Origin of the sequence: Nonomuraea sp. NPDC050536 (genome assembly GCF_044457685.1) — a bacterium.
Taxonomy (GTDB): Bacteria; Actinomycetota; Actinomycetes; order Streptosporangiales; family Streptosporangiaceae; genus Nonomuraea.
Map to the genome: position 1 here is coordinate 398,341 of NZ_JBITHD010000003.1, position 56,368 is coordinate 454,708.

General features: G+C 70.4%; 54 protein-coding genes and 1 riboswitch (2 of these 55 running past the window's edge). Of the genes, 18 read left to right on the forward strand and 36 right to left on the reverse strand.

The window, feature by feature from the left end:
* Positions 1–100 carry the end of a MarR family winged helix-turn-helix transcriptional regulator gene (locus ACIBHX_RS11855; RefSeq protein WP_397066663.1) on the forward strand. 344 nt of this gene lie to the left of the window's left edge, so 100 of the gene's 444 nt are visible here — the last part of the coding sequence; its start codon lies beyond the left edge, outside the window; the stop codon is at positions 98–100.
* Between the two features lie 52 nt (positions 101–152).
* On the opposite strand, the gene ACIBHX_RS11860 is transcribed toward ACIBHX_RS11855, so the two are convergent.
* The 7 genes from ACIBHX_RS11860 to ACIBHX_RS11890 form a co-directional block, all read right to left on the reverse strand.
* Complete coding sequence (locus ACIBHX_RS11860; protein WP_397066665.1) at positions 153–1,157, reverse strand: epoxide hydrolase family protein; 1,005 nt, start codon at positions 1,155–1,157, stop codon at positions 153–155.
* A 31-nt stretch (positions 1,158–1,188) separates the two neighbouring features.
* The gene (locus ACIBHX_RS11865) at positions 1,189–2,265 is read right to left on the reverse strand and encodes a glycosyltransferase family 4 protein (RefSeq protein WP_397066667.1); all 1,077 of its coding nucleotides are present in this window, start codon (positions 2,263–2,265) and stop codon (positions 1,189–1,191) included.
* Positions 2,262–3,548 (reverse strand): M48 family metallopeptidase, encoded by a 1,287-nt coding sequence (locus ACIBHX_RS11870; protein ID WP_397066669.1) that lies wholly within the window; start codon positions 3,546–3,548, stop codon positions 2,262–2,264. The genes ACIBHX_RS11865 and ACIBHX_RS11870 overlap by 4 nt, the downstream gene beginning before the upstream one ends.
* A 5-nt stretch (positions 3,549–3,553) precedes the next feature.
* Positions 3,554–4,342, reverse strand: a complete 789-nt coding sequence (locus tag ACIBHX_RS11875) for a hypothetical protein (protein WP_397066671.1) — start codon at positions 4,340–4,342, stop codon at positions 3,554–3,556.
* A 60-nt stretch (positions 4,343–4,402) separates the two neighbouring features.
* Entirely contained in the window at positions 4,403–4,912 is a 510-nt protein-coding gene (locus tag ACIBHX_RS11880) for a C40 family peptidase (protein ID WP_397066673.1), read from the reverse strand.
* A 61-nt stretch (positions 4,913–4,973) separates the two neighbouring features.
* Positions 4,974–5,144: riboswitch (cyclic di-AMP (ydaO/yuaA leader) on the reverse strand.
* Between the two features lie 302 nt (positions 5,145–5,446).
* On the reverse strand, positions 5,447–6,421 hold the full coding sequence (locus ACIBHX_RS11885; RefSeq protein ID WP_397066674.1) for an NlpC/P60 family protein: 975 nt from the start codon (positions 6,419–6,421) through the stop codon (positions 5,447–5,449).
* Between the two features lie 97 nt (positions 6,422–6,518).
* Positions 6,519–7,841: an NYN domain-containing protein gene (locus tag ACIBHX_RS11890; RefSeq protein WP_397066676.1), complete on the reverse strand. Its 1,323-nt coding sequence runs from the start codon at positions 7,839–7,841 to the stop codon at positions 6,519–6,521.
* A 131-nt stretch (positions 7,842–7,972) separates the two neighbouring features.
* Here ACIBHX_RS11890 and ACIBHX_RS11895 point away from each other — a divergent pair, with 131 nt between their 5' ends.
* Positions 7,973–9,022 (forward strand): phosphotransferase family protein, encoded by a 1,050-nt coding sequence (locus tag ACIBHX_RS11895; protein ID WP_397066678.1) that lies wholly within the window; start codon positions 7,973–7,975, stop codon positions 9,020–9,022.
* Here the strand turns inward: ACIBHX_RS11895 and ACIBHX_RS11900 are convergent.
* Positions 9,012–9,659 carry a response regulator gene (locus tag ACIBHX_RS11900; RefSeq protein ID WP_397066680.1) on the reverse strand — a complete coding sequence of 216 codons (648 nt, stop codon included), beginning with the start codon at positions 9,657–9,659 and terminating at the stop codon, positions 9,012–9,014. The genes ACIBHX_RS11895 and ACIBHX_RS11900 overlap by 11 nt on opposite strands.
* Positions 9,656–10,828: a sensor histidine kinase gene (locus ACIBHX_RS11905; RefSeq protein WP_397066682.1), complete on the reverse strand. Its 1,173-nt coding sequence runs from the start codon at positions 10,826–10,828 to the stop codon at positions 9,656–9,658. Before ACIBHX_RS11905 ends, ACIBHX_RS11900 begins: the two co-directional genes overlap by 4 nt.
* 111 nt (positions 10,829–10,939) lie before the next feature.
* On the opposite strand from ACIBHX_RS11905, the gene ACIBHX_RS11910 reads away from it, so the two are divergent.
* Genes ACIBHX_RS11910 through ACIBHX_RS11920 form a run of 3 tightly spaced genes read left to right on the forward strand, consistent with a single transcriptional unit; the run spans position 10,940 to position 13,193 of the window.
* The gene (locus ACIBHX_RS11910; RefSeq protein ID WP_397066684.1) at positions 10,940–11,167 is read left to right on the forward strand and encodes a hypothetical protein; all 228 of its coding nucleotides are present in this window, start codon (positions 10,940–10,942) and stop codon (positions 11,165–11,167) included.
* A complete protein-coding gene (locus ACIBHX_RS11915) occupies positions 11,164–11,655 on the forward strand; it encodes a PH domain-containing protein (protein WP_397066686.1) in 492 nt (163 codons plus the stop codon). Before ACIBHX_RS11910 ends, ACIBHX_RS11915 begins: the two co-directional genes overlap by 4 nt.
* Positions 11,652–13,193: a PH domain-containing protein gene (locus ACIBHX_RS11920; protein ID WP_397066688.1), complete on the forward strand. Its 1,542-nt coding sequence runs from the start codon at positions 11,652–11,654 to the stop codon at positions 13,191–13,193. The genes ACIBHX_RS11915 and ACIBHX_RS11920 overlap by 4 nt, the downstream gene beginning before the upstream one ends.
* Before the next feature lie 143 nt (positions 13,194–13,336).
* On the opposite strand, the gene ACIBHX_RS11925 is transcribed toward ACIBHX_RS11920, so the two are convergent.
* From ACIBHX_RS11925 to ACIBHX_RS11935, 3 genes are all read right to left on the reverse strand, one after another.
* A complete protein-coding gene (locus ACIBHX_RS11925) occupies positions 13,337–14,845 on the reverse strand; it encodes a hypothetical protein (RefSeq protein WP_397066689.1) in 1,509 nt (502 codons plus the stop codon).
* Between the two features lie 80 nt (positions 14,846–14,925).
* Positions 14,926–16,365: a serine/threonine-protein kinase gene (locus ACIBHX_RS11930; RefSeq protein WP_397066691.1), complete on the reverse strand. Its 1,440-nt coding sequence runs from the start codon at positions 16,363–16,365 to the stop codon at positions 14,926–14,928.
* Complete coding sequence (locus ACIBHX_RS11935) at positions 16,355–17,845, reverse strand: serine/threonine-protein kinase (RefSeq protein WP_397066693.1); 1,491 nt, start codon at positions 17,843–17,845, stop codon at positions 16,355–16,357. Before ACIBHX_RS11935 ends, ACIBHX_RS11930 begins: the two co-directional genes overlap by 11 nt.
* A gap of 31 nt (positions 17,846–17,876) precedes the next feature.
* Between ACIBHX_RS11935 and ACIBHX_RS11940 the strand changes: the two genes are divergently transcribed.
* Together ACIBHX_RS11940 and ACIBHX_RS11945 are read left to right on the forward strand one after the other, a co-directional pair.
* Positions 17,877–19,580 carry a DEDD exonuclease domain-containing protein gene (locus ACIBHX_RS11940; RefSeq protein WP_397067071.1) on the forward strand — a complete coding sequence of 568 codons (1,704 nt, stop codon included), beginning with the start codon at positions 17,877–17,879 and terminating at the stop codon, positions 19,578–19,580.
* A 10-nt stretch (positions 19,581–19,590) separates the two neighbouring features.
* Positions 19,591–19,878 (forward strand): Lrp/AsnC family transcriptional regulator, encoded by a 288-nt coding sequence (locus ACIBHX_RS11945; protein ID WP_397066695.1) that lies wholly within the window; start codon positions 19,591–19,593, stop codon positions 19,876–19,878.
* A gap of 716 nt (positions 19,879–20,594) precedes the next feature.
* Here the strand turns inward: ACIBHX_RS11945 and ACIBHX_RS11950 are convergent.
* From ACIBHX_RS11950 to ACIBHX_RS11965, 4 genes are read right to left on the reverse strand one after another with little or no spacing between them, the layout of a single operon-like run.
* A complete protein-coding gene (locus ACIBHX_RS11950) occupies positions 20,595–22,232 on the reverse strand; it encodes a cytochrome bc complex cytochrome b subunit (RefSeq protein WP_397066697.1) in 1,638 nt (545 codons plus the stop codon).
* Positions 22,229–23,338 carry a Rieske 2Fe-2S domain-containing protein gene (locus ACIBHX_RS11955; protein ID WP_397066698.1) on the reverse strand — a complete coding sequence of 370 codons (1,110 nt, stop codon included), beginning with the start codon at positions 23,336–23,338 and terminating at the stop codon, positions 22,229–22,231. The genes ACIBHX_RS11950 and ACIBHX_RS11955 overlap by 4 nt, the downstream gene beginning before the upstream one ends.
* Entirely contained in the window at positions 23,335–24,144 is an 810-nt protein-coding gene (locus ACIBHX_RS11960; RefSeq protein WP_397066700.1) for a c-type cytochrome, read from the reverse strand. Before ACIBHX_RS11960 ends, ACIBHX_RS11955 begins: the two co-directional genes overlap by 4 nt.
* 14 nt (positions 24,145–24,158) lie before the next feature.
* Positions 24,159–24,812, reverse strand: coding sequence for a heme-copper oxidase subunit III (locus ACIBHX_RS11965; RefSeq protein ID WP_397067073.1), 654 nt, complete (start codon positions 24,810–24,812; stop codon positions 24,159–24,161).
* Positions 24,813–25,020: 208 nt separating this feature from the next.
* On the opposite strand from ACIBHX_RS11965, the gene ACIBHX_RS11970 reads away from it, so the two are divergent.
* From ACIBHX_RS11970 to ACIBHX_RS11980, 3 genes are all read left to right on the forward strand, one after another.
* Positions 25,021–25,419, forward strand: coding sequence for a hypothetical protein (locus ACIBHX_RS11970; protein WP_397067075.1), 399 nt, complete (start codon positions 25,021–25,023; stop codon positions 25,417–25,419).
* 8 nt (positions 25,420–25,427) lie between these two features.
* Positions 25,428–26,471 carry an anthranilate phosphoribosyltransferase gene (gene trpD / locus ACIBHX_RS11975; protein WP_397066702.1) on the forward strand — a complete coding sequence of 348 codons (1,044 nt, stop codon included), beginning with the start codon at positions 25,428–25,430 and terminating at the stop codon, positions 26,469–26,471.
* Between the two features lie 410 nt (positions 26,472–26,881).
* On the forward strand, positions 26,882–27,526 hold the full coding sequence (locus ACIBHX_RS11980; protein ID WP_397066704.1) for an SRPBCC family protein: 645 nt from the start codon (positions 26,882–26,884) through the stop codon (positions 27,524–27,526).
* A 223-nt stretch (positions 27,527–27,749) separates the two neighbouring features.
* On the opposite strand, the gene ACIBHX_RS11985 is transcribed toward ACIBHX_RS11980, so the two are convergent.
* The 4 genes from ACIBHX_RS11985 to ACIBHX_RS12000 form a co-directional block, all read right to left on the reverse strand.
* Positions 27,750–28,928 (reverse strand): Ig-like domain-containing protein, encoded by a 1,179-nt coding sequence (locus tag ACIBHX_RS11985; RefSeq protein ID WP_397066705.1) that lies wholly within the window; start codon positions 28,926–28,928, stop codon positions 27,750–27,752.
* A 136-nt stretch (positions 28,929–29,064) separates the two neighbouring features.
* Entirely contained in the window at positions 29,065–29,484 is a 420-nt protein-coding gene (locus ACIBHX_RS11990; protein WP_397066707.1) for a cytochrome c oxidase subunit 4, read from the reverse strand.
* On the reverse strand, positions 29,484–31,145 hold the full coding sequence (ctaD, locus tag ACIBHX_RS11995) for a cytochrome c oxidase subunit I (protein ID WP_397066708.1): 1,662 nt from the start codon (positions 31,143–31,145) through the stop codon (positions 29,484–29,486). Before ctaD ends, ACIBHX_RS11990 begins: the two co-directional genes overlap by 1 nt.
* Positions 31,142–31,756, reverse strand: coding sequence for a cytochrome c oxidase subunit II (locus tag ACIBHX_RS12000; protein WP_397066710.1), 615 nt, complete (start codon positions 31,754–31,756; stop codon positions 31,142–31,144). The genes ctaD and ACIBHX_RS12000 overlap by 4 nt, the downstream gene beginning before the upstream one ends.
* A gap of 376 nt (positions 31,757–32,132) precedes the next feature.
* Here ACIBHX_RS12000 and ACIBHX_RS12005 point away from each other — a divergent pair, with 376 nt between their 5' ends.
* The 3 genes from ACIBHX_RS12005 (at position 32,133) to ACIBHX_RS12015 (ending at position 34,062) form a co-directional block, all read left to right on the forward strand.
* Complete coding sequence (locus ACIBHX_RS12005) at positions 32,133–33,266, forward strand: cysteine desulfurase family protein (protein ID WP_397066712.1); 1,134 nt, start codon at positions 32,133–32,135, stop codon at positions 33,264–33,266.
* Positions 33,263–33,508 (forward strand): sulfurtransferase TusA family protein, encoded by a 246-nt coding sequence (locus ACIBHX_RS12010; RefSeq protein ID WP_397066714.1) that lies wholly within the window; start codon positions 33,263–33,265, stop codon positions 33,506–33,508. Before ACIBHX_RS12005 ends, ACIBHX_RS12010 begins: the two co-directional genes overlap by 4 nt.
* 122 nt (positions 33,509–33,630) lie before the next feature.
* Positions 33,631–34,062: a CBS domain-containing protein gene (locus ACIBHX_RS12015; protein WP_397066716.1), complete on the forward strand. Its 432-nt coding sequence runs from the start codon at positions 33,631–33,633 to the stop codon at positions 34,060–34,062.
* A gap of 207 nt (positions 34,063–34,269) precedes the next feature.
* Here the strand turns inward: ACIBHX_RS12015 and ACIBHX_RS12020 are convergent, their stop codons facing one another.
* Complete coding sequence (locus tag ACIBHX_RS12020) at positions 34,270–35,256, reverse strand: carbohydrate kinase family protein (RefSeq protein ID WP_397066717.1); 987 nt, start codon at positions 35,254–35,256, stop codon at positions 34,270–34,272.
* A 102-nt stretch (positions 35,257–35,358) separates the two neighbouring features.
* Positions 35,359–35,712: an iron-sulfur cluster insertion protein ErpA gene (gene erpA / locus ACIBHX_RS12025; RefSeq protein ID WP_397066719.1), complete on the reverse strand. Its 354-nt coding sequence runs from the start codon at positions 35,710–35,712 to the stop codon at positions 35,359–35,361.
* Positions 35,713–35,993: 281 nt separating this feature from the next.
* On the opposite strand from erpA, the gene nadA reads away from it, so the two are divergent.
* Complete coding sequence (gene nadA, locus ACIBHX_RS12030; protein WP_397066721.1) at positions 35,994–37,127, forward strand: quinolinate synthase NadA; 1,134 nt, start codon at positions 35,994–35,996, stop codon at positions 37,125–37,127.
* A 534-nt stretch (positions 37,128–37,661) separates the two neighbouring features.
* Here nadA and ACIBHX_RS12035 read toward each other — a convergent pair.
* From ACIBHX_RS12035 to ACIBHX_RS12090, 12 genes are all read right to left on the reverse strand, one after another.
* Positions 37,662–37,874, reverse strand: coding sequence for a hypothetical protein (locus ACIBHX_RS12035; protein ID WP_397066723.1), 213 nt, complete (start codon positions 37,872–37,874; stop codon positions 37,662–37,664).
* 147 nt (positions 37,875–38,021) lie between these two features.
* Positions 38,022–39,410 carry an aldehyde dehydrogenase family protein gene (locus ACIBHX_RS12040; protein WP_397067077.1) on the reverse strand — a complete coding sequence of 463 codons (1,389 nt, stop codon included), beginning with the start codon at positions 39,408–39,410 and terminating at the stop codon, positions 38,022–38,024.
* A gap of 22 nt (positions 39,411–39,432) precedes the next feature.
* Positions 39,433–40,461 (reverse strand): NAD(P)-dependent alcohol dehydrogenase, encoded by a 1,029-nt coding sequence (locus tag ACIBHX_RS12045; protein ID WP_397066725.1) that lies wholly within the window; start codon positions 40,459–40,461, stop codon positions 39,433–39,435.
* 72 nt (positions 40,462–40,533) lie between these two features.
* Positions 40,534–41,196 (reverse strand): TetR/AcrR family transcriptional regulator, encoded by a 663-nt coding sequence (locus tag ACIBHX_RS12050; protein ID WP_397066727.1) that lies wholly within the window; start codon positions 41,194–41,196, stop codon positions 40,534–40,536.
* Between the two features lie 29 nt (positions 41,197–41,225).
* The gene (locus tag ACIBHX_RS12055; protein WP_397066728.1) at positions 41,226–41,822 is read right to left on the reverse strand and encodes an SIMPL domain-containing protein; all 597 of its coding nucleotides are present in this window, start codon (positions 41,820–41,822) and stop codon (positions 41,226–41,228) included.
* Between the two features lie 26 nt (positions 41,823–41,848).
* On the reverse strand, positions 41,849–44,113 hold the full coding sequence (locus ACIBHX_RS12060) for a protein kinase (RefSeq protein ID WP_397066729.1): 2,265 nt from the start codon (positions 44,111–44,113) through the stop codon (positions 41,849–41,851).
* 58 nt (positions 44,114–44,171) lie between these two features.
* On the reverse strand, positions 44,172–47,354 hold the full coding sequence (gene lysX / locus ACIBHX_RS12065) for a bifunctional lysylphosphatidylglycerol synthetase/lysine--tRNA ligase LysX (protein WP_397066731.1): 3,183 nt from the start codon (positions 47,352–47,354) through the stop codon (positions 44,172–44,174).
* 27 nt (positions 47,355–47,381) lie between these two features.
* Positions 47,382–48,764: an alpha/beta fold hydrolase gene (locus ACIBHX_RS12070; protein WP_397066733.1), complete on the reverse strand. Its 1,383-nt coding sequence runs from the start codon at positions 48,762–48,764 to the stop codon at positions 47,382–47,384.
* A 16-nt stretch (positions 48,765–48,780) separates the two neighbouring features.
* A complete protein-coding gene (locus ACIBHX_RS12075) occupies positions 48,781–49,338 on the reverse strand; it encodes a hypothetical protein (RefSeq protein WP_397066735.1) in 558 nt (185 codons plus the stop codon).
* A 7-nt stretch (positions 49,339–49,345) separates the two neighbouring features.
* Complete coding sequence (gene htpX, locus ACIBHX_RS12080; RefSeq protein ID WP_397066737.1) at positions 49,346–50,242, reverse strand: zinc metalloprotease HtpX; 897 nt, start codon at positions 50,240–50,242, stop codon at positions 49,346–49,348.
* Positions 50,243–50,244: 2 nt separating this feature from the next.
* Complete coding sequence (locus ACIBHX_RS12085; protein WP_397066738.1) at positions 50,245–50,523, reverse strand: hypothetical protein; 279 nt, start codon at positions 50,521–50,523, stop codon at positions 50,245–50,247.
* Positions 50,520–51,326 carry a PspA/IM30 family protein gene (locus tag ACIBHX_RS12090; RefSeq protein ID WP_397066740.1) on the reverse strand — a complete coding sequence of 269 codons (807 nt, stop codon included), beginning with the start codon at positions 51,324–51,326 and terminating at the stop codon, positions 50,520–50,522. The genes ACIBHX_RS12085 and ACIBHX_RS12090 overlap by 4 nt, the downstream gene beginning before the upstream one ends.
* Before the next feature lie 152 nt (positions 51,327–51,478).
* Here ACIBHX_RS12090 and ACIBHX_RS12095 point away from each other — a divergent pair, with 152 nt between their 5' ends.
* Positions 51,479–52,063: a DUF3043 domain-containing protein gene (locus ACIBHX_RS12095; protein ID WP_397066742.1), complete on the forward strand. Its 585-nt coding sequence runs from the start codon at positions 51,479–51,481 to the stop codon at positions 52,061–52,063.
* Between the two features lie 95 nt (positions 52,064–52,158).
* Positions 52,159–54,096 (forward strand): multicopper oxidase family protein, encoded by a 1,938-nt coding sequence (locus tag ACIBHX_RS12100; protein WP_397066744.1) that lies wholly within the window; start codon positions 52,159–52,161, stop codon positions 54,094–54,096.
* 9 nt (positions 54,097–54,105) lie between these two features.
* On the opposite strand, the gene ACIBHX_RS12105 is transcribed toward ACIBHX_RS12100, so the two are convergent.
* A complete protein-coding gene (locus tag ACIBHX_RS12105) occupies positions 54,106–54,816 on the reverse strand; it encodes an SMI1/KNR4 family protein (RefSeq protein ID WP_397066746.1) in 711 nt (236 codons plus the stop codon).
* Between the two features lie 57 nt (positions 54,817–54,873).
* On the opposite strand from ACIBHX_RS12105, the gene ACIBHX_RS12110 reads away from it, so the two are divergent.
* Complete coding sequence (locus tag ACIBHX_RS12110; protein WP_397066748.1) at positions 54,874–55,872, forward strand: aldo/keto reductase family protein; 999 nt, start codon at positions 54,874–54,876, stop codon at positions 55,870–55,872.
* Between the two features lie 65 nt (positions 55,873–55,937).
* Here ACIBHX_RS12110 and ACIBHX_RS12115 read toward each other — a convergent pair whose 3' ends face one another.
* Positions 55,938–56,144, reverse strand: a complete 207-nt coding sequence (locus tag ACIBHX_RS12115) for a hypothetical protein (RefSeq protein WP_397066749.1) — start codon at positions 56,142–56,144, stop codon at positions 55,938–55,940.
* Between the two features lie 95 nt (positions 56,145–56,239).
* Here ACIBHX_RS12115 and ACIBHX_RS12120 point away from each other — a divergent pair, with 95 nt between their 5' ends.
* Positions 56,240–56,368, forward strand: partial view of an SCO2322 family protein gene (locus tag ACIBHX_RS12120; protein ID WP_397066751.1) — the start only. The gene runs 531 nt beyond the window's last position; the window shows 129 of its 660 coding nt (coding positions 1–129); its start codon is at positions 56,240–56,242; its stop codon lies beyond the right edge, outside the window.

The window sequence follows — 56,368 nt, forward strand, 5'->3', positions numbered from 1 at the left end:
CATCTTCCGCGGCATGCCCGCCGAGGACCAGCGCGAGCTGGCCCGCCTGCTGCGTGCCTTCCTCGGCACGACCCATGGTCCAGGATGTCCTCCAGCCTGACCGTGGGCTCGATCGCCCGCCGTCACGGGGCCCGGAACCCGTCCGGGCGGGATCAGCGGAGCCCGTCGAAGAAGGCGTGGATGTCGTCAGCCAGGGTCTGCGGGGCCTGGTGGGCGGCGTAGTGGCCGCCGCCCTCGTGAGTGCGCCAGGAGACGATGTTCGCGTGGTCGCGGCGGGCCAGGGCTTGGATCGAGCGGAAGATGTCGCCCGTGAACTCCGAGACGGCGATCGGGAAAGCGGTGGGCTCGGCAGGATGCGGGGCGCGGGCATCCTCGTGGTAGAAGCGGATGGCCGAGCCGCCGGTGCCGGTCAGCCAATAGAGAGTGACGTTGGTGAGCGCGAAGTCGGCGGAGACCGCCTCGCCGAACAGTTGCCCGTTCCAGGCCAGCAGCCCGGCCGGCGAGTCGTCGAGCGCCGGCGCCACGATCTCCGGCTGCAGGGCGTGCACGCTCAGGTAGGCGCCGCGCCGCGTGATGAACTCCCGGTCGGCGCGCAGCCGTTCGGCGTCCTCGGGAGCCAGCTCCAGCGGCCCGCCGTCGGGCAGCGAGAAGACCTGCGTGACGTGCACCCCCGCCACGTGCCCGGGATCGAGCCGCCCCAGCTCCAGCGAGACGAACGTGCCCAGGTCGTTGCCCACGGCCCCGTAACGGCCGTAGCCCAGCCGCCGCATCAGCTCCGCCCACGCCCCCGCCGTCCGGTGCCGGTCCCACCCGGTGGCGGGCCCGGAGAACCCGAACCCGGGCAGCGCAGGGATCACCAGGTCGTACCCGGCCAGCGGCTCGATCAGGTCCAGGTACTCCACCACCGACCCCGGCCACCCGTGCGTCAGGATCAGCGGGAACGCCCCCGGCGAGGCGGAGCGCACGTGCAGGAAGTGGATCCGCTGCCCGTCGATCTCGGTGGTGAACTGCGGATGCGCGTTGAGCCTGGCCTCCCAGGCCCGCCAGTCGTACCGGTCGCGCCAGTACGCGGCCAGTCCGGGCTCCTCGATCCCCTTCAGCCGCCCGGCCAGGTCGTCGAGCGCGGCCCGCGGAACGTCGATCAAGAACGCTTTCATGACAGCATGCTGTCGTGTCGACAGTATGCTGTCAATCGAGTAGGGCGCGGAACCGGGCGGCGACGAGGTCCCACGCCCACTCCCTGGCAACCCACTGGCGGCCCTCGGCGCCCAGCTTCCTGGCCCGCTCCGGGTCGGTGAGGAGCTCGACCAGGGCGGCCGACACCTCCGCCACGTCGGTCCCGTCGACCACGAGACCCGTCTCGCCGTGCCGTACCGCGTCAGGAGCGCCGCCCGAGTCTCCCGCCACCACCGGCAGCCCGCTGGCCGACGCCTCCAGGAAGACGATTCCCAGCCCCTCCACGTCGATCCCGCGCAGCCGGGTACGGCACGGCATCGCGAACACCGAGGCCGCCGCGTAGTACCCGGGCAGCCGCTCGGCGGGCACGCTCCCGGCGAAGCGGATCGACGGCGCCCCGCCAGCCAGCCGTTCCAGCCGCCTCCTGTCGGGCCCACCGCCCACCAGGACGAGTTCGGCGTCCGGCACGGCGGCCAGGACCCGCGGCCAGGCCCTGATGAGCTGGTCCTGCCCCTTGCGCGGCACCAGCCGCGACACGCACAGCACGGTGGGCCGCCGGCCCTCCCCGGGAGCGGCGGGGTGGAAGAGGTCCACGTCGACGCCCGGGGCCAGCCGTACCAGCTTCTCCTGGGCGATCACGGTGGCCAGCCGGGCACGCGTGTACTCCCCCAGGTACGTCACCACGTCCGCGTGCTCGCCGATCCGCCGCAGCGCCTCGCGGAACAGCGGCGTGGCGGCCCAGGACGCCTCGTGCCCGTGCGTCAGCATGACGATCCGGCGCGCTCCCGCCTCCCGCAGCCGGGGCGCCATGAGCCCGAGCGGCGCCGCCGCGCCGAAGACGACCGTGTCCGCGCCGTGCTCGGCGACCAGCCGAGCCGCCCGCCGCGCCACCGCGGGCGTCGGCAGCATGAGCGAGGTGGGATGGCGCACGATCTCGTACGGCTGCCGCCGGTCGAACTCGGCGCACCCCTGCCACGCGGGTGCGTACACCGCCACACCGGGCGTGCGCAGCGCCAGCCCCTGCACGAACGACTGGATGCCGCCTGGCCGCGGGGGAAAGTCGTTCGTGACGATCACGACGTTCCTCATGGTGGTACTGGAGAGCCGTTCAACAGGGCCCAGGAGCGGGCCATGGCGATGCGCTGAGGCGCCGTCGGATGCGAGGCATAGAGCACATATTCCACAACATTCGGCGTCAAGTCGGAAATGTTGGCTACGGCCAGCCGCTTCTGCATCGACACGAACGTGGCGGGGTCCCTTGTCAGGTCCAGCGCGAAGGCGTCGGCGCTGGCCTCGACGTGGCGGCTGACGAGGTTCTCCCCCGGCCCGGACAGCACGGTCGCCAGGCTCATCAGTCCGATGACCACGCCCACCGCGCGCGGATCGGCGATCGACGCGACGCCGCCGCGCCGTCGTACCAGGGGGAAGACCACGAACAGCAGCCCCGCGCCGAAGGCGGCGGTGAGCGCGCCGACCAGCGTGCCGTAGATGACGTCCTGGTGCTCGGCGTGGCCCAGCTCGTGCGCCACGACCAGCTCGATGTCCTTCTCCGGCGCCTGGAGCAGCGTGTCGTAGACGACGATGCGCCGCGTGGCGCCGAACCCCGAGACGTAGGCGTTGAGCGCCCTGGTCCGCTTGGAGGCGTCGGCCACGAGCACGTCCTCCACGGGCACGTCCGCCCGGGTGGCCATGCCGAGCAGCTTGGTGCGCAGCGGCCCGGAGGGCAGCGGGCGGAAGTCGTTGAAGAGCGGCTCGACCACGACGGGGTAGACGAACGAGGCCACCACGGTGAACAGCGCGGCGCCGATGGCGGCGGGGATCCACCAGCGTCTGAGCCTGCGCGCCAGCGCCATCAGCACGATCAGCATGACCGACAGGATCACCACGCTGATCGCGATGCCCTTGAGCCGGTCGCCGGTCCAGCTCGCCCAGTTCTGCGTGGACAGGCCGTACTGGCGGAGGATCGTCTCGAACCACATGCCCAGCGGCCAGCGCAGCAGCTCGACGATCGCGGTCAGCACCAGCACGCCCAGCACGATCCGCACCCATCGCGGCCCCCGCAGCCGGGCCAGCAGCCGCGCGCCGAAGGGCGTGGCGACCAGGACGCCGGCGAAGACGATCGTCAGCGCGAGCGAGAGGTTGCCGGGGACGCTGGTGGCGGCGTCGAAGGCGTCGGCGCGGGCGATCTGCGCCGCGGTGAAGTCGCGCGCCGGGTCGGGCGGGACGTAGGGAGCCTCGGGCGGCAGCGCCCGCCACGGCGTGGTGAGGATCACGACGGCCATGATCAGCGCCCCCAGGACCACCATGGCGATACCGGTCCCCCGCGACGGCCGCGCGTCCTCGGTGAGGTCGTCAGGCGCCGTGTCGATCATCGATGTCACCCCAGTCGCTCGCGCACGTAGTCGCGCCACATCCCGGTCAGCCGCGCGACGTCAAGTCCTACCGTCGCGCGCAGCGCCCGGTCCACACCACGGGCCCGCGCGTCGCGGTAGAGCGCCACCAGCCTCTCCTCACCGAAGCGCTCCGCCAGGAACCGACACGCCAGCCACGCCTCCTGATAGCTCTGCGGCAGCCGTACGGCGCCCGGCGCGAACCCGCCGGGACCCGGCAGCGCGCGCGGCACCCGGCCGGCCCTGACCTCGGCCCTGAGCTCCGCCGCGGCCACGGGCAGGCTCAGGCCGGAGTCCTTGTAGGCCACGTAGTCGGCGAAGCCCTCGTAGAGCCACGCGGGCAGTCCCTTCGTCCCCGCGGCGACGTGGGTGAGCTCGTGGGTGAGGACCACGTCGCGGCCGGTCGGGGTGAGCCGGGCGAAGCCGTCTGGCACCACGATCACCCGGTCCCCGTCGGCCAGCGCGGCCAGCCCCGCCACGGAACCCACTCCGGCCATCCGGGCCGCCTCGGCAGCGGAGGCGGGGACCACGACCTTCGCCGTCACCCGCCCGCCCAGGACGCGCGCGACCCGCCGCGCCGCGGTGTCGGCCCGGCCGGCGAGGTCGCGGAGAAGCTTCGGGTCCGCGCCGGGACCGGCGACGACGGACACCTCGCCCCGGACCGCCTGGGCGCTCGCGGCGGGCGGGGTTCGCGGGATTTGGGGCGCGCCGGCGGCGACGAGCCCGAGCAGCAGCAGGCCCGCGATCACCATTTTGCGGCTCACCTGCGCGGACACGATGCTCGATGGTAAGCACGAAGGCCCCGCCCCACAAATGGGGCGGGGCCTTCGTGACGGTCAGAGCCCGGGTCGGACCGCTCCGGCGAACGTCGACTTCCGCCATCCGCTGAGCTTGTCGATCCGGACCCTCTCACCGGTCTTCGGCGAGTGGATCATCTTGCCGTTTCCGACATACATGCCCACGTGGCCAAGCCCGTGGAAGAACATCAGGTCACCCGGCTGGAGATGCTTCCAGGAGACCTTCTTCCTGATGCGGGCGAACTGGCTTGCCGCCACGCGGGGGAGCTTGACCCCGGCCTTGCGCCAGGCGTACTGGACAAGACCGGAGCAGTCGAACGAGCCGGGCCCGGTGGCCCCGTACCGGTACGGGTCACCGATCTGGGCCTTGGCCACGGTTACCGCCTTCCGGGCCCTCGACTGCTGCCGAGCGAATGTGGCCGCCCTCGCCGACTTGGCGGTGGTCGCCGCCTTGACGGTGAAGCTGACGGCCGTCTCTGTCGTCGCCGCCTGAGCCGCTGGGGCATGGAGGACCAGACCTCCGGCCGTCACGGTCATCGTGAGTGCCACCCCACTCAGGGCAAGGCGAGACAGACGGGGGTTATGCAGGGGAGTAGACAGGATTTCTCCTTGGGTCTTCCACGAACGCCTACCGGGTTAGCTGACGGATTCGGGCCTGGAAGACTCGCCCTACGGCACGCCATGCGCGCCGATTCACCCCTTGATCCCTGGGGGACGATCAGGGATCTGTGGTTCCCCGGCTCCGTGCCTCCTGACTGCACGGACTCGGCCAATGGATCTTTATGCGTCCACATCGACCACGGTGCCGGGGTTCGATGTCGGTTGGCGGCGACCTGGCTGGAGCACCGCGACGCCAGAAGCTACGCCGAAAGGTCACGATCCGGCAAAGTGACAGCAAAGTTGTCAAGATCGAATAAGCGGCTTGTAAAGCCTCCAACCCCTGCTGGAACGAGGGGCGCCGTTACCGAAAAGTGACCCTTCTCACATTTGGAGCCCCACCTGCGAGTCAGGTCCCATCTGTCACACAAGTCACACGAATAACAGCAGGCCGCGGCCTGCCGTACGGGTAAGGGGGCTCGAAAGCTAGGGCCGGATCGCGCCGGCGAAGCCGCTGCCGTAGCTGGACAGCTTGACCACCTTGACCACGTCGCCCGTCTGGGGCGCGTGGACGATCTCGCCGTTGCCGGCGTACATGACGACATGGCCGAGGCCGGAGTTGAAGATCAGGTCGCCCGGCTCGAGCGCGTCCATGGAGACCTTGCGGCTCGAGCCCCAGGCCCACTGCTCCCACGTCGTGCGCGGGAGAGACACGCCCGCGGCCCGCCAGGCCGCCTGCATGAGCCCCGAGCAGTCCCAGCCGCCCGGCCCGGTGCCGCCGAAGACGTAGGGCTTGCCGATCTGGGCGTAGGCGAACTTCAGCGCGGCCGCGGCGCTGCCGGAGGCGGGCCCGGTGTACACCTGGCCGTGGCTGTTGGGGTCGCCCGCCTGGTAGGCCCCCAGACGCTTCAGCAGCTTCTTCTGCTGGGCGATGAGCTTGAGGATCTCGCCGCGTTCCTTCTCGACCGCGTCGCGCTGCTGTGTGGCCTGCTGGTAGGCCTGCTGGGCGCCGTCGCGCTCGGTCTTGAGTCCGCGGTTCTGCTCGTCGAAGGCGGCCAGGGTCTCGCCCCGCTCGGCATTCAGCCGGTCGGCCAGCGCGAGCCCGTTGAGCATGCCCGCCGGGTCGCTCTGCTGGACGATGGCGGGCAGCGAGGCCGGATCCATGCCGGAGGTGTAGGCGTTGACGGCGATGGCCACGACCTGATCGCGCAGGCCCGCCACGGTGGCGAGCCTGCTCTTGTAGCGGTCGTTCAGCTTGCCGTAGGCCTGCTTGGCCTTCTTGTACTTCTCGTTGGCGGTGTTGTAGCGGTCGACGACCTTGTCCGCCTGGTCGTTGAGCTTGGCGAGCTTGGCCTTGGCCTGCTTGAGCGTGGGTTTCGGCGCGGCCAGCGCACCTCCGTTCGGCGAGAGCAGCAGCCCGATCGCGAGACCAGCGGCCAGCGGCACCCGAACGAACTTCACAGCAACGCCTCCCAGCGGATCACATCTGGGGCGAAATAGTACAGATGTGGCGGCTGAGCTCGTTAGATATTCCGCCGATTTGTCATCTGGAGGAAATCTAGGCGCGACCGAGCCTGCGCAGCAGCACTCCAGAAGGAACGGGTCTGGCACCCATCCGCCGCACGGATTCGGCGACCTCGCGGTCGGACGACACCACCGCGATGGCCCTGCCTGGCGGCTCCGCCCGCACCAGCTGGCGGATGAGGTCGTCGGCTATCTCCCCCGGCGCGCTGAACAGCACGCGGACCCCGCGCGGCGCCACGACCTGCACGGGGGCGTTGAGCTCCGCGCCGTCGAAGACCACGGTCACCTCGACCCTGGTCTGCGCCACGAGCCCGCCGAGCCCGGTCATCAGCCGGTTGCGCTGGTCGGCCAGCGTGAGCGTGCCGTAGCCGGTCTTGGTCACGTTGTAGCCGTCGATGATCAGGTGCACCTGCGGCAGCGCCAGCAGCTGGTCGAGCAGCTGCGGGTCGTCGTCGGCCAGGGCCCGCGCGGGCACCCCGCGCACCCCCGGCGCTCCCGGGCTGATCGCGGCGACGGAGTCCGCCGGCTTGCTGATCGTGGTCGGCAGCGCCAGCTCCCTGCGCAGCCCCGCGGAGGCGTCCTGCAGCGCGTCCAGCAGGACGCGGATGCGCGCGTCCTCGATGCTGCGGCCCTCGCGGGCGGCCCGGCGGGAGGCCTCCAGCTGCTTCTCCACATCGGCCAGGCGCTCGCGCAGCCGCCGCAGCTCCTGCTCCCCCGCGCTGCCCGCGGCGGTGGCCGCCGACCTGGCCTCCCCGGCCACGTGCTCCATCTCCTCGGCCCGCCGTACCGCGGACTTCGCGCGCTCGCGCGCTTCGTGCAGCTTGCGGCGCAGGTCGGAGTTCTCCGTGCGGGCCAGCTTGAGCTGCTCGCGCAGGCGGTCGGACTCCTCCTTGGCGGCGCTCTTCTGTACGGCGAGCTGCTCGCGCAGCTTGGCGACCGCCTCCTCCTGCGCCGAGCCCTCGGCCGCCACGGCCGACTGCTCCAGGTCGGCCCGCGCGGCCTCGACCATCTCCGCCCAGCCGGGCGGGCGGGTGAGGTAGGCGGCGGCGGCCACGAGCACCGGATCGGCCGCGGGCGGCACGTTGCCCTCGACCAGCGAGGCCACCAGCTCGGGCCAGCCGGCGGTCACCGACTCCGCGATGACCTCGCGGAACTCCTTGTCGTTCTCCAGCTGGGCGGCGATCGGGGCGCTGCCCAGCTTGGCGCGCTTACGCGGGTCGAACTTGGCGATGCCGCGCAGCGGCGGCGGGATGGTGGCAGCGGGCATCGAGCCGAGGACCTGAGCGGCCAGGTCGACGACGTTGAGCCGCACCTGCTCGGGAAGCGGGCGAGACAGGCCTTCACCCGCTGAGCTCATCCCACTGTCCCTTCGTGACGTGCCCTTTCAGACAAGGGTACGGCTGCCGCGTACCTGACCGTAACCGGTCATCCTGTATGGACAAGCGCTTGGTAGGGGTGTACGACTGTCCGGAGACCCGGAGGCGGACCATGACCGACGAGATGCGCACCTCCACACGCGACCTGGGGGAACTACAGGATCGCGTGCGCGCGTGGCTGACGGGCAGGATCGCCGGACCCGTCACCGTTTCGGAACTGTCGCGGCCGTCGGGAAACGGCATGTCGAGCGAGACGCTGTTCTTCACAGCCAACTCTCAGCGTTGCGTGGCCAGGATGGCCCCCGCGGCCGAGGCGGTGCCGGTCTTCCCCGCCTACGACCTGCGGGCCCAGTTCGAGATCATGCGCCTGGCCAGGGATCGGGCGGGCATCCCCGCGCCCAGGGCGCTGTGGTTCGAGCCCGATCCCGGGCCGCTCGGCACGCCGTTCTTCGTGATGGAGCGCGAGGACGGCGAGGTCCCGCCGGACGTCATGCCCTACACGATGGGCGGCTGGCTGGCCGAGGCCGCGCCCGGCGACCGGCGGCGCCTGCAGGAGGCGACCGTGGCGATCGTGGCCGCGCTGCACGACGCGCCTTTCGCCGAGTCCGAACTGGCCGTGCTGGGCGTGCGCGGGCTGCGCGCGCACGTGGACGAGCAGCGCGCCTACTACGCCTGGGCGCACGCGGAGCGGCCGATCCCGCTGCTGGAGCGGGCCTTCGACTGGCTGGAGGCGCACTGGCCGGCAGATCCGGGGCCCGACGTGCTCAGCTGGGGCGACGCCCGGATCGGCAACGTCATGTACCGGGACTTCACGCCGGTGGCGGTGCTCGACTGGGAGATGGCCGCGGCCGGGCCCAGGGAGCTCGACCTGGGCTGGATGATCTTCCTGCACCGGTTCTTCCAGGACATCGCGGTGGTGTTCGAGCTGCCCGGGCTGCCCGACTTCATGCGCCGCGAGGACGTCTGCCGCACCTACCGGGAACTGACCGGCCACGAGCCGCGCGACATGGACTTCTACGAGACCTACGCGGCGCTACGGCACGGGATCATCATGGCCAGGGTATGGCAGCGCCGTATCCACTTCGGCGAGCAGCCCCGGCCGGACGACCCCGACGACCTGGTCATGCACCGCGCCGCCCTGGAGGAGCTGATCACGGGATAGCGTCGTAGACCAGCAACGCGACCTGGACCCGGTTGTTCAACCCGAGCTTGGTCAGCACCCGCGAGACGTGCGCCTTGACCGTGGCCACGCTCATGTACAGCTCCTTGGCGATCTCGGCGTTGGACTTGCCCTGCCCGACGGCCAGCGCCACCTCCCGCTCGCGCTCACTGAGCCGGTCGAGCTGGGCCCGCGCGCCGTCGCGCCGCCCGCCGTTGCCGCCCTCCGACACGTGCGAGATGAGCTGCCTGGTCACCACGGGCGACAGGATCGGCTCGCCCGCGGCCACCTTCCTGATCGACTCCACCAGGTCGCGCGGCGGGATGTCCTTGAGCAGGAACCCGGCCGCTCCGGCGCGCAGCGCCCGCAGCACCTGGGCGTCGGCGTGGAAGGTCGTCAGCACGACCACCTCGGGCGGTGCGGAGGTGGCGCGCAGCCGCTCGGTGGCGGTGAGCCCGTCGACCTCGGGCATCCGGATGTCCATCAGCACCACGTCGGGCTTGTGCTCGGCGACCATCGGCGGCACCTGGGCCCCGTCGCCGGCCTCCCCCACGAGCTCGATGTCGCCCGCGCCGGACAGGATCATCGAGAGCCCGGCGCGCACCAGCGCGTCGTCGTCCACGATCAGCACCCGGATCACGCGACCTCCTTGGCCCGCCACGGCAGCCAGGCACGCACCACGAAGTCGCCACCCGGCGTCGGCCCGTGCTCGAGCCGTCCGCCTGCCAGCTCCGCCCGCTCGGTCAGGCCGATGAGCCCGGCCCCGGCTCCCGGGATGCGATGCCGTACGCCCACAGGATTGCGCACCTCCACGATCAACCTCTCCCCCTGTTTCCCCGACACGGTCACCGTCACCGGCGCGCCTCCCGCGTGCTTGCGGGCGTTGGTGAGCGCCTCCTGCACGATGCGGTAGGCGTTGCGCCCGAGCCCATCGGGGACCGCCGCGGGCAGCTGCGACAGCGTCACCGTCATGCCCGCTCCCCTGCACTCCTCGACCAGCGCGGACACGCCGGCCAGCGTGGGCTGCGGCCGGTCGGGCACCTGCTCGTCGGGCGCGTGGCGCAGCACCCCGATGACCTCGCGCAGGTCCTGCAGCGCCTGGTGCGCGCTCCCCCTGATCGCGCCCGCCGCCCTGGCGATCTCCGCCGCCGGCGCGTCCGGCCTGAACTCCAGCGCGCCTGCGTGCAGGCTCAGCATCGAGATCCGGTGGGCCAGCACGTCGTGCATCTCCCTGGCGATCCGCTCCCGCTCCAGCCGCTTGGCCTCTTCGGCCGCGAGATCCGCCCGCTGGCGCAGCGACCACACCAGCTGCCGCCTGGCCCGCACCACGACTCCCCAGGCGAAGATGGTCAGCACCAGCGCCGCGCTGATCGCGAGCTGGGCCATGGGCGGCAGCGATTCGTCCCGCCCGAGCATGATGTAGGGCACCAGGGTGAGCAGGCTGAGCGCGGCGATCGGCCCGGAGATCTTGAACGGCCGGTGCACCGCCACGGTGAACAGCCCGACCGCGGCCGCGCCGCCCACCAGCGTGAGGACGCTCGACAGCGTGGTCGCCACCAGTGCCAGCATGACCGGCCAGCGGCGCCGCAGCCACACGGCCGCGCACGACAGGGCCCCGATGACCTGCTCGGTCACCACCAGCGGCTGGGGATCCTTGCTGAGCTCGGGAGCCGAGATGTAGGCCACCGCGCAGGCCAGCAGGAACATGACGGTGTCGACGATCCAGTCGCGGGTCGACCGCTTGACCGGCCGCCCCTCGCTGCCGTCGCCCAGCATGACCGAGGGCAGCAACCATCGATACTCCGTCACGTTCTCCGAGGTTAGGGCCTGCGCGGGAGTCGCCGACAGCGACCAAAGTAGATGTCGCGCGCTACCTGTGGCCGAAGCGGGCGCGGGAGGCCCGTCGGCAGGCTGGGGTCCATGAAGGTGATACTCCAGGTCCTCGGCTGGTTGCTCGTGCTTCAGGGCATCGGCGGGGTGATCAACACCCTGTTCGGGTGGTGGCGCTGGTCCCACGAGTTCCTGCTGGTCAACCTGCTGCCGTTCCTGCGCGGCTACGAGGTGTTCGCCGCGATCGTGATCGGGGTGCTCGGCCTGGTGCTGCTGTCGGCCGCCGAGTCGCTGACCAGGAAGGGAAGCCGAGGGTGAGCACGACCACACTGCGCCCGCCGCGCAACCAGGCCGACCCGCGGGCCGTCGCGTGGTGGACCGTCCAGGCGCTGATCCTGGCCGTTCCTGCGGCGGTCGCCGCCGTGGCCTGCTACTGGCTGTTCACCGACCACCGGCTCTGGCTGGGCGTGGCCACGGTCGCCTTCGCCGTCCTGTGCCTGGCGCTGGCGCTGGCGGTGCCGCGCGCCTACTACCGGGTGGAACGCTGGGAGGTGACCGCCGAGGCCGTCTACACGCGCAAGGGCTGGCTCACCCACACCTGGCGCATCGCGCCGATGTCGCGCATCCAGACGGTCGACACCGCGCGGGGGCCGGTGCAGCGGCTGTTCGGGCTGGCCGACGTCACGGTCACCACCGCCTCGGCGGCCGGGGCCATCAAGATCGAGGCGCTCGACCACGAGCAGGCCGCCGAGCTGGCCGAGCGGCTGACCGCGATCACCCAGGCCACCCCCGGAGACGCGACATGACCTGGCGCAAGCTGCCCACCAGGAGCCTGGCCGCCTCGGCGGTGACGTCGCTCGGCCTGGCCGTGCCCGGCGTGACGGTCCTGGTCCGGGTGCTCTACGGGATGGACTGGCGGCTCGGCGCCATGGTCGCGGCGAGCGCCGGGCTCGTGCTGCTGATCGCGGCGGGCGCGCTGGCCTACGACCTGGCCCGGCTGCGCACCACCTCGTGGCGGCTGACCGACGACCGGCTCGAGCTGCGCTCGGGCATCGCCGTCCGCCAGCACCGCTCGATCCCGCTCGACCGCGTGCGCAGCGTCGACGTCAAGGCCGATCCGGTACGGCGGGCCTTCGGCCTGACCGTGGTCAAGGTGGGCACCGGGGAGCACACCGGCGAGCGTACAGAGCTGACCCTGGACCCGCTGACGCGCCAGGAGGCCGAGACGCTGCGCCGTACGCTGTTGCACACGGATGAGGCCGAGCACGAGGACGGGCCGCTGGCCGAGCTGCGCTGGTCGTGGATCAGGTACGCGCCGCTGAGCGTGTGGTCCTTCCTGGGCGGCGCGCTGGTGCTCGGAGCGCTGGCCAAGGTGCTGGACTGGGTCGGGGTCGACCTGTACACCACCGACACGGCCAAGGCCGCCTGGCAGTGGCTCATCGCCCGCCCGTGGGTGACGGTGCCGCTGGTGGTGGCGGCCAACGCGGTGATCGGGACCGTGGGCGCGCTGCTGCTGTACGCCGAGACGTGGGGACGCTACCGGCTGGAACGCGAGCCGGGACGGCTGCGGCTGCGCCGCGGGCTGCTGACCAGCCGGTCGCTGACGCTGGAGGAGCGGCGGCTGCGCGGGGTGGAGCTGTCCGAGCCGCTGCTGCTGCGCCTGGGCGGCGGTGCCAGGGTCAAGGCGGTGGCGACCGGCCTGGCCAAGAAGGAGGAGCACGAGCACGAGGACCTGGCCGCGCTGACCCCGCCCATGCCCAGGGACCTCGCCGAACGCATCGCCACCCGCGTCGCCCGCCTCGCCCCCGAACCCGTCGCTGCCATCGCAGGCGTCTCGACGAGCGGTCCTGGGCGCTCTGGGGCGCATGCCGCGCCAGTGGCGGATCCGGGGTGGATCGGGCGGTTGCCCGGGCATCCGGGGGCCGCGTTGCGGCGCCGGATCGTGCGGGCGCTGGCGGCGGTGGTGCTGCTCGCGGCGGCGGCCGCCGCGGCGCGCGGCTGGGTGGGCGCGTGGGTGTGGGCGGTGCCCGTGGCGGCGCTGCCGGCGCTGCTGTGGGTGGCCTTCGATGCCTACCGGGGACTCGGCCACGCGCTGGGCGACCGGCACCTGGTGATGCGCGCGGGGTCGGCCGGGCGGAGCACGGTGGCGCTCGACCGTGGCGGCATCGTGGGATGGACGATCAAGCAGTCGTTCTTCCAGCGTCGCGCGAACCTGGTGACCGTCTCGGCCACGACGGCGGCAGGCAAGGGTCACTACGACGTGCTGGACGTGGGCCGGGGCGACGGTCTCGACCTGGCGGCGGCAGCCGTACCCGGTCTGCTCGAGGACTTCCTGCGGCGCTGAACGAAAAGAGCCGCGAGATCTGGTGGACTTGCCCAGGCCCCTGTACTGGGCAAGTTCGATCACGCGGCTCAAGGTCTTGTAGAAATCAGCTTATTTACGCCACTTGCAGAGCAGTTGCAGGCTCTTTAACCGTTGAAGCCGGGCTAGCTGCCGACGGGCTTCTTGAGGAGGGCGTCGAGCATGGCCTTGGTCATCGCGAGCGCGCCCGCGTCGGCGTCCTTCTGCGACAGGAGCTGTATCTTGGCCGAGTTCGCCGGCTGGTCCTTGGGTCCTTCCGCGCCCGCGAAGTCCACCTGGATCACGATGGCCGCCTTGCGTACGGTCACCGAGGTGGCCCCGTTGAAGACGTCGCCCTTCCTGTAGGCGATGTACTGCGAGAACGCCTGGTCGCCCAAGTCCTTCAGCGCCACGGTCCTGCCCCAGGTGACCCCGCCGATGGACGAGCCCGCCATGTTGCCCGCGCCGCCCAGCTTCTCGGTGTAGAAGCCCTTGGCCGCGCCCTCGTCGGCGTCGCCCGCCCGGTTGGCGAACTGGTGCACGGTCACCAGCACGCTGCGGATCCGCTTGCGGTCGCCGGAGGAGATGTTCGGGTTGAGCCAGCGGCACTCGATCTGGGTGTCCGCGCCCTCCTCCAGGCCCCGGACGCGGGTCGTCGCGCCCGGCACCAGCCCGTCAACGGTCGAGGCGACCGCCTGGCAGGCGGGCGGGAAGGCGGACAGCGTGGTCGGCGTGGCCTCGGGCGTCGCGGTCGGCGTGCTGGTGCCGGCCTTCTCCGGCTGGGCCAGCGCGTCCGGGTGCGCGGCCTGCCACGCGGCCGCGCCCTTGGCGAAGTAGCCGGCCAGGCCTGTCACCTCGCGGATGGCGTTGGCCTCGCTGATCGACTGGGTGCTCTGGTTGGACAGCAACTGGGCGTCCTTGCGCTGCTGCCCTGCCTGGAACTTGACCTCGATCGTGATGTCGCCCACGCGGGCCTGGGCGGTGCCGAAGGAGTACCACAGCAGCTTGCCTGAGCGCCGCCAGGTGTACTGGGCGAAGGCGCTGTCACCGACGCCGGCGACGTCCTTGACGGGCGAGACGTACTCCCGCTCGCCCTTCTCCGGCTTGGGCTTGGCCGTCTCGACGTACTTGCCCTGGGTGTAGTCGACCTCGTAGGAGTTCTGGGCCATGGCCCGGCCGGTCTTGGCGCCGTCGCCCTTGTGCTGCGCGATCGTGACGTCGATCTCGCGGCTGCGCCAGAACTCGCCGAAGGAGATCCGCTGGTTCTGCCAGTTGCAGTGGAAGTCGATCGTGTACTCGGAGTCGCGCGAGTCCTTGGCCACGGCCGCGCGCGGGACCAGCCGGTCGGCCTCGGCCTGCGGCAGCATCGCGCACACGTCGGGCCCGGGGGCCGACTGCTGGCCTGCCGCCTGCGCGGTGGGCCTGCTCTGGGCCGGCTGCGCCTGCTTGCGGAAGGCGGCCTTGCCGTACAACAGGAAGGCGCCCGCTCCCCCGGCGAGCAGCACCACGACCACGACGGCCACCAGGGGCAGGACCCAGGGGCGGCGCCGCTTCTGCGACCCGGGAGGCGTCGGTGGCATGGTCGGTTGCTCGAACTGCCTGCCAGGCACCCGGTAGGGGTTGGTCGGCGGCTCGATGTCGCTGCCGGGGTTCACTCAGTGACTCCTGGGGGTTTGCCATGACTTGCGGTGAATCATGGTAGTCACGTCACTTGCATAACGCTTACACCCATGCGTCACTTCAGCGCGGCGAACACCAGCCGGGCGGCCCGCACGCTGGTGTCGCGGGAGGCGGCAGCCGCGGGGGGCACGCGCTCGCGGTGGTAGACCACCTCGCCTATCAGGTTGCTCGCGCGCAGCAGCACGATGCTGTCGGAGTCGCCGCTTGAGGTGGAGTCGACGTACAGCTCGTAGGAGTCCTGGACGAACGCCGCGTCCCCGAGGCCGGGCACGTCGATCACCTTGCCGGTGGTCTTGCGGAACGTGGTGCCCTCGCCGGCCGCCCGCGTGTCGCGCTCGCTGGCGAAGCGGACCTGGGCCGCGCCAGGTCCGTCGTGCCCGCCGCTCGGCGGCTCGGTCCTGGTCCTGACCGTCAGCACGCGCGCCACCTCGCTGCCCGCGCGTACCTGCCAGAGGCACTCGCCCTCCCTGGTGGCCGTGCGCTGCGCCTGGCCGCCCAGCAGCCCGGCGGCGTCGGCGTCCGTGAGCAGCGTGCACGGGTCCGGCGCCGCCGCGAACCTGCCGGTCTCCGGCTCGGTCAGTACGGCCACGCCGTACCACCCGCCCGCGCCGAGCAGGACGACCGCGGCCAGCACGAGCGCCACCAGCCGGCCGCGGCGGGGGCGCCGGGCAGGGACGGTGCCGGTGTCGGTCACGTTCATCAGCCGCTCCCGGACCTGCGGCGCCGACGGACGCGCTGCCGGGTCCTTGGCCAGCATGGCCATCAGCAGCCCGCCCAGCTCACGCCCTGCCAGGCGCGGGAACGGCGGATCGTGCAGCAGTACGGCTGCCGCCACGGCGGCGGGCATCGCCCGCTCGAACGGCGGCCGCCCCTCCACGGCGGTGTACAGGCTGGCCGCCAGCGACCACAGGTCCGAGGAAGGGCCGGAGCCGTGCTGGTTGAGCCGTTCGGGCGCCATGTACCCGGGCGAGCCCGCGCTGCCGTACAGCTCGCCCTGGCCGCCCATCGGGGTGGCGATGCCGAAGTCGGCGAGCACGGCCGAGCCGTCCGGCTCGATGAGGATGTTGGCCGGCTTGACGTCCTGGTGCAGGATGCGATGGGCGTGCGCGACCTCCAGCGCCGACAGCACGCGCAGCCCGATGCGGGCCACCTGGCCGGGCGGCAGCGGCCCGTACTCCTTGATCACCTGGTCGAGGGAGCGGCCCGCGGACAGATCCATGATGATCCACGGCTGGTCGCCCTCCAGGACGACGTCGTGGATGAGCACGATGGCCGGGTCGCGCAACCTGCCGGCGGCCCTGGCCTCGTGGATGGCCCGCTCGGCGAACTGGGCGCGCTCGCGCGGGTCGAGGTCGCGCGGCACGCGCACCTGCTTGACCGCCACGTCGCGGTGCAGGGTCTCGTCGACCGCCCGCCACACCGTGCCGGCGCCGCCCTCGCCGAGCCGCTCCATCAGTCGGTAGCGGCCTGCCAGGAGGTACTGCTCAGCCCGCACGGCGAAGGGCCTGCTCGGTCTGCTTGGCGGCCTGGAGCGCCGCCTGGCGCACCTGGTCGTCGGTGGGGCTGGTGGCCAGCGTCGTGTAGTCCACGCTCACCACCAGGTTGGTCAGCCGGTAGAAGACGTAGGCGGTGTGCACCTTGCCCGTCCTGCCGGTGAGCTCGAAGGCGAAGGCCTGCTCGCCCACGCCGCCGATGGTCCTGACCGGGGTGCGCCTGGCCAGCTGCGAGCCCTTGACGCCGATCTCCGGCCAGGTCCAGTCGACCTGGTCGTACTTGGTCCAGTAGCGCTGCTGGTTGGCGAAGAGCGTCTGCGCCGAGCGGGGCGTCATCGACCACGGGTCGGGGGTGTCGGAGTCCTTCTGGATCTGGATGCCGACTCCGGTGCCCGGCAGCTCCCAGCCGCACCTGGGGCCCAGGTCGTCGGAGCCCGGCTTGGGCTTGGGCGGCTGCCCGGTGCGCAGCAGGCCGCCGACGTCCTGGGCGGACAGGAGCGTGCAGACGTTCATCGGCTGGGTGAAGGCCTCGGGGAGGGCGTGCTCGCCGGGCTTCAGCAGGAAGAACGCCGCCGCGGCCGCTGCCAGCACGATCGCCGCGGCGGCCGCGATCCAGATCACCGCCTTGCCCCGACCTTTTCGTGCCGACATTTCCCGATTTATCGGGATAAAGGGGGACTGACCCGTCGCGACCTGGCGAAGAGCGTGGATGGTGGCAGCGGCGCTGGGCCTGGCGGCGGGGACCCGCGCCATCATCGCCTCGAGCACCGGCCCGAGCGGCTCGGGAGCCCGCGGCACCGGCTGGGTGAGGGTGGCCGTGATGCGCTCGGCCGGCGAGCCGTCGAAGGGCGGGTATCCCTGCACGGCCGTGAACAGCGTCGCGCCGAGCGACCACACGTCGCCGGCCGGGCCTCCTGGCTCGCCCTCCAGCCGTTCCGGGGCGATGAACCCGGGCGAGCCGATCATCAGGCCCTGCTCGGTGATCGTGGCCATGCCCTCGTGCCGGGCGATGCCGAAGTCGGTGAGCACGACCCGCCCGGTCTCGGTGAGGTAGACGTTGCCCGGCTTGACGTCGCGGTGCTGCAGGCCGTGCGCGTGCGCGGCCTGCAGCGCCTCCATGACGTCGGCGCCGATCCGGGCGACCTGCTGGGCCGGCATCGGCCCGTACGCCCGCACGGCGTCGGCCAGCGTCTGCCCGCGCAGCAGCTCCATCACCAGCCACGGGCGCTCGTGCTCGACGATGACGTCGTGCAGGGCGACGACGCCCGGGTGGCGCAGCATGGCGGTGGCCCGCGCCTCGCGCACCGCCCGTGTCACCAGGTCGGCGCGCTCCTTGGCCGGGAGGTTTTCCTGCAGGGTCAGCTCCTTGACCGCCACCTCGCGGTCAAGCATCTCGTCCCTGGCCAGCCACACCCTTCCCATGCCGCCGCTGCCCAGCGGCCGCACCAGGGAGTAGCGGTCGGCAAGTCGTCCCCCGGGCATACAGGGAAGGATACTGTCGGTGCCTGCTTCTATGGTCTTGGTCGTGGATGCGGTACAAGGCACTCTCGACGAGCTCGGCACTCCGCTGAGCGAGGTCACCTTCGTCGTCTTCGACCTGGAGACTACCGGTGGCTCCCCGGCCGAAGACTCCATCACCGAGATCGGCGCGGTGAAGGTGCGGGCGGGCGAGATGCTCGGCGAGTTCTCCACGCTGGTGGATCCAGGAGGGCCGATCCCGCCGTTCATCTCCGTGCTGACCGGCATCACCGACGCCATGGTGGTGGCCGCGCCGCGCATCGAGGCGGTGCTGCCCAGCTTTCTTGAGTTCATCACCGGCTCGGTCCTGGTCGCCCACAACGCCGGCTTCGACACCCGGTTCGTCAAGGCCGCCTGCGCCGCCAACGGCTATCCCCCGCCCGCCAACCCGGTCGTCGACACCGTCGATCTGGCCCGCAGGGTGCTGACCCGCGACGAGACGCCCAACCACAAGCTGGCCACGCTCGCCCGCTTCTTCCGCTCCCCCACCGAGCCCTGCCACCGCGCTCTGCAGGACGCCAGGGCCACCGTCGATGTGCTGCACGGGCTGATCGAGCGGGCCGGCTCCTTCCAGGTGCACACGCTGGAGGAGCTCAAGTCGTTCGTCCGCGCGCCCACGCCCGAGCAGCAGCGCAAGCGGCACCTGGCCGACCAGGTGCCGCACGCGCCCGGCGTCTACCTGTTCGAGGACGAGCGCGGCGAGATCCTCTACATCGGCAAGTCCACCAACCTGCGCAACCGCGTCCGCTCCTACTTCACCGCCTCCGAGACCAGGCCGCGCATCCGCGAGATGATCGGCATCGCCGACCACGTCCGCCACATCGTGTGCGCCACGACGTTGGAGGCGGAGGTGCGGGAGCTGCGCCTGATCGGCGGCGCCAAGCCGCGCTACAACCGGCGCTCCCGCTTTCCCGAGAAGATGGTGTGGCTCAAGCTGACCGTCGAGCCGTTCCCGCGCCTGTCGATCGTGCGCGAGGTCAAGGACGACGACGCCGCCTACCTCGGGCCGTTCACCAGCAACCGCTCGGCCGACGATGCCCGCATCGCGCTGCACGAGGCGGTGCCGCTGCGGCAGTGCACCCAGCCGATCACGCCGCGGTCCCGCCGTTCGGCCTGCGTGCTGCACGAGATGGGGCGCTGCGGCGCGCCCTGCGAGGGGCGCGAGAGCATGACCGACTACTCCCTCCACGTCGACAACGCGCGCAAGGCCATGACGCTCGACGCCTCCATGGTCTTCACCGCGGTCCAGGCGCGCATGGAGCGGCTGTCGGTGGAGCAGCGCTACGAGGAGGCCTCGGTCGACCGCGACCGGCTGGCCGCCTTCGTCCGCGCGGCCGCCCGCATGCAGCGCCTTTCTGCCATCACCCGCATCCCGCAACTGGTCGCCGCCGCGCCCGCCTTCGACGGCCGCTGGGAGATCCACGTCGTCCGCTACGGCCGTCTGGCCGCCGCCGGCGTGATGCCGCGCGGAGCCCACCCGGTCCCTTTCGTCGAATCCCTGGTCGCCACGGCCGAGACCGTCATCCCGGGCCCCGGCCCCGTTCACGCGGCCAGTGCCGAGGAGACCGAGTGCATCCTGCGCTGGCTGGAGTCGCCGGGGGTGCGCCTGGTCGAGGTCGACGGCGAGTGGGCGCTGCCCGCCCGGGGCGCCGCCCGCCACAAGGCCCGCATCGACCTGGCCTACAAGCCTCTCCGCTAGAGTTGGGCGCATGGTCACGGCAATCGTTCACATCAACGCCGAGGTGGACCGGATTCCGGAGGTCGCCCAGACGATCGCCGAGATCGACGGGGTCGGCGAGGTCTACTCGATCACGGGCGCATACGACCTGCTGGCGATGGTCCGCGTCGCGGCCTACGAGCAGATCGCCGAGATCGTCCCCGGGCGCATCAACAAGGTCGCCGGGGTCCTGCACACGGAGACCCACATCGCCTTCCGCGCCTACTCCAAGCACGACCTCGACGCCGCCTTCTCCATCGGCCTCAACGAGGCCGACTGACTCTCGGCTTCTGGCGGCCACTTCTCTTCTTGCGGCGGTCCTTCCTGTACGGCATGCCGCCACCACCCGCACTTCGGTCGCCGACCCCCATATTGGGCAGGTCTCCCGCACGGTGGCTTCTCTCGCGCGGCAGCTTCTCTCGTACGGCGGCTTCTCTCGCGCTGCGGCTTCTCTTGTACGGCATGCCGCCGCCACCGGCCGCCCACCGCACTTCGGTTGCCGATCTCAGCCCGGCGCTTCCGGCGAGTCGATGACACTCACCCACCGCCACGGCGCTTCGTAACCCAGGCACCCCGGCCCCACTCCCCCGCCGCCCAAGGCGCCGACCACCACCGCACCCCCTCCCGCCAACCCGGCGCCTAGAAGCACGCCCGTAGCGCCCCCGCGTTCCACACCACCTCGCCGTGCATCCTCTCGCTGGCCCGGCGCCTGGGAGGGCTTGTAGTGGCCCGACGACCTCGTTGGCTTCGCGCTGCGACGTACTTGGGTGGTGGGGGGTGTGGCTTTGTGTGCGGGTTCTGGGGGCGTGGCGGCGGGGAAGGGGCGCCGACTCGCCAGAAGCGCCGGGCACGGGCCCTCAGCCGGAGTGCGGTGGGCGGCCGGTGGGGCGGCTTGCCGTACGAGAGCTTTCGGACGTTGCCGTACGAGAGCAAGGCATGCCGGAAGAAAGCGAAAGGCCCGGACGCACGCGGCGTCCGGGCCTTTCGTGTCAGCGACTAGTGGTGCTCGTCGCCGCCGGTGAGGGCGGGGTGCTCCTCCTCGTGAGGGTGACCCTCGTCGATCGGGATCTTCTCGCCGCCGTAGGCCTTGGACATGCGGCCGCGCAGCTTGCCGAGCGGTCCGCGCATGCCCTTGGGCGGGATGCCCGCGGAGTCCTCGTCCACGGCGATGGCCGGCACCGGCGCCTTGCTCCGCAGCACCGCCTCGCTGTTGTCGTCCGCCGGCGTGTGGATCTCGATGTACTCGCCGTGCGGCAGGCGCTTGATGACACCCGACTCCACGCCGTGCCCGACGACCGCCGCGTCGGAACGCTGCAGGCCGAGGCAGATGCGGTAGGTGACGATGTACGCCAGCGCCGGCACCACGAAGATCGCCACGCGGCCTATGTAGGTGGTCGCGTTCAGGCTGATGTGGAAGTTCGCCGAGAACTCGTCGTTGGCGCCCATGATCCACAGCACGCCGTAGAACGCGCTCACGGAGACGCCGATCGAGGTGCGGTGCGGGTTGTTGCGCGGGCGGTCCACGATGTGGTGCTCGCCCTTGTCACCCGTGACCCAGCGTTCCAGGAACGGATAGAGCGCCAAGCCCGTCATGACGATGCCCATCGGTACCAGCGCTGGGATGATCACGTTCAGCGGCAGCGTGCCCGCATGGGCCGTGCCGAAGAGGTTGATCTCCCACGACGGCATGATGCGCAGCGCGCCCTCGAGGAAGCCCATGTAGAAGTCGGGCTGCGAACCCGCCGAGACGTCCGCCGGGGTGTAGGGACCGAACAGCCAGATCGGGTTGATCTGGGTGAAGGTCGCCAGGCCCGCGATCACCGCGAACGTGAACAGCGTGAGCGCTCCGGCCTTGGCCATGAAGGCCGGGTAGAACGGCGCGCCGACCACGTTGTGGTTGTTGGCGTCCTTGCCGGGCATCTGCGTGTGCTTCTGCACCCAGGTGAGGGTCACGTGGGCGCCGATAAGCGCCAGCAGGATGCCGGGGATGAGCAGGATGTGCAGCGAATAGAACCGGGCGATGACATCCTCACCCGGATACTCGCCGCCGAACAGGAAGAACGTGATGTACGTGCCGACCAGCGGCAGCGAGATCGCGACGCCCTCGGTGATGCGCAGACCGGCGCCGGACAGCAGGTCGTCGGGCAGCGAGTATCCCGTCAGACCCTCGGCAAGCGCCAGCGTCAGCAGGATGACGCCGATGAGCCAGGTGATCTCGCGGGGCTTGCGGTAAGCGCCCATGAAGAACACCCGGAGCATGTGGATCATCATGCTGGCCGTGAACATCAGGGCCGCCCAGTGGTGCATCTGCCGCACGAGCAGACCACCCCGGACCTCGAAGCTGATATCCAGCGACGAGGCGTAGGCCTCCGACATCGCCACGCCCTTGAGCGGGGCGTACACGCCGTTGTAGACGACCTCGTTCATGCTGGGCTTGAACCAGAACGTCAGGAACGTACCGGTCAGCAGCAGCAGGATGAACGAGTACAGCGCGATCTCGCCCAGCAGGAACGTCCAGTGGTCGGGGAAGACCTTGCGCAGGTTGCGCTTGAGGAAGTTACCCGCGCCGAGCCGGTCGTCGAGGAACGTCGACGGGCCTGTGATCGCCTTGGGGACCGATGTCATCTCGCTCATGCCTTGCCTCCCTCACGGGCCGCGGCCTCGGCGTCGCCGCGCTCCCAGTAACTGGGACCGACGGGGACGGCGAAGTCGCCCTTGGCCACCAGGAAGCCCTCACTGTCGGCGGTGATCGGCAGCTGCGGCAGCGGCCTGGCGGCCGGGCCGAAGATGACCTTGGCGCCGTCAGCGGCGTCGAACGTCGACTGGTGGCAGGGGCACAGGATGTGGTGGGTGGTCTGCTCGTACAGGGCCGCGGGGCAGCCCACGTGCGTGCAGATCTTGGAGTAGGCCACGATGCCGTCGTGGATCCAGTTCTGGTTCACGCCGGACTTGATCTCCTCCGGGCGGAACTTGATCAGGATGAGCGTGGCCTTGGCGAGGGCGTTCATGTCGGTCTCGAAGCCCTCGGGGATCACCGACAGGATGCCGCCCGGCGAGTTGAAGTCCGCCGCGCGGATCGGCTGGCCGGTGCCCTCGACGACGAGCCTGCGGGGCTTGCCGTCCTTGGTCGGCAGCCCCCAGACGGTGTGACGCAGCATCTTGTTGAAGTCCGCCGCCGGCATCTTGCTGTTGTCCAGGTCGCGCAGCAACACCAGCGGGATGAGGCCGAGCGGGGCCGCGGCCAGCAGCAGGGTACGGCGCAGCATCTTGCGCTTGACGAAGCCGCTCTCGTTGGCGCCCTGCAGGAACGTCTCGGCGACGACTTCCTTGGTGGCGTCGTCGGAGCCCATCGCGTGACGTTCCTGGATGAGCTTGTACTTCGGCATGATCTGGCGGACCCAGATCACCACGCCGACGGCCAGCCCCATCAGGGCCAGCGTCAGCGTGCCGCCGAGCGCCAGCGTGGAAAGTTGGGTCGCCTCGGGCGAGCCCACCTGGAGCTGGACGTACAGGATGATGAAGGCGATACCCGCGAGGAAGGTGATCGTGAAGCAGAGCGCCGCGATCCTCTCTGCCTTGCGGACCTTCTTCTCATCCTGGATGAGGACCCCGGGCACGTTCGGGTCCGCTTCCACCGGCTTGGACGTGCCGAGCATCGAGGTGCCCGGCGCGGGGGTGCCGATCACGCGCTTGGGCACGCGCTCGTCCGGCTGCTCGATCTCGTGCTCGTTGTCAGTCATGACTTCTGTCGCTTCTTCGCGGTGATCCAGATAGTGGCGAGGACAAGGGCGCTGAGGCCTACCACCCACGCTACGAGACCTTCGGTCACAGGGCCAATCCGGCCGAGCCCGAAGCCTCCCGGGTCCTTCTGCTCACGGACCTGCGTGATGTAGGCGATCATGCTGCGCTTCTCTTCCGGCGTGATCGTCGTGTCGTTGAAGACCGGCATCGCCTGTGGGCCGGTGATCATCGCCTCGTAGATCTGCTGGGGAGAGGCCTCGTTGAGATTGGGCGCGTACTTGCCCTTGGTCAGCGCTCCGCCCGCACCGACCCAGTTGTGGCACTGGATGCAGTTGGCGCGGAACAGCTCGCCGCCCTTGCCCGCGTCGCCGAGCGCCGGGTCGACCTGTTCCTTGCCCGGCACCTGAGGACCGCCGCCCAGCGACTGCACGTAGGCGCCCAGCTGGCGGATGGCCTCGGGGGTCGCCCAGTGGGCGACGGGCTTGCGCGGTGCCTGGGAGCCGGGGTCGGCGGCCGGCATGCGCCCGGTGCTCACCTGGAAGTCGACGGCCGCGGCGCCCACGCCGACGAGCGTCGGACCATTGACGGTGCCCTCCGCGTTCAGCCCGTGGCAGCTGGAGCAGTGTGCCTGGAACAGGCTCTTGCCCTCTGCGACGTCGTCCAGCTTGCCGGCCGCGAGTGCCGCGTCCGCGGGCCTGCTCGCCTGCCCGAAGGCGGTGTAGGCCAGGCCGGCCAGCGCCAACGCGAAGAGCAGGACGGCGTATCTCGCGAGGGGATGCCGCCGCCAAGCGGTGATCCTAATCACAGAGATCCCGTTCCTTAACGAATGATGTAGATGGTCGCGAATAGGCCGATCCAGACCACGTCCACGAAGTGCCAGTAGTAGGACACGACGATCGCGCTGGTGGCCTGCTCATGCGTGAAGCGCTTCGCGGCGTACGTGCGTCCCAGCATGAACAGGAACGCGATCAGGCCACCGGTCACGTGCAGGCCGTGGAAGCCCGTCGTGAGATAGAACACCGAGGTGTAGGCGTTCGCGGAAAGGTTCGCGCCTTCCTTGGCGAGCTCGCCGTACTCGTACAGCTGGCCGGACACGAAGATCGCGCCCATGATGAAGCTGACGAGGTACCAGAAGCGGAGCTTGCCGACCTGCCCCTTTTCCGCCGCCCACACGCCCATCTGGCACGTCACACTCGACAGCACCAGGATGATCGTGTTGGCCGTCGCGAACGGGATGTTCAGGTGAGCGCCCTCCTCGGCGTGCGCGCCGAGGGGAAGCAGGGCCGGACCCCACTCGAGGCCCTTCCCTTCGCTCACTGACCGGATGGTGAAGTACATCGCGAACAGCGCCGCGAAGAACATGAGCTCGGAGGACAGCCACACGATCGTGCCAACGCTGACCAGGTTGGGTCTGCGGGACGATGGTGGTGTCGTCGTCGAAGTTATTGCGGATGCTGTCGCCACGGCCCACATTATTGCGGCTCCCGTGGTCGGTCCGGCGCACGACCCCCCGTTAGCAGGAAGAAACACCCAACCAACCTGGGATAATTGGCGTAAAACACCCACCAGGGACGGCGGCCTGGGATTGCGCGCCGGGGCACCGGTACGATCCAGGGTGACCATACCGCTACGACCGATAGTGAGTGCGACCGTGAGCACGACTGGCAGCTCCGAGAACACGATGAAGGTGCTCGTCTACAGCGACGACGCCGCCACCCGCGACAAGGTCAGGCAGGCGCTGGGCCGCAGGCCGGCCGCGGACGTCCCGTTCGTGGAGATCGTCGAGTGCGCCACCGAGCCCAAGGTCCACCAGTGGCTCGGCTCCGGCGACATCGACGTGGCGGTGCTCGACGGCGAGACCCAGCCCGCGGGCGGTATGGGCGTGTGCCGCCAGGCCAAGGACGAGGTCTACAACTGCCCGCCCGTCGCCCTGATCATCGCCAGGCGCGACGACCGGTGGCTGGCCGACTGGTCCAGGGCCGACGCCGTGATCCCGCAGCCGCTCGAGCCGATGACGGTCGCCGACACGGTCGCCGAGCTGATGCGCCGCCGTTCTTCGACCCGCCTCAACGCGAAGTAGGTACCGCGATGGACTCCCGGACGACCTGGCCTGCCCTGTTGTCGGCGCTCCTCGCGGGCGAGCATCTGACCGCCGACGAGACGGCCTGGGCGATGCGGGAGATCATGTCGGGGTCGGCGACCCCTGCCCAGATCGCGGGCTTCGCGATCGCGCTGCGCGCCAAGGGTGAGACCGTGGCCGAGGTCGTCGGCCTGGCCCGCACGATGCTCGAACTGGCCACCCCGCTCACGGTCGAGGGCCCCGTGGTCGACATCGTGGGCACCGGTGGCGACCGCGCCCACACCGTGAACGTCTCGACCATGGCCGCCATCGTGGCCGCGGGCGCGGGCGCACGCGTGGTCAAGCACGGCAACAGGGCCGCTTCGTCCTCCTGCGGCGCCGCCGACGTGCTCGAACACCTGGGGATCCTGCTCGACCTGACGCCCGAGCAGACGGCCCAGGTGGCGCGCGAGGCGGGCATCGCCTTCTGCTTCGCGCCCGTCTACCACCCGGCGCTGCGCTTCGCCGGCCCGCCCCGCAAGGAGCTGGGCGTGCCGACGGTCTTCAACTTCCTCGGCCCGCTCACCAACCCGGCCCGCCCCGCGGCCCAGGCCATCGGCGTCTTCGACGCCACCATGCTGCCGGTGCTGGCGGGCGTGTTCGCCGAGCGCGGCGTCTCGGCGCTGGTCTTCCGCGGCGACGACGGGCTCGACGAGCTCACCATCGCCACCACCTCGACCGTGTGGGTGGTCAAGGACGGCCAGGCCACCCGGACCGTCTTCGACCCGGCCGTGCTCGGCATCCCGCGCGCCGACGCGGGCGCGCTGCGCGGCGGTGACGTCGAGTTCAACGCCCAGGCGGTGCACGACCTGCTCCGCGGCAAGATGGGGCCGGTCCGCGACGCCGTACTGCTCAACGCGGCGGCCGCGCTGGTCGCCCTCGACGGGCCCGGCGACGACCTCGACTCCGCCATGATCGACGGCTACGCGCGAGCGGTCCAGGCGGTCGACTCCGGCCGCGCGGCCGCAACCCTCGACCGCTGGATCGAGATCAGCCGATCCCTCCGCCGATAGTTATCTGACTGTTGTACGGCGGGCCGCCGAATCCGGCCGCCCGCCGCTCTCCGGCTGAGGACCCGCGACCGGCGCTGCCGGCGAGTCGGGGACTCTTGCTCGCCGCCACGACGCTTCGACAGGCGGGCACCGCGGCCTCTCCTGGCCCGCCGTACAGGGCGCCGAATTCCGCCGTCCACCTTCTCGCCGCCCCGCCGCCCCGCCGCCCCGCCGCCCCGAGGCCCCGAGGCCCCGAGGCCACCCTTACCCGCCGTCCTGCTGCCGCGTTCCCTCGTGGCTCGCCGTACAGGGCGTTGGCTTTCGCCGTCTATTTTCTCGTCGCCCCCGAGGACACCCATCCTCGCTGGCTCGTTGGCGCGTTCTTATATAGGCGTGGACTTAAATAAGGCTTGGGTGATACGTTGAGGCGCATGTTCGACATGCTTCAGCAGCTCAATGCTGTGCGCCGGGCGGTCGGTGCGAAAACCGTCGAAGCCGGCGAGGTCAGGACCGTCACCGTCAGCCAGACCTACAACGCGGAGGTGGAGGAGGTCTGGGATGCCTGCACGAACGTGGATCGCATACCCAGATGGTTCCTGCCCATCAAGGGCGAGCTGCGCCTCGGTGGGCACTACCAGCTCGAGGGCAACGCCGGCGGCACCATCGAGCAGTGCGACCCGCCCAGGACCTTCTCCGCCACCTGGGAGTTCGCCGGGGGCATCAGCTGGATCGAGGTACGCCTGACGCCCGAGGGCGACGGCAGGACCCGGTTCGAGCTTGAGCACCTGGCTCCGAAGATGGAGGACGCCCGGTGGCTGGAGTACGGGCCGGGGGCCGTGGGCATCGGGTGGGACATGGCGATCATGGGGCTGGCCATCCACCTATCCGGGGCGGCGCCGCTCGATCCGCAGGAGGCCATGGCCATGATGATGTCCGAGGAGGGCAGGCAGTTCACGGTCCGGAGCAGCGAGCTGTGGGCCGAGGCGAACATCGCCTTCGGAACCCCCGAGGCGGACGCCCGCGCCGCCGCTGAGCGCTGTGTGGCCTTCTACACGGCCCCTCCAGCGCAGCCGTAGTCCCCGGGGTGCGGCGCTCCTCCGGGGGCGCCGTGTCCGCTCTTGTTCAGAAGGGCGATCCAGCGGGTGTGCCCGCGACTTCGGTTACCGTGCGCCGTTGCGGCGGGTGACGGTCACCGACTCGCCGGGAGCGCCGGTCGCGGGCCCTCAGCCGAAGTGCGGCGGGCGGCCGGTGGGGCGGCTCGCCGTACCAAAAGACTCAGAAGCGCGCCGCACCGGAGGCTCAGAAAGTCATGGTGGGGCCGTCCTTGAGGGAGCTCCACTTGAGCCAGTCCTTCCAGCTCTCCTGCCAGTGACCCCAGCCGTTGGTCGGCTCGAGCGGGCGCGGGGTGCCGGTGATGATGATCGGGTCGCCGATCAGCGTGTTGTGGATGAACCAGAGGGCGTTCTCCGGGCTGATGTTGACGCAGCCGTGGCTGACGTTCGAGTTGCCCTGGGAGCCGACCGACCACGGGGCGCTGTGGACGTACTCGCCGGAGTTGGAGATGCGGACCGTGTTGTAGACGGTCTTCTCGTAGTAGCCGGCCTGGCCGGGGCCGATGCCGGGCGAGGTCATGACCGTGACCGGCTCGCGCGACATCGCCAGGTGGATGCCGGAGGTCGTGTAGTACTTCCAGTCGCCGCCCTGGCCGGCGCTCATCGGGATCACGCGGATCCTCTTCCCGTCGCGCCTGACGGTCAGGTAGTGCGTGTTCGTGCTGCCCTTGGTGATCTGCTCGCGGCCGATGCGGAAGTCGAGCACGTGGTCGCGCTTGCCGTACACGCCCTCTCCCCCGCGCACGCCCGCCAGGCGCGCCTGCATGCGGACCTTGGTGTGGGCGGGCCAGTACTTCTCCGGGCGGAAGTCGACGTGCCGGTCGTCGAACCAGTGCCAGGCGCCCTCGACCGGCTTTGAGCTGGTCACCGACAGGTTCCGCTCGATCGAGACGCGGTCGGTCACCGGCTTGTCGAACGTGATCATGATGGGCATGCCGACGCCGACGGTCAGGCCGGTGTCGACCTTGTTCGGGGTGATCGCCTCGATGTCGAACGTGCTGGTGGCGCGGACCGTGGAGAAGGTGGTGGTCGTCTCCTTCTGCTTGCCCTGGGCGTTGGCGGCCACGGCCGTGACGGAGTAGCTGGTGCTGGGGCGGGCGTTCTGGGTGCTGCGCCAGCGCGTGCCGTCGGCGCTGAGCTTGCCGGGCAGCTCGCCGGTCTTGCTGCGCACGTGTACGTCCTTCAGCGTGCCCACGTCGGCGGCGACCACCACCGCCTCGTCAGTCGGAACGTTGCCCGCCTTGTCGGCCGGCACCACGGTGACCGTGGCCTCTCCCCCGGGTGCGTCGGCCGCACTGCTCGCCGAGCACGCCGTCAGCAGTGCCAGGGCAAGCAGGCCGGCCGAACCAAACGCTACGCGCTCCACGAGTACTCCCCCGCCCGAGATAGATCCGTTCACGTCCGTTTATTACCCTGCGTGATTGAATCGCCACATCCGGTTGGTGGTAAAGAACACCAAAAAGCGGGTGTCCCATCGCAGGACACCCGCTTTGCGGATTGGCTCAGTGAGAGAAGTTGCCCCGGTAGTACTGGAACACGAACCCGATCATGCCCATGATCACCATGAACACCCCGAGCAGGAACATCCAGAACCCGATGGCGAACCCGGCGAAGGCGAAGGCCGCCGCCAGGCACAGGAACAGCGGCCACCAGCTGCTCGGGCTGAAGAAGCCGATCTCCCCCGCGCCCTCGGAGATCTCGCCCTGCTTGTTGTCCTCCGGCTGGTCGCCGATCCGGCGAGCCGTGAACATCAGGTAGTAGCCGATCATGAACGCGAAGCCGACCGAGATGGCCATGGCCGTGGTGCCGACCGGCTCACCCTGCCCTGTGGGGCTCTCGGCCTTGGTCCAGAACCAGTAGGCGACGTCGACCCCGGCGAAGAACAGGCCGCACAGCAGGAACAGCCAACCCTGAACCTTCATCAGGCCTCAACCTCCTGCGGGGACTTGGCGGACACGTGCGGGTAGTGCAGGTCGAAGGCCGGGCGCTCGGACCGGATCCGCGGCAGCGAGGTGAAGTTGTGCCGCGGCGGCGGGCAGGAGGTCGCCCATTCCAGCGAACCGCCATAGCCCCAGGGGTCGTCGACCGTGACCTTCGGCGCGCTGCGTGCCGTCTTCCAGACGTTGTAGAAGAACGGCAGCACCGACAGGCCGAGCACGAAGGCGCCGACCGACGAGATCAGGTTCAGGTCGGTGAAGCCGTCGGCCGGGCTGTAGTCGGCGTAGCGGCGCGGGAAGCCGAGCACGCCGAGCCAGTGCTGGACCAGGAACGTGGTGTGGAAGCCGATGAACAGCAGCCAGAACTGCAGCTTGCCGAGCTTGTCGTCGAGCATCTTGCCGGTGAACTTGGGCCACCAGAAGTAGAAGCCCGCGAACATGGCGAACACGACGGTGCCGAACACCACGTAGTGGAAGTGCGCCACCACGAAGTAGCTGTCACTGATCTGGAAGTCCAGCGGCGGCGAGGCCAGGATGACGCCGGTCAGGCCACCGAGCAGGAAGGTGATCAGGAAGCCGATCGAGAACAGCATCGGCGACTCGAAGCTGAGGTGGCCGCGCCACATCGTGCCGACCCAGTTGAAGAACTTCACGCCCGTCGGAACCGCGATGAGGAACGTCATGAACGAGAAGAACGGCAACAGCACCTGGCCGGTGGCGAACATGTGGTGCGCCCACACCGTGATCGACAGACCCGCGATCGAGATCGTCGCGGCCACCAGGCTGATGTAACCGAAGATCGGCTTGCGGCTGAAGACCGGCAGGACCTCGGTCACGATGCCGAAGAACGGCAGCGCGATGATGTAGACCTCGGGATGGCCGAAGAACCAGAACAGGTGCTGCCAGAGCAACGCACCGCCGTTGGCCGGGTCGAAGATGTGGGTGCCGAGCTTGCGGTCGGCCTCCAGGGCCAGCAGCGCGGCGGCCAGCACCGGGAAGGCCATCAGCACGAGCATGCTGGTCAGCAGGACGTTCCAGGTGAAGATCGGCATCCGGAACATCGTCATGCCGGGCGCGCGCATCGTGATGATCGTGGTGATGAAGTTCACCGAGCCGAGGATCGTGCCCAGACCCGACAGGGCCAGACCCATGATCCACAGGTCACCGCCGAGCCCCGGCGAGCTGATCGCGCTCGACAGCGGCGTGTAGGCGAACCAGCCGAACGCGGCCGCGCCGTTCGGGGTGAAGAAGCCCGAGACGGCGATGATGCTGCCGAACAGGTAGAGCCAGTAGCTGACCATGTTCAGGCGGGGGAAGGCCACGTCGGGCGCGCCGATCTGCAGCGGCATCAGCTCGTTGGCGAAGCCGGCGAACAGCGGCGTCGCGAACATCAGCAGCATGATCGTGCCGTGCATCGTGAACAGCTGGTTGAACTGCTCGTTCGTGGTGAACTGCAGCCCCGGCTGGGCGAGCTCGGCACGCATGATCAGCGCCATCACGCCGCCGATCAGGAAGAACGCGAACGACGTGATCAGATAGAGGTGCCCGATGATCTTGTGATCGGTGGAGGACAGCCACTTGGCGATCACCTGGCCCTTGGTGTGGGGCCTGGTCGTCGTCGCGAGTGGTTCTTGGATCGCTGTCACTGGGCACTCCCGGACTGAGATGCGACGTACTGGTCATACTCAGCCTGCGGAACGAGCTTCACGGAGAAGAGCATGCGGCTGTGGTCGACGCCGCAGAGCTCGGCGCAGCGACCGGCGTAGACGCCCGGCTTGTTCAACGTGGTGATCTCGAAGAAGCGACCCTTGTTGTCAGGGGCGAGGCCGGGGATCACGTCCCGCTTGAACAGGAACGCCGGGACCCAGAACGAGTGGATGACGTCCGGCGACTCCAGCTCGAACTGCACTCTCTTGCCCACGGGCAGGACGAGCTGCGGGCCGAGCTTGTAGTCGCTGACCGGCTGGCCGACGACCTGCGGCAGGGTCTTGCCGCTCACCGTGGAGGTGAAGCGCCAGCTCCACTGGAACGCCTCGACCTTGACCTTCACGTCCGGGTTCGGCGAGAGCTTCTGCAGGTAGTTGCCGTCACGCGCGGTGAAGAAGAAGAACACCGACACCATGACCAGCGGGACCACGGTGTAGAAGATCTCGATCGGCAGGTTGTAGCGCACCTGCGGCGGCAGCTCGGCCTTCGCCCTGCGCTTCCTGTGGAAGATCACGGCCCAGATGATCAGGACGATGACGACGGCGCCCATGGCCAGCGCGGCGATCCAGGCACCGTTCCACAGGTTGACAATCCTGTCACCCTGTTCGGTGACGTGATCAGGAAGAAGGCCGCTGGACCAGTTGGCCCTCGGAACGTCGCTAGCACACGCCGTTGCGGAGGCCAGCAGCAACGCCAAAACGGCGGCGCGTGGCACTCTGCGCCGGGCCAACGAACGCCGCGTCGAACGGCGAGTCGGACTCACGGATCGCCTACCCCACAGATGAAGCCCAGGTGTCTCTCCTGGGCGCTCGTATTGCTGTTCTGAATCATGCACAGACTGACAAGCAGACACATTAGCGTGAAGGGGGCCCGCCCTAGTTCCCGCCCCCCAACGATGGCGTGCCACAAGTGGGACGATAGGAGCCGTGGCGTACTTCGACGCGGCCTCCAGCGAGCCGCTCCATCCGCAGGCCCGTGAGGCGTTCCTGGCGGCTCTCGACGTGGGCTGGGCCGATCCTGGCAGGCTGTACGGCCAGGCCAGACGGGCCCATCTGCTCCTGGAGCAGGCCAGGACCGAGGTGGCGGAGGCACTCGGGGCCCGGCCGGACGAGGTGTCGTTCACGGCTTCGGGGACGCAGGCCGTACATCTGGGCGTTCTGGGGACGCTGCACGGGCGGCGCAGGGTCGGGCGGCACCTGGTGACCAGCGCGGTCGAACACTCGAGCGTGCTGCACGCGGCCGGGGTGCACGAGCGCGACGGCGGCACGGTCGAGACGGTCGGTGTCGACCTGTCCGGCCGCGTCGACCTGCCGGCCTTCACCGAGGCCGTGGCCAAGGAGGGCACGGCGCTGGCCTGCCTGCAGACGGCCAACCACGAGGTCGGCACGCTGCAGCCGGTTGCCGAGGCGGCCGAGGCCTGCCGGGAGCACGGCGTCCCACTGCTGGTCGACGCCGCGCAGACGGCCGGGCGGCTGCCGGTTCCGGCCGGCTGGTCGGTGCTGACGGCCAGCGCGCACAAGTGGGGCGGGCCCGCCGGGGTGGGCGTGCTGGTGGTGCGCAAGGGGACACGGTTCCGGTCGTTCCTGCCCGAGGACGAACGGGAACGGCGGCGGGTGCCCGGGTTCGAGAACGTGCCCGCGATCGTGGCCGCGGCCGCGGCGCTGCGCGCGATGACGGCCGACGCGGCGCGCGAAAGGTCCCGCCTGTCCGCTCTCGTCGACAGGATCCGGGAGCAGGTGCCGAAGATCGTCCCCGACGTCGAGGTGATCGGGGATCCGGTATCACGAGCGCCCCATATCGTGACTTTTTCGTGTCTTTACGTCGATGGTGAGGCATTGCTCACTGAGCTCGACAAAGCGGGATTCGCCGTCTCGTCCGGGAGTTCCTGCACGGCTAGTACGCTTCGTCCATCGCATGTTCTCGAGGCGATGGGTGTGCTGACACACGGCAACGTCCGGGTGTCGCTGCCCAGAGGCGCCTCCGCGGCCGACGTCGACCGCTTCCTCGCCGTCCTCCCCGAGCTCGTGCACCGGATCCGCCAGGACGCAGGAGTTTCATGACCGAGCTGACACAGCCGGCACTGACGATCGACGCGCTCGGCAAGAAGTGCCCGATCCCCATCATCATGCTCGCGGAGCAGATCAACTTCGTGCCGCTCAACGCCGTGGTCGCCGTCCTGGCGGACGACCCCGCGGCCTACAACGACGTCCCCGCCTGGTGCCGCCTCAAGTCCCACAAACACGTCGGCACCTTCGAACTCCCAGACGGCGGCTGGTCCATCCACGTCCGCCGCGCCTACTAACCCGCCCCCTACGAACTGGCCGAAGGCGAAGAGGCGTGCTGCGCCCCTGTGCGGTGGCGTTGCCGAAGGGGTGAAGTGGGTACAAAACCCCACGAACGTCATCCGAATTCGGGGGGAATGAGATGACTGAAGGACATCCGCATGAAAGGGCCCGCGACCTGATGAGCGCGGGCGCGGAGTGCATCGCGGCCCATGAGACACTCGACCGCGCCGCCCAGATGATGCGTGACCTGGCCGTGGGCGCCCTGCCGATCTGCGGACCTGACGATCGCCTGACCGGCATCATCACCGACCGCGACATCGTCATCAAGTGCGTCGCCGCCGGCCACGACCCGTCGCGCATCACCGCGGCCGAACTGGCGACCGGCCTGGTCTGGATCCCGGCGGACGCCACGGTGGAGGAGGCGCTCGCCCGCATGGTGGAACACCAGATCCGCCGCCTGCCCGTGATCGACAATCACCGCATCATCGGCATGATCAGCGAGGCGGACCTGGCCAAGCATCTTCCGGACGCCCAGCTCGCCGACTTCTGCCACCGCATCTACGCGACCTGACGGCTCCACACGACCTGACTACACGCGGGTCCTCACGCATCCCGATGCGCGAGGACCCGCACTTTTCCGCCTGTACGGTCCCCACGAAACAGCCCCTCCGGGCGGTCGACAGCGTACGAAGCGGCAACCCCGGTCACACGGAGAGCCGGGTGCCGGGGTTGCCGTTATGGGGACGACGGAGCACGTGGCTGCTCGCCGTACCGGAGACTAGGGGTGGTGGCAGTGCACGAGGGGAGCGATCTCCGTGGCGGCCTCGGAGCCGTAGGCGGCGGAGAAGCGATCCACGAAGGCCTGCTGCCCGAGCTCGTACTCCTGCCCGCCGACCCGCTCCAGCACGTGGGTGGCCGTGAGGTTGCCCAGCTGCCCGCAGCGCTCGAGCGGCAGCCCCCAGGCGAGCCCGGCCAGGAACCCGGCGCGGAAGGCGTCACCGACGCCAGTGGGGTCGGCCTTGCCCAGCTCGGGCGAGGGCGCGACGTGGATGGACGGCTCGCCCTTGCGGTCGATGACGGCGCCCTTGGGCCCGAGCGTGGTGACGCGGACGCCGACCCGGTCGAGGACCTCCTCGTTGGACCAGCCGGTCTTCTGCTCGATGAGCCCCTTCTCGTAGTCGTTGGAGAACAGGTAGGCGGCGCCGTCGACGAGCTGGCGGATCTGCTCGTCGGCCATCCTGGCCAGCTGCTGCGAGGGGTCGGCGGCGAACGGGATGCCCCGCTGGCGGCACTCGTCGGTGTGGCGCAGCATCGCGTCGGGGTCGTTCGGGCTGACGAGGACCAGGTCGAGGCCGCCGATGCGGTCGGCGATGGGCTGCAGCTCGATCATGCGGGCATCGGCCATCGCCCCGGTGTAGAAGGAGGCGATCTGGTTGTGGTGCTCGTCCGTGGTGCACAGGAAGCGGGCGGTGTGGTGGTTCTCCGAGATGTGCACCGAGGCGCAGTCGACGCCGTGGCGCTCCAGCCAGGAGCGGTAGTCGGCGAAGTCGGTGCCGACGGCGCCGACGAGGATCGGGGTGAGACCGAGGCACCCCATGCCGAAGGCGATGTTCGCCGCACACCCCCCACGACGGATCTGCAGGTCGTCGACCAGGAACGAGAGTGACACCCGATCCAGCTGCTCGGCGATGAGCTGGTCGCCGAAGCTGCCGGGGAACGTCATCAGATGGTCGGTCGCGATTGAGCCGGTGACGGCAATGCGCACGGGATTCTTCTTCCTCGTTGTCAGCAAGCCAAATGAGCCCATCGAGAATACGCGACAGGGCGCCGTCCGGCGAAGCCGCCGCACGACGCCCAGTGGATGATGCTAGTTGAACGAGTCGCCGCAGGCGCAGGAGCCGGTGGCGTTGGGGTTGTCGATCGTGAAGCCCTGCTTCTCGATGGTGTCGACGAAGTCGATGGTGGCGCCCATCAGATAGGGAGCGCTCATCCGGTCGGTGACGACACCGACGCCATCGAAGTCGGTAACCACGTCGCCGTCCATCGAACGGTCGTCGAAGAAGAGCTGGTAGCGCAGGCCCGAACAGCCGCCGGGCTGCACGGCCACGCGCAGCTGCAGGCCTTCCTCGCCCTGCTGCTCGAGCAGGCTCTTGACCTTGGCGGCGGCCGCGTCGGTCAGGATCAGGCCCTGCGTCGTGGTCTCGCTGCTCTCAACCGTCATGTGCTGACTCCCGCGTGTGGCAGTAAATGAAGTCCTACTTAGACGCTACCAACACTCTCTGACTACTACACATTCCCCCACTGAAAAGATCTTGAACCTTCGACTGTACGGCAAGCCGCCCCTCCGGCCGCCCACCGCACCTCGGCTGAGGGCCCCAGCCCGGCGCTGACGGCGAGTCGGTGACGCTCGCCCGCCGTCACGGCGCCCGGGATCCCCCTGGGTGGTTTCCGGGCGGCATGTGACATCATGGGTATCGTCACTTCGACGATAAGGGGTGTGACATGACTGCTTTGCCGCTCTACGTGCTCGGCCAGGACGCCGATCCGCACAGCGAGAAGGGGGTCGACTGCCCGGGCGAGCTGCCCTCCGCTTCGGACCCCGCGTTGGTGGAGCGGGCCCGGGCGGCCAAGGCGGCGCTGGGTGACCGGCTCTTCGTGCTCGGCCACCACTACCAGCGCGATGAGGTGATCCAGTTCGCCGACGTCACCGGCGACTCCTTCAAGCTGGCCCAGCAGGCGGCGGCCAGGCCGGAGGCGGAGTACATCGTCTTCTGCGGCGTGCATTTCATGGCGGAGTCGGCCGACATCCTCACCACCGATGCCCAGAAGGTGATCCTTCCCGACCTGGCGGCGGGGTGTTCGATGGCCGACATGGCCACCTTCGACCAGGTCGAGGAGGCGTGGGAGGCGCTGGAGGACGCCGGGATCGCCGACGACGTGATTCCCATCACGTACATGAACTCCAGCGCGGACATCAAGGCGTTCTGCGGCAGGCACGGCGGCGCGGTGTGCACCTCCTCCAACGCCAGGCGGGCGCTCGAGTGGGCCTTCGCGCAGGGCTCCAAGGTGCTGTTCCTGCCCGACCAGCACCTGGGCCGCAACACGGCGGTGCTGGAGATGGGCATGTCGCTGGAGGACTGCGTGCTCTACAGCCCGCACCGGCCGCCCAGGCCCGAGGCGCTGCGGGACGCCAAAATGATCCTCTGGCAGGGCCACTGCTCGGTGCACGGCCGTTTCACCGCCGACTCGGTCGACGACGTACGGCGGCGCATCCCCGGCGTGAACGTCCTGGTGCATCCGGAGTGCCGGCACGAGGTGGTGCTCAAGGCGGACTACGTGGGCTCGACGGAGTACATCATCAGGAAGCTCGCCGAGGCGCCCGCGGGCAGCAGCTGGGCGGTCGGGACCGAGCTCAACCTGGTCAAGCGCCTGGGCCAGATGTTCCCCGACAAGCAGGTCTCGTTCCTGGACAAGACCGTCTGCTACTGCTCGACGATGAACCGCATCGACCTGCCCCACCTGGTGTGGTCCCTGGAATCCCTCGCCCTCGGGGAGGTCGTCAACCAGATCGCGGTCGACGAGGACACGACCCACTGGGCCAAGGTCGCCCTGGACCGCATGCTCGCCCTCCCATAAAGGCATGGTCCTTGCTTTTGGCGGCGCTTCGCGCTTATCAGCTGTGGGCTGTTCTTTGTGGGGGGCCGAGCCCCCCACAAACCCAGGCAGGGGCGCGCCCCTGCCACCCCACACGCGCCTCCGCCGCGAATCCCCGCCCGAAGCCCACCTATGCGGGCGGCCATCCGACCCCCACCCCGAGGCAGGCGCGCCCTCCAGCGAGGTGAACGAGGGCCTTCAGAGGGCGGGCGTCGAGGAGATACCACTCCGGGAAGAGGCCCCCGAGGGGAACATCCTTCGGGAGTGCCGCGGGTGAGGCGCCCCTGGCGAACGAGGGACCGAGGCGAGACCCGCGCACGAAACCCCACCTCGGCGGGCGGCCCCGAGCCGGAACGCAGGAATGGCGTGATCCGCCCTCACGAGAATCGGAAAAGCTCACTTTCGGCGTGGCATCGCTGTACCCGCGAAGAGCCGTCGCCGAGCTGACGGAGTCGCGGATGGTCCCGTCAGGCGTAGGCCCCGCAAGGACGGGCTCGAAGTCCCTGGCGTAACGGCCTACAAGTGCGGCTGTCCGTACTCGCGAAGATCGCACTCGCCGCCGTACTCGAGCAGCCGGTCGGCGTAGCGCCTGGCCAGCTCGTCGATGCGGGCCTGCATCCGCCGCATCGCGGCGGGCTTGAACCAGTCGGCCCCGATGGCGCGGAACACCTTGTGGTCGGGGTCGTCGATGTGCACCAGCGTGCGCAGCGCCATCCCTGAGGCGGCCATCTGCGCCTCGGTCGCCGCCGGCGTCAGCAGCGGTAGCCGGGCCCGTCCACCCAGTGCACCGGCGAGGTGGCGCGCAGCCGCGTGAAGGCCTGGTGTAACCGGTCCTAGTCCGCGTACGCCGTGGCATCGATCAGCGTGAGCCCCGGATCATCGAGCACGGTGGACCACCTGGATCTCGGTGAAGCCGAGCAGCCCCCAGGTGCCGTTCTCGACGCCGACACCGCTCCACTTGAAGCCGCCGAACGGCTGGGCGGGCGAGAGCGCCAGATGCGTGTTGACCCAGGCGGTGCCGCATTCGAGCCGCCCCGCCACCTCGGCGGCCCGGTCGGCGTCGGTGCCCCAGACCGAGCCCGACAGCCCGAAGTGGGTGCCGTTGGCCCGCTCGAGCGCGTCGTCCAGGTCCCGGTAGGACACCACGGGCAGGGCGGGGCCGAACTGCTCCTCGTCCACGATCCGCGCGCCGTCCGACAGTCCGGCCAGGATGGTGGGCTCGAAGAAGTAGCCGGGCCCGTCCATCGGCTTGCCGCCCGCGGCCGCCCGCGCGCCGCCGGCCAGCGCGTCGGCGACCAGCTCGCTGACGCGCTCGAACTGCGGCTTGTTGTTGATCGGCCCGTACTGCACGCCCTCGGTCATCCCGTCGCCGACCTTGGCCGCGCGAGCCTGTACGGCGAGCGCCTCGACGACGTCGTCGTACAGCCGCTCGGGCACGTAGACGCGTTTGATGGCCGAGCAGACCTGGCCGTTGTTCTGGAAGGCGCCGGCGAACAGCTTGGCCGCGACCGCCTCGGGGTCCACGTCATCGAGCAGGATGGCCGGGTCGTTGCCGCCGAGCTCCAGCGTGAGCCGCTTCAGGTCGGGCGCCGCAGCGGCGGCGACCTTCTTGCCCGTCGCGACCGAGCCGGTGAAGCTGATCTTGCGGGGCACCGGGTGCGCGGTCATCCAGCCACCCAGGGCGTCGCCGCCGCTGACCACGTTGAGCACGCCGGGCGGCAGCACCTCGTTCAGCACCCCGCCCATCGCCAGCGTCGACAGCGGCGTGAACGGCGACGGCTTGAGCACCATGGTGTTGCCCGCGAGCAGGGCCGGCGCGATCTTCCAGCTGGCCAGGATGAGCGGGTAGTTCCACGGGGTGATCGCCGCGACCACGCCCATGGGCCGCCGCACGACCTCGACCAGCGCGCTGGCGTCGTCCTGGATGACCTCCCTGGGCATCTCCAGGTCGGCGAAGTGCTTGAGCCAGATGGCCGCCCCGATCACCTCGAACGTGGCGTCCTGCAGGGGTTTGCCCTGTTCGGCAGTGAGGATCGGAGCCAGCTCGGCCGATCTGGCCATGAGCAGGTCGCCGGCGGCGTGCAGCGCCTTGCGCCGGGCGGCCTCGTCCGCCTTCCAGGTCCGGTAGGCCTCGGCGGCGGCGGACATGGCCTGGTCGAGCTGGTCACGGGTGCACTCTGGCGCCTGGGCGTGGACCTCGCCGGTCGCGGGATTGACCACGCCGAAGGTGTCCTGGGTCGCGACGCGAGCGCCGCCGATCGTCATGGACTGCACGATGGGCTCCTGTTCATGGCAGCAGGACGGGCTTGACGACCTCGCCGCTCAGCGACGCGGCCTCGGCCCGGTTGATCTCGGCGAGGGGGAAGGTCGTGACGAGCCTGTCGAAGGGGAACCGGTCCTGCTTCCACAGCTCGATCATGCGCGGGATGAACGTCTGGGGTACGGCGCCGCCCTCCAGGATCCCCATGACCGTCTTGCCGCTGGACAGCGCGTTGCCGTTCAGCACGAGGTCGCCCTGGCCGATGCCGACCAGGCCGCATATCCCGGTGGGGCGCAGCGCGTCGACGGCGGCGGCGATGACGGCGGGCACTCCGGTGGTGTCGAAGGCGTACTGCACGCCGGACACCTCGGCGGCGTCGGTACAGGTGTGGGTGGCGCCGAGCTCTCTGGCCAGCTCGAGCCGGCTTTCGTGCAGGTCGACCGCGATGATCGTGGTCGCGCCCGCGACCCTGGCCGCCATGACGGCCGCCAGCCCGACGGCTCCCGCGCCGAAGACGGCGATGCTCGACCCGGCGGCCACCTTGAGCGCCAGCAGCACCGAGGCCGCCCCGGTCTGGATGCCGCAACCCAGCGGCCCCATCAGCTCCAGCGGCACGTCCTGGTCGATCGGCACCACGTTGCGCACGCCGGCGATGGCGTGCGAGGCGAAGGAGGACTGCCCGAACCAGCCGCTGAGCACGCCGCCGACCGGTCCCTCCGCGGCCGACAGGTTGCGCGGGAAGAACGTGTCGCAGTAGGCGGGGTTCGCCTCACGGCAGTTGGCGCAGCCGCCGCAGGAGTCGAAGGAGAGCACCACGTGCTGCCCCTGCTCGATCCCGGTGACGCCGGGCCCGACCGCCTCGACGACCCCGGATCCCTCGTGACCGAGGATCACCGGCGTCGGCACCAGCCCCGCCCGGCCCAGCAGGTCGGTGTGGCAGAAGCCGACGCCGGCGATCCGGACCAGCACCTGGCCGGGACCGGGCCCCGCCAGCTCCAGCTTCTCGATCGCGTACGGCTCCGCGGCCGAGCGCAGGACGGCGGCCTCGATCTGCATCGGCGACTCCTGGGGGCAGGTCCCGAAATAGAATGGGATTCTGGTCAACTATGAAACCGACCGCGCGTACAGTCAAGCCGCCACGGCGCGCAGGCACTCCCAGACGACGGGCACCAGGCTCGCACCCGGATCGGCCCACTGACTGAGGCCCAGCCGGTCGAGCAGCAGGCCGCCCAGGAAGACGTCCACGAAGGCGGCGCCCACCTCCTCTGGGGTCCTGGGTCCCGCGGCGTCGTACCAGACCCACATCCACTGCAGCGAGCCGAACAACTGCAGCGTGGCCAGCTCGGCGTCGACGGGGCGGAAGACGCCCAGCTCGATCCCGCGGCGTACCTCGCTCGCGACCAGGTCCCTGACCTGGCGGCGCAGCCTGCCCGCCGCGCCCAGCTCGGGCTCGACCGCGAGCAGGCCGACCTCGCGCTGCGAGGCCACGGCCGCGTGACCGGCCAGCGTGTGCACGATCACGAAGGCGTGGATCACGGCGGCCAGGCGCTCGTGCGGCGCGGGCAGCCGCTCCCACATCAGCGCGATGGCCTCCAGCTGATGGCGGGCGAAGCCCTCCTCCAACTCGCGCAGCATCCCCGCCTTGGTGCCGAAGTGGTGCACGATCGTGCCCTTGGACAGGCCGAGCTCGTCGGCGATGTCGCCGAAGTTGGTCCGCTCGTAGCCGCGCTCGGCGACATGGCGGATGAACGCCTCGAGAATCTCGCCGCGTCGACCAGGACTTCTGGACATAACGCGATTTAACCGTACGTACGGTCAAGTCAGAAGGCATAGACGACGCGGACGGCGACCGAGAGGGTCGTGCGGCCGGGGCTGACGGAGTCCTTGGCCTCGGCGGCGGCCAGCATGAGCGGCTGCGGGCCCGAGCGGACCTCCTCCGTGACCGACACCACCTGCCCGAGTGTCCGCCCGGCGAGCTCGGCGTACTGCTCCGCCCTGGCCGTGGCGTCGGAGAAGGCGCGGGCGCGCGCCTGCGCGAGCGACTGCCCGGGGTCGGAGACCTCGAACGTCACGCCGTTGAGCCGGGCCTCCTCGCCCACCCCGGCGACCGTGTCGATCACCCGGTCGGCCGCGGACAGGTCGCGGACGACCGCCTCGACGCCCTGCGCGGCCCGGTATCCGGCGATCTTCGGGTAGGCCTCGTACTCGGGGCCCAGCGACAGCTCGGTGGTCCGCACGTCCCCCGCCTCGATCCCGGCGGCGCGCAGCGCCTCGGCCAGCCTGGCGGCGGCCTGCCGTACGGCGGCGAAGGCCTCGCCCGCGGCGGCCCTGCGCACCTCGACCCCGGCGTTGAGGCGCATGACGTCGGGCGCGGCGGAGACCGCGCCCTCGCCCACGACGGTTATCTGCTGTTCCACGTACACCCCCTGATGATCATAGGTTCCTACGGCGTGCCTCTGCTGTAGCGGAAGCCCATCTTGTCGAACTCGGCCTTGGACTGCGCCGTCGCCAGTTCCCTGACGACCTGCCCCTTCAGATCGATGACAACCGCCTCGTACCCGGCGCCCTTGGCCCGCCAGGCGGCCAGATGGTCGTCGTCCCACCAGCCGATCAGCCGCTCGCTCTTGAACGGCACGACGACCGGCGCGGCGTCGCCCGAGGTCGCGCGGACGCAGATCGACTCGCCGGTGGCGGTGCAGTGGGACAGGAAGCGCGACCCGGTGGGCGAGATGTCGTCGCCCTCCACCCAGACCGGGGAGCCGGTGCCGGCCAGGGAGCGGACCGGGTTGCCCTTGAGGTCGTAGAACTTCATCTTTCCCGACACCCAGGTGCCCACCGACTGCCCGTCGGCGTCCCAGAAGAAGCGCCACTCCCCGGCGCCCTTGTCCTTGACCTCGTAGGTCTGGGCGGTGCCCGCGTCGACGTCGATGATGCCGTAGCCGTACTCGACGCTGGAGCTGGTGGTGGCCTTGTAGAGGGTGACCAGGCCCAGCTTGCCGTCAGGCGACCAGCGCGGGGTGGTCGGGAAGATCGGGGCGGCGCTGAGCTTGATGGACTTCCTCTCGCCCGAGCGGTGGTCGATCACCGACACCTGCGCGTAGTGGTCGCTGGTGTAGTCGACGTCGGTGCCGAGCGCCTTGGTGCCGTCGGCGTTCAGCGCGTACTCGAAGTAGCGGGTGTTGAGCTGGAAGTCACCGCCGTGGCGCACGTAGACGCGCTTGCCGCTGTCGACGCTGTAGGAGGCCAGCTTGAGCGGGTCGGCGTCGCTCTCCTGGATCCGCACCGAACTGCCGGGCAGCGCGATCGTCCGGCTCGCCGTCGAAGGCGTGGTCGGGGTCGGGGTGGGCGTAGGCGTAGGCGTCGGCTCGGTCGACGTGGGGGCGGTCGGGGTGGGGGTGGGGGTGGGCAGGGCGGCCAGCCGTACCGCTAACAGCGTGCCTGCGGCGCCCAGGACCAGCGCGCCCGCGATCGCGCCCGCCACGATCCACCCGGTCGCGCGCTTGCGCGTCGGCTGGGTGCGCATCGGCGGTGGCAGCTGGTACGGCAGGCCGCCCGGACGCCCCTGCGGCGGGAGCGGCCCTGACACGTGCTGCCCCACGGGACCCGACGCCTGGTGCCCCACCGGCCCTGAGACCATCGGCCCCTGCGCCATCCGCGTCCCATGCGGCCCCACCCCAGGCCCCTGCACCCCAGAACCAGGCCCCTGCGGCCCGGAAGGACCGTGTGGCCCGGAAGCGGGACCGTGGGGGCCGGAAACTGGCCCGTGGGGGCTAGAAGCAGGCCCGTGCGGGCCAGAAGGACCGTGGGGGCCGGAGGGGTGGCCGGGGGCGGAGGCTATGGCGGTGCCCTGGGCGAGTAGGCCGGGGGCCGCGGCCGGGGGCGCGCCGGGGGTTCCGGGAGCGTGGCCGAGCAGGCGCATCAGGGCCTGGCCCGCGCTCGGCCGCCGCCCGGGATCCTTGGCCAGGCAGTCCGTCACGAGCCCGCGCAGCGCAGGATCGGCGATGACGCTCACGTCGGCGTCGGCGTTCATGATGCGGTTGACCACCGCGGGCAGGCTGTCGTGCCCGAACGGCGGCTGCCCGGAGGCGGCGTACAGCAGCGTGCACGCCCAGGCGAACATGTCCGCGGGCGGCCCGGGGCTGGCCTCGCTGAGCTGCTCGGGCGCCATGAACGAGGGCGTGCCGATGGCGGTGGCCGTCAGCGTCGAGGTCAGGTCGAGGGCCCGCGCGATGCCGAAGTCGATCACGCGCGGCCCGTCGGAGGCCAGCACCACGTTCGACGGCTTGAAGTCGCGGTGCACGATGCCCGCCTGGTGGATGGCGACCAGCGCGGTGACCGTCCCGATGGCCAGCCGGTGCAGCGACGCCCCCGACCGCGGCCCCTGGACGCGGACCACCTCGGCCAGCGTCGGCCCGTCGATGTACTCGCTGACGATGTACGGCCGGCCGGCCACCAGCCCGGTCTCCACGACCTGCGCGGTGCAGAAGGGCGCCACCCGCCGGGCCAGCGCCACCTCGCGCACGAACCGCTCCGATGCCTCGCGGTCCCCCGCCAGGTCCGCGCGCAACAGCTTGACCGCGACCTTGGCGCCGTCCGGAGCCGTGGCGAGGTAGACGGTCCCCTGCCCGCCCTCGCCCAGCCGCCCGGTCAGGGCGTACTCCCCCACGGTCTCGGGATCCCCTGGCCGCAGGGCCGAGAGGTCCGACATCGCAACCCCCACGTATGGCGTCTTTTCCCGCCATTCTGCTGGGTCGCCGCGCTCCGCGTCACCTCTTCAGCGGACGCACCAGCGGAAACGTGACCGTCTGCCGGATGGACGCCCCGGTCAGCAGCATGACGAGCCGGTCCACGCCCAGGCCGAGCCCGCCTGTCGGCGGCATCGCGTACTCCAGCGCCCCCAGGAAGTCCTCGTCCACCTCCATCGCCTCCGGGTCGCCGCCCGCCGCGCGCAGCGACTGCTCCATCAGCCGCCGCCGCTGCTCGACCGGGTCGACCAGCTCGGAGTAGGCGGTGCCGATCTCCGCGCCGAAGGCCACCAGGTCCCACCGCTCGGCCAGCCGCGGATCGTCGCGGTGCGGCCTGGTAAGCGGCGAGACGTCGGCCGGGAAGTCCAGGTAGAAGGCCGGCGCCACGGTGGTCTCCTCCACCAGCCGCTCGTACAGCTCCAGCACCAGCTGGCCGCGCCCCCACTTCGGGCTGTACGGCACGGCGAGCCGGTCGCACAGCTTGCGCAGCTCCTTCGCGGAGGTGTCGGGGGTGACCTCCTCGCCCGCGGCGCGCGAGATGGCCTCGTTGACCGGGATCACCGGCCACTGGCCGGAGATGTCCACCCCCTGCACGACCTGCCCGCCCAGCGCCCGGCAGGTCGCCTCCTGGATGAGCTCCCTGGCCAGGTCGAGCATGACCCGGTAGTCGGCGTAGGCCTGGTAGGCCTCCAGCATCGTGAACTCGGGGTTGTGCTTGTAGGACACGCCCTCGTTGCGGAAGGTCCTGCCGAGCTCGAAGACCCGCTCGACGCCGCCCACGCACAGCCGCTTGAGGTAGAGCTCGGGCGCGATGCGCAGGTAGAGGTCCAGGTCGTAGACGTTGATGTGGGTGTGGAAGGGCCGGGCGTTGGCGCCGCCGTGCACCGGCTGCAGGATCGGGGTCTCCACCTCGAGGAAGCCCCGCCGTACCAGGCCGTCGCGCAGCGCCTGAACGGCGGCCGCGCGCAGGCGCAGCACCTCGCGCGCCCGCGGGTCGGTGATCAGGTCCAGGTGCCGCTGCCTGACCCTGGCCTCGGGGTCGGACAGCCCCCGGTGCTTGTCGGGCAGCGGGTGCAGGCACTTGGCGGTCAGCGTCCACTCCTCGACCAGCACCGACACCTCGCCCTTGGCGGAGGTGGTCACCCTGCCGCGGCAGCCGACGTGGTCGCCGAGGTCCACGACCTCCCGCCACGATCGCATCGTGCCGGAATCGGTGAGCATGAGCTGGCGCTCGCCCGCCCAGTCACGCAGCGTGGCGAAGATTACGCCGCCGTGGTCGCGGATCAGCATCACCCGCCCCGCCACGGCCACCGACTCGCCGATGGTGACGGCCTCCGCCGTCGTGTGCGTGCGCGGGAAGTCGACCGGGTACGGCTCGGCCACCAGGTCGAGCTTGGCGGTGCGCACCCCGACCTGCTGCTTGACCGGGGCGCTCGGCGGTTCGGCGGCCGGTTCCGGCAGCAGGGCGACGGCCTGGGCCGGGATGTGCTGCTCGGCCCCGCGCCGCAGCAGCGTCGGCAGGCTCGGCCCCGACAGGAAGCCCTCGGCGATGGCCGAGGCGATGCCCACCTTGGGCAGGTCACGCGTGTCGGCGTAGGCCAGGAAGCGCGGCACCCACTCGGGGCGGTACTTGACGTTGGAGCGGTAGAGCGACTCCAGCTGCCACCAGCGGGAGAAGAACAGCAGCAGGCTCCGCCAGGCGCGCAGCACCGGGCCCGCGCCGATGCGGGCGCCCTGCTCGAAGGCGGCGCGGAAGACCGCGAAGTTGAGCGAGATGCGGTCCACGCCGAGCCTGGGCGCCGCCTCGACGAGGCCGGTCACCATGAACTCCATCAGGCCGTTGTCGGCCTGCCTGTCGCGGCGCATGAGGTCGAGCGAGAGGCCGTGCTCACCCCACGGCACCAACGACAGCACGGCCGCCTCGTCGCCTTCCGCCGTCAGCGCCTCCACCAGCACGCAGCGGCCGTCGGCCGGGTCGCCCAGGCGGCCGAGCGCCATGGAGAAGCCGCGTTCGGTCTCGGTGTCGCGCCAGGCGTCCGCCCTGCCCATGACCGCCCGCATCTCCTCCTGCGGCAGGTCGGCGTGGCGGCGCACGCGCAGCGTGTACCCGGCGCGCTGGACGCGGTTGACGGCCTGCCGTACACCTCGCATGTCGCGGCCGTGCAGGGAGAAGTCCGCGACGTGGACGACGGCCTCGTCGCCGAGCTGCAGCACCTTGAGCCCGGCTCGGGCGTAGGCGCGGGCGCCCTCCTCGCCCGCACCGATGGCGGCGGCGGTCCAGCCGTACTCTCTCGCCTGGTCGAGCCAGCATCGGACGGCCGGTTCCCAGGCCTCGACGTCGCCGATCGGGTCGCCGCCCGCCAGGCTGACGCCGGCCACGACCCGGTAGGAGACCGCGCTCTTGCCGCTCGGGGAGAAGATCGCGGCCCTGTCGCGGCGGGTGGTGAAGTAACCGAGCGAGTCGCGCTCGCCGTCGGCGGCCAGCAGCTGCCGCATCCTGATCTCGTCGCCCGGCGGCAGCTCGGCCGTGGCCCGCTGCGAGCGGAAGAACTCCGCGGCGGCGGCCAGCAAGGCGATCGCGCTGATCAGCCCGATCACGAAGGACACCCAGGCGGGGCCGTGGCCTTGCCGGTCGAAGTCGAGCGTGATCGCCCCGCCCATCACCTTCTCCAGCGCCCACTGGAAGTGGTCCGAGGCCCGCAGCGTGCCGGGGAACGCGGTGATCAGGCCGTAGCCGAGGGCGAGGGAGACCAGCAGGCCCGCGACCAGCACGAGCAGCGCCTTGCGGAAGGAGGCGCGTTGCACCTTGGCGTAGAACTCCCGCCTGGCAAGCAGCAGCACGACCAGCAGCAGCACGGTGAACACGCCGCTGACCACGACGGGCGTCAGCTTGTCGCCCTGGTCGGGCGCGATCATCATCAGCGTGCCGAGCAGCACGATCAGCACCAGCTCCACCCACACGAACACCAGGAGCAGCCGGTAGGCGGCCCGCTTGCGCCGCGCGATGGCCCCCGCGAGCAGCACCATGAACACGGCGTAGGCCAGGTTGGGCTCGACGGGGAAGACGAAGTCGTTGACGGCGCTGGTGATCGGCTCGAGCAGCAGCCGCAGCGGCCTGATCAGCGCGATGACGGCGGAGTACACCGCGATCACCGCGAAGGTGCCCGCGAGAACCCTCGGCACCCACCCCCATCGTGCCGCCATTGCCCGGATATACCCGACTACGCTCCGTCAAACCGCCTGGACAATCGCCTCCGGCGCCGTGACCTGCACCTGGTGGCCGGCGCCCGGCAGCCGGACCAGCCTGGCCTTCAGCAGCCCTGCCAGCGCCGCGTGCCGCCCGCCGTCGCCCCCGGCGCTGAGTATCGTCACCCGGATGCTGGGAAGCACGTGCTCGTGGCGGATCTCCCGCAGGTCGGCGGCCATGTCACGGAAGGCGAGCCACTCCCCCACGGCCGCCGCGAGCACCTGTCCCTCGCGGTAGACGCCGGGCCCGTCCGCGACTCCGGTGATCATCCGGTGGACGGCGGGCCCTGCCAGCCGGGCGATCACCCAGGCTCCCCAGGTGCTGCCGAGCGCCGGCAGCCAGCGGCCGAGCGCCCTGCCCGCCGTACTGGTCCGCCGCCCCTTCCTGGGCAGCGGGCTCGGGTCGACCAGGACCAGGGCGCGGATGCGCAGCGGGTGCAGGCGGGCGAACGCCTCTGCGTGCCAGGCGGCCACCGAGTGCGCCACGACCGTGACGTGCTCGGGGTGGGGCGGGGCGAGCGCGGCCAGGCGGGCGGCCTCGCCGTACAGGGTGGGCGTGGTCAGGGCGGCGGTGCTGCGGCCGAGCCCGGGACGGTCGAAGCGGATCACGCGGTGTGTGGCGGCCAGGCCGGCGGCGACGTGGTCCCAGTGGTACCAGGCTCCGGCCATGCCGTCGGTGATGACCACGGCGGGGCCCTCGCCCTCGTCGATCACGTGGAGGTGGGCGGCCGGCCGTACCGCTTCCTGGGAGAGCAGCCTGAGCGCCAGGTGGACGAGCCAGAGCGCGATGATCGTCACCTGGGCACGCTGGGCCACGCCTACCAGCCTGCCCGCGATGACCGCGGCCAGCACGAGGAGCGTGACAACGGCCAGCGCGGCCGTCAGCGCCCATGACGCCCGCGAGGGCGGGCTCAGCAGCGCCATCGCCGCCAGCGCGGCCACTATCGCCAGCACGCCGGCCACGGCGTGGATGTGGTGCGCGAACGAGAGCGGCCCCCGCTCGCAGGCGGGGTCGCTGAGCGCCGCGCAGTCGAGCGGGAAGGCGGCGTCGGCCATGGTCAGCAGCCCGAACAGGGCCAGCGCCGGCCATCCGGCCCGCTCCCAGCGCCACCGCCCCGGCGCATCGCGGCGGCCGTCGCCGCGCACGACGGGCAGGACGGCGATCCCGAACAGGCAGGCCAGGCCGGCCAGCGCGTCGGTGGTGCGGAACAGCGGCGACCAAGGCTGGTCGCGCGCGGCGAGCTCGCTGACGTAGCCGTCGGCCCTGTCCACGCGCGGCGTGGCGAACTGCCCGGGCGCCCAGGCGCTGAGCAGGACGGCGGCGACGATGAACGCGCAGGCCGCGGCCAGGATCAGTCTTCGCTCCACGTGATCATTAGATCACTCAGAGTCCTGGAGCCCCCCACACGGGGAACCAGCGGCCGAGGTCCTCCTCCAGCGGCAGCTCCTCGGCCAGCACGCCGCGGGCCTGCAGTTCCAGGGCGTTGTCGCGGCGCTGACCGGGCCTGGGGGCGAAGGGGTAGAAGGTGCCGCGCTTGTACAGGTAGACCACGGCCAGGCGGCCGCCGTCCTGGTCGGCGAAGGACACCAGCGAGCACAGCAGCGACGGGCCGAACCCGGCGCCCTCCAGCGAGGAGTTGACCGCGTGCAGCTCGGTCACCAGGTCGCTGACGGCGTCGGGGTCGCGGCGCACCAGCAGCCAGGTGTAGCCGTAGGCGTCGTCGGACTGCTCGACCCGGTCGCCGAGCAGCGCCTTCACGTCGCGTTCGAGCGTGGCGAACGCGCCGCCCTCCGCGGCACGGAAGGACACAGAGCCGAGACCGGTGGGGACGAGACCGGTGGCGGCCTGCAGCGTGATGGCCGCGGACGGCAGCGCGAACAGCGCGTCGAGGTTGGGTTTGACCGGCTTGGAACGGCCCAGCAGGGCATCCCACCAGCTCACGCGGAGGTCAACCCCTTCCGAGCTGTGCCGAGATCTTGGCCAGCTCCGCCACCCGGCGCTCCAGCGAGGGATGCGTGGAGAACAGGTTGGCGATGGACTGGCGGTTGGCCAGCGCGGGCGCGAAGTAGAAGGCGTTGAACGGCTCCGCCTCGCGCAGGTCGCGCGTGGGGATCCTGGCCATGTCGCCGCTGACCTTGTACAGCGCGCTCGCCAGCGCCGAGGGCTTCTGCGTGAGCAGCGCCCCGGCCCGGTCGGCAGCCAGCTCGCGGTAGCGCGACAGCGCCCGCGTGAGCAGGAAGCTGACCGCGTACACCACGATCGACACCAGCATGATGATCAGCCCGATGGGCAGGCCGCCGCTGTTGTCGCGGCTGCGGCCCAGCCCGCTGTAGAGCGCGAACCTGGTCATCAGCCCGGCCACGATGCCCAGGAACGAGGCGATGGTCATGACCGCCACGTCCCTGTGGGCGACGTGCGACAGCTCGTGGGCCAGCACCCCTTCGAGTTCCTCCCGCTCCAGCCGCCGCAGGATGCCCGTCGTGACGCAGACCACGGCCTTTTTCTGGTTGCGGCCGGTGGCGAAGGCGTTGGGGACGTCGGAGTCGGCGATCGCCACCCGCGGCTTGGGCATGTCGGCCAAGGCGCACAGCCGGTCGATGAGGCCGTGCAGCTCCGGGGCCTGCTCGGGCGTGACCTCCCGGCCGTGCATCGCGAACAGCGCGATGCGGTCGGAGAAGAAGTACTGCACGAACAGCATCGCCGCCGCGATCACCAGCACCGTGACGGCGCTGATGCCGACGGCGATCAGCACCGCCACGAACGCCACGTAGAGCAGGCCGAGCAGGAACATCGTCACGACCATGCGGCGGGTCAGGCCGCTGTCGGACGCGAAGCGGGTGCTCACGGCTAGCCCGGGATGAGACCCTGGTCGCCCAGCATCTCCCGTACCTCGTCGATAGAGGCGTCCGCGGGCGGAAGGATCAGCTCCGACGGCTCGAGGCTGTCGTCGGCCAGCGACTTGCCCACGGCGCGCACCTTGTCGAGCAGTGCGTGCAGCTTGACGCGGAAGGCCGCCTCGTCGCCGGCCTCGATGGCCGACTCCAGCTCGCCGTCCAGCGCGTTGAGCACGCCGAGGTCGTCGGCCGAGATCTCGACCTGACCCTCGCCCATGATTCTGACGATCATGCGCCCTCCCCCTGGTGCGGCAGCTGCTGGGTATGCGGCTGCTGCTGGGGCTGGGCCTGCTGCTGCGGCTGGCCCTGCTCGATGGCGCTCTTGGGCGCCGGCCCCTGGCCGAGCTCGGCCTTCATACGGGCCAGCTCCAGCTCGACGTCCATGCCGCCGCCCATGCGGTCGAGCTCGGCCTGGATGTCGTCGCCGCGAGTGCCGCTGAAGTCGTCGAGCGCGCCGCTGGCCAGCAGCTCGTCGATGGCTCCCGCGCGGGCCTGCATCTGCGCGGTCTTGTCCTCGGCACGCTGGATCGCCAGACCGACGTCGCCCATCTCCTCGGAGATGCCGGAGAACGCCTCGTTGATACGAGTCTGCGCCTCGGCCGCGGTGTAGGTCGCCTTGATCGTCTCCTTCTTGGTGCGGAAGGAGTCGACCTTGGCCTGCAGCCGCTGGGAAGCCGTGGTGAGCTTCTCCTCCTCGGCCTGCAGGTTGTCGTGCTGAACCTTCAGATCGGCCATCTGCGTCTGCAGGTTGGACCTGCGCTGCAGCGCCTCGCGGGCCAGGTCCTCGCGCCCGACGGACAGCGCCTTGCGGCCCTGGTCCTCATATCGCTTCGCCTGGGCCTCGATGCCGTTGATCTGAAGCTCCACCCGCTTGCGCGACGTGGCGACGTCGGCCACACCCCGGCGCACCTTCTGCAGCAGCTCGAGCTGCCGCTGATAGGAGTAGTCCAGGGTCTCGCGCGGATCTTCCATCTTGTCCAAGGCCTTGTTGGCCTTGGACTTGAAGATCATTGAAAGTCTCTTCATCACGCTCATGCGCGTCGGCCGTCCCCTTCTTAGGTCGTGCTGGTGTTCACCCAGTGCAGCGCAGCCGCCTTGGGATTACCCTACGCATAACGCACGAGGGCGTCACTAAGTTGCCTTCCAGGTAGGGTTGACGTGTGTTGCGACGCCGTTCCCAAACCTCCGTGGACGACACCCCCGTCCCCGCTGACGATCCTAAGCCTCAGGGTAAGGGTCGTCCCACACCCAAGCGCCGGGATGCGGAAGGGCGCAAGCGCCAGCCGGTCTCCGCGCCGAAGGACCGCAAAGAGGCCTACCGGCAGTCCCGGGCCAAGCAGACCGCGGACCGCGAGCGCGCCCGCCAGGGCATGCTGGCCGGCGACGAGCGGTACTTCCCCGCCAGGGACAAGGGCCCCGCGCGCAAGTTCGCCCGCGACTGGGTCGACTCGCGCCGCCTGCCCAGCCAGTACTTCCTGCCGTTCTCGCTGCTCATCCTGGCGCTGACCTGGATCCCGTGGCCGATGGCCGTGCGCGCCCAGGTGCTCAGCTGGACCATCACCCTCGGCTGGCCGATCATGATGGTCGGCGTGCTGTTCACCTCCGTCTTCGTGGCGTGGAAGGTGAAGAAGCAGGTCGCGGAGAAGTTCCCGAAGGAGAGCCTCAAGGGTGTCGGCTTCTACGCCGCCATGCGCGCCCTGCAGATCCGCAAGCTGCGCTTCCCGCCACCCGCGGTGAAGCCGGGCGGCAAGCCGGTGCCGGTAAAGAAGTAACCGATATTTCCCGATATTTCGTTATATCGGGAAAACCTGTGAGTCGTCACTTGCGTCACACCCGTCGGGGGCCCAGCTCAGCGACGGGAGAACAAGTGAAGACAAGCAGACGGGGGTTTCTCGGCCTGGCCGCGGGAACGGCCGCGACGATCGCCACGGTGGGCGGGTTAAGTGATCCCGCCCGGGCGGACACGTCGACGGTCCGTGACGGCGCGCGGGGCCTCTCCGGGAGCGCGGCCGAGCCCGCGCCTGGCAGCCAGGTCTCCGAGCTGGCCGGGCCCGACAAGCCAGTCACGGCCACGCTCACGCCATTCCTCGACGCGTTGCCGGTCCCGCCCGTACTCAGGCCGCACGGGCGCGAGGTGACGCTGGAGCTGCGCTCGGTGCGCAAGCGCCTGCACTCGCAGCTCCCGCCGACCCGCCTGTGGACCTACGAGGGTCACTTCCCCGGTCCCACGATCGAGGTACGGCGGGGCCAGCGGGTGCGCATCGCGTGGACCAACCGGATCGAGAACGAGACGGTGCCCGTCACCGCGGTCCAGGTGGCGGCCGCCACGCCGCCGCCGGTCAACGCCCCGGGCAGGGGCGGCGCGACGCCGCGGGCCGACGTGGCCGCGATCCCGCCGTGGCTGGTGACGCACCTGCACGGCGCGGTCACCGCGGCGGGCAACGACGGCTGGGCGGAGAACGGGCTACGCGCCGGTGAGGCGCAGGCCGTGGAGTATCCGAACGACCAGCCGGCCACCGGCCTGTGGTACCACGACCACGGTATGCACGTCGGCACCTGGACCGTGTTCTCCGGGCTGCTGGGCAGCTACCTGATCAGGGACGACGAGGAGGACGCGCTCGGCCTCCCGCACGGCAGGCACGAGATCCCGCTCGTCCTGTGCGACCGCAACCTGGACCAGGACGCGGCCGGGCTGCTGACCGGAGACCTGCTGCACAAGGTGCAGATCACCACGACCAGCCCGAAGGTGGTGGCCCGGCCGTTCAGCGGGCCGTTCACGCTGGTGAACGGCGTGATCTGGCCGCATCTGGACGTCGATCCGCGCTGGTACCGCTTCCGCGTGCTGAACGCCTCCAACGCCCGCGTCTTCCGGCTCCAGCTGATCGACGAGACCGACGGAAGCGTGGTCACCGGGGCGATCAAGCAGATCGGCTCCGACGGCGGCCTGCTGCCCAAGCCCGTCGACGTCGACGGTCCGCTGATCCTGGCGCCGGCGGAGCGGGCGGACCTCCTGGTGGACTTCCGCGCCAAGCCGGGCAGGAAACTCAAGCTCGTCAACACCGCGCCCGGCGTCACGCCGGGCCAGGAGGCGCCGGACCAGAACATCCCGTTCCCGCAGGTGATGGAGTTCCGGGTGGCTGGCAGGCGGCCTGACGACGACTTCACCCTGCCCGCGGTCGTCTCGCCCAGCTTCGTGCGGATCGACCACGACACGCTGCCCGCCGACCACGAGCACCGCGTCGTGCTCACCATGGTCGGCGGCGGCGACCACGCGCAGATGTGGGAGATGGAGGAGGACCCGCAGGCCACGCCGGGCTCCGAGGGCGTCGTGCAGATCGACGACAAGACCTACCGCCGGGTGGCCGGGATGCCCGACGATGCCGTGAACTTCTTCGCCAAGCTGGGCGGCTGGGAGGTGTGGCGGTTCGTCAACGTGGCGCCAGCGCTGCATCCGATGCACATCCACCTGATGCGCTTCCAGATCCTCAGCCGCGACGTCTACGACATCTCCGGGTTCAGCGTGCAGAACGGCACGACGACCAAGCCGCTCGTGCGCGTGTCGGACGGCACGATCGATCCGAACGAGCAGGGCTGGAAGGACGTGGTCCGGGTCGACAAGGCGGAGAGCGTCAAGGTGGCCGGGCGCTTCGACGGCGGCACCGGGCGGTACGCCTACCACTGCCACCTGCTGGAGCATCAGGACGAGGGGATGATGCGGCCGCTGGTCGTGTTCCCGCCGGCCGTACTCGCGCTTCGGGCGCAGCACGGCCACCACCCGCACGCGCTCACGGACGCCAGCAGGTGAGGGCTTCCGTCAGGAGGCCTCGCGTATGGCGTCCAGGTAGGCGCCGTCGCGGGGCAGGACGGTCGTCCCCCCTGTGATGGGGACGAGTCCGGCCCTGGCCGGGTCGTGGCAGATCGTGCGCCAGGCGTCGCGGATCTCGCGGATGGTCAGGAACCGCACGCCGTTGAGCGTGAAGCCGTTGTGGCGCAGCAGCGAGGCGCGCATGTCGTCAGGGAAGCGGATGCCCATCTGTGCCTCGGCGACGGCGATCGTGTGAGCCCTGCCGGGGCGGCCGAGCATGGCCTGGCCCCGGTGGCGTCGCTCGATGCGACGCCACTCGCGCGTGACCTCCTTGCGCACGGCGGGGTCGAGCGGGCGGACCACGATCGGGGCGGGGAAGGGCTGGCACGAATCGACGCGGACCATGTACAGGCTCGGGGTGGGCGTGGGGCTCACCCTGCCGGCGGGGCTCGCCGGTACGGCGGGGGGCTCGGCCGCGCCGATGGGGCCGGGGTTGATGGCGATGACGGCCACGGTGGTGCCCACGATGGCCACGATGGCCACGATGGCCACGATGGCCAGCCAGGGCCCGAGCATGCCACCGCCGCCACGCCGGCGCGCTGCCGGAGCGGCCCCGGCAGGCGGCAGGGCGGCCTCGCGGAGGCGGGCGCGGCGGCGCAGCCGTACCGCCAGCGCGGCCAGGACGGCCGCGGTGAGCGCCGCCCGAACGAGCTTCAGCACGTCGGGCACCCTATCCCGAAACTGGATCAGCCACGGTGACACCCTAAGGTCGGAAGTATGGAATTCCGACACCTCGGCCGCAGCGGTCTCAAGATCAGCGAGATCAGCTACGGCAACTGGATCACCCACGGCTCCCAGGTCGAGGAGGAAGCCGCCAGGCAGTGCGTGCAGGCCGCCCTGGACGAGGGGGTCACCACGTTCGACACCGCGGACGTCTACGCAGGCACGAGGGCCGAAGAGGTGCTCGGCCGGGCGCTGAATGGTGTGCGCAGGGAGTCGCTGGAGATCTTCACCAAGGTCTACTGGCCGACCGGCGCGGGCCAGAACGACCGCGGCCTGTCGCGCAAGCACATCACCGAGGCCATCCACGGCTCGCTGCGCCGCCTGCAGACCGACTATGTGGACCTTTACCAGGCGCACCGCTTCGACTTCGAGACGCCGCTCGAGGAGACGCTCAAGACCTTCGACGACCTGGTGCGCCAGGGCAAGGTCCTTTATGTGGGCGTGAGCGAGTGGTCGGCCGACCAGATCAGCCAGGCGCTGAAGATCGCCGATGAGATGGGCTTCGACCGGATCGTGTCCAACCAGCCGCAGTACTCGATGCTATGGCGGGTCATCGAGACGGAGATCGTGCCGCTGAGCGAGCGCGAGGGCATCGGCCAGATCGTCTGGTCGCCGATCGCGCAGGGTGTACTGACGGGCAAGTACCTGCCCGGCCAGCCGGCGCCGGCCGGCTCGCGCGCCACGGATCCGACCGGCGGCAACTTCATCTCGCGGATGCTGGCCGACGACGTGCTGAGCCGGGTGCAGCAGCTCAAGCCGATCGCCGCCGACCTCGGGCTGAGCATGGCCCAGCTGGCGGTGGCCTGGGTGCTGCAGAACCCGAACGTCTCCAGCGCCATCGTCGGCGCCTCCAGGCCCGAGCAGGTCCGCGACAACGTCAAGGCCGCCGGCGTCAAGCTCGACGACGACGTGCTCAAGCGCATCGACGACGTGCTCGGCCCGGTCGTGGAGCGGAATCCCGGCAAGACCGTGAGCCCGCCCACTCGCCCATGACCGCATAGAAAAAGAAAACCCCTCGAGTCACACAAGTGCTCGAGGGGTTTTCTTTTTATCGGAAATCACTCCGTGCGCAATGACATTCCCGCGTATTCGACGCGGTCCTCCTCGAGCAAGGCGACCTGCTCAACGCCGGATTCGAGCAGCTCACGGTAGTTCTCGCCGAGCCACGACTCGGCGTCGGCCTGGCTCGGGAAAACCTCGCGCGGCAAAGGACGATCCGTTACCTCACCACCATTTGCATTTTCATAACGCCACCGCCATGTCATGCCATACGCTCCCATTTCGCAGAAGTTCCGCGGGTTCGCCGGGCGCACCCTCCGCACGGCATTGGAACCCTACTCCCGAGCTCGGAGGTCGATCGATGCTGCGCGCGTTCGGTGTTGCCCTCATGGCGACCGCGTTCCTCTCCTCCCCTCCCGTGTCACCCGGCAACCCCGTCCCCGGCGGGCCTGACCCCAACGCCGCCCGGGTCTGGAGCGTCTGGCAGAGC

Bases quoted from the DNA above. Each gene is read 5' to 3' on its own strand.
- ACIBHX_RS11895 (WP_397066678.1), top strand. From the start codon at position 7,973: ATGACCGACGAGATGCGCACCTCCACACGCGACCTGGGGGAACTACAG.
- ACIBHX_RS12085 (WP_397066738.1), bottom strand. From the start codon at position 50,523: ATGATCGTCAGAATCATGGGCGAGGGTCAGGTCGAGATCTCGGCCGAC.
- ACIBHX_RS11965 (WP_397067073.1), bottom strand. From the start codon at position 24,812: ATGTGGGCCGTGGCGACAGCATCCGCAATAACTTCGACGACGACACCA.
- ACIBHX_RS11920 (WP_397066688.1), top strand. From the start codon at position 11,652: ATGACCTGGCGCAAGCTGCCCACCAGGAGCCTGGCCGCCTCGGCGGTG.
- ACIBHX_RS11990 (WP_397066707.1), bottom strand. From the start codon at position 29,484: ATGAAGGTTCAGGGTTGGCTGTTCCTGCTGTGCGGCCTGTTCTTCGCC.
- ACIBHX_RS12035 (WP_397066723.1), bottom strand. From the start codon at position 37,874: ATGGCCGCCTCAGGGATGGCGCTGCGCACGCTGGTGCACATCGACGAC.
- ACIBHX_RS11940 (WP_397067071.1), top strand. From the start codon at position 17,877: ATGGTCTTGGTCGTGGATGCGGTACAAGGCACTCTCGACGAGCTCGGC.
- lysX (WP_397066731.1), bottom strand. From the start codon at position 47,354: ATGGCGGCACGATGGGGGTGGGTGCCGAGGGTTCTCGCGGGCACCTTC.
- ACIBHX_RS11870 (WP_397066669.1), bottom strand. From the start codon at position 3,548: ATGATCGACACGGCGCCTGACGACCTCACCGAGGACGCGCGGCCGTCG.
- ACIBHX_RS12050 (WP_397066727.1), bottom strand. From the start codon at position 41,196: ATGTCCAGAAGTCCTGGTCGACGCGGCGAGATTCTCGAGGCGTTCATC.
- ACIBHX_RS12060 (WP_397066729.1), bottom strand. From the start codon at position 44,113: ATGTCGGACCTCTCGGCCCTGCGGCCAGGGGATCCCGAGACCGTGGGG.
- ACIBHX_RS12040 (WP_397067077.1), bottom strand. From the start codon at position 39,410: ATGACGATCGGCGGCGCTCGCGTCGCGACCCAGGACACCTTCGGCGTG.
- nadA (WP_397066721.1), top strand. From the start codon at position 35,994: ATGACTGCTTTGCCGCTCTACGTGCTCGGCCAGGACGCCGATCCGCAC.
- ACIBHX_RS12015 (WP_397066716.1), top strand. From the start codon at position 33,631: ATGACTGAAGGACATCCGCATGAAAGGGCCCGCGACCTGATGAGCGCG.
- trpD (WP_397066702.1), top strand. From the start codon at position 25,428: ATGGACTCCCGGACGACCTGGCCTGCCCTGTTGTCGGCGCTCCTCGCG.
- ACIBHX_RS12000 (WP_397066710.1), bottom strand. From the start codon at position 31,756: ATGGGCGCCGTCGTCATCGTCCTGATCATCTGGGCCGTGATCTTCCAC.
- ACIBHX_RS11865 (WP_397066667.1), bottom strand. From the start codon at position 2,265: ATGAGGAACGTCGTGATCGTCACGAACGACTTTCCCCCGCGGCCAGGC.
- ACIBHX_RS12045 (WP_397066725.1), bottom strand. From the start codon at position 40,461: ATGCAGATCGAGGCCGCCGTCCTGCGCTCGGCCGCGGAGCCGTACGCG.
- ACIBHX_RS12115 (WP_397066749.1), bottom strand. From the start codon at position 56,144: ATGACATGGCGGTGGCGTTATGAAAATGCAAATGGTGGTGAGGTAACG.
- ACIBHX_RS11980 (WP_397066704.1), top strand. From the start codon at position 26,882: ATGTTCGACATGCTTCAGCAGCTCAATGCTGTGCGCCGGGCGGTCGGT.
- ACIBHX_RS11860 (WP_397066665.1), bottom strand. From the start codon at position 1,157: ATGAAAGCGTTCTTGATCGACGTTCCGCGGGCCGCGCTCGACGACCTG.
- ACIBHX_RS11950 (WP_397066697.1), bottom strand. From the start codon at position 22,232: ATGAGCGAGATGACATCGGTCCCCAAGGCGATCACAGGCCCGTCGACG.
- ACIBHX_RS11945 (WP_397066695.1), top strand. From the start codon at position 19,591: ATGGTCACGGCAATCGTTCACATCAACGCCGAGGTGGACCGGATTCCG.
- ACIBHX_RS11935 (WP_397066693.1), bottom strand. From the start codon at position 17,845: ATGCCCGGGGGACGACTTGCCGACCGCTACTCCCTGGTGCGGCCGCTG.
- ACIBHX_RS11970 (WP_397067075.1), top strand. From the start codon at position 25,021: ATGAAGGTGCTCGTCTACAGCGACGACGCCGCCACCCGCGACAAGGTC.
- ACIBHX_RS11890 (WP_397066676.1), bottom strand. From the start codon at position 7,841: ATGAGCTCAGCGGGTGAAGGCCTGTCTCGCCCGCTTCCCGAGCAGGTG.
- ACIBHX_RS11910 (WP_397066684.1), top strand. From the start codon at position 10,940: ATGAAGGTGATACTCCAGGTCCTCGGCTGGTTGCTCGTGCTTCAGGGC.
- ACIBHX_RS12110 (WP_397066748.1), top strand. From the start codon at position 54,874: ATGGAATTCCGACACCTCGGCCGCAGCGGTCTCAAGATCAGCGAGATC.
- erpA (WP_397066719.1), bottom strand. From the start codon at position 35,712: ATGACGGTTGAGAGCAGCGAGACCACGACGCAGGGCCTGATCCTGACC.
- ACIBHX_RS12090 (WP_397066740.1), bottom strand. From the start codon at position 51,326: ATGAGCGTGATGAAGAGACTTTCAATGATCTTCAAGTCCAAGGCCAAC.
- ACIBHX_RS12010 (WP_397066714.1), top strand. From the start codon at position 33,263: ATGACCGAGCTGACACAGCCGGCACTGACGATCGACGCGCTCGGCAAG.
- ACIBHX_RS11955 (WP_397066698.1), bottom strand. From the start codon at position 23,338: ATGACTGACAACGAGCACGAGATCGAGCAGCCGGACGAGCGCGTGCCC.